52 protein-coding genes and 1 tRNA gene (1 of these 53 cut by a window edge) are annotated in these 57,671 nt (G+C 40.4%); 32 read left to right on the top strand and 21 right to left on the bottom strand.

The window, feature by feature from the left end; genetic code table 11:
* Together ACWICE_RS03250 and ACWICE_RS03245 are read left to right on the top strand one after the other, a co-directional pair.
* Nucleotides 1–116, top strand: partial view of an MFS transporter gene (locus ACWICE_RS03250; RefSeq protein WP_262890975.1) — the final stretch only. It extends 1,072 nt beyond the left edge of the window; only the last 116 of its 1,188 coding nucleotides appear in the window; the start codon falls outside the window, past its left edge; it ends in the stop codon at nucleotides 114–116.
* A 219-nt stretch (nucleotides 117–335) separates the two neighbouring features.
* A complete protein-coding gene (locus tag ACWICE_RS03245; RefSeq protein ID WP_185215761.1) occupies nucleotides 336–746 on the top strand; it encodes a hypothetical protein in 411 nt (136 codons plus the stop codon).
* 504 nt (nucleotides 747–1,250) lie between these two features.
* Here ACWICE_RS03245 and ACWICE_RS03240 read toward each other — a convergent pair.
* Entirely contained in the window at nucleotides 1,251–1,451 is a 201-nt protein-coding gene (locus ACWICE_RS03240) for a hypothetical protein (RefSeq protein WP_454297625.1), read from the bottom strand.
* A gap of 218 nt (nucleotides 1,452–1,669) precedes the next feature.
* Nucleotides 1,670–2,887 carry a glycosyltransferase gene (locus ACWICE_RS03235; RefSeq protein ID WP_454297624.1) on the bottom strand — a complete coding sequence of 406 codons (1,218 nt, stop codon included), beginning with the start codon at nucleotides 2,885–2,887 and terminating at the stop codon, nucleotides 1,670–1,672.
* A 76-nt stretch (nucleotides 2,888–2,963) separates the two neighbouring features.
* On the opposite strand from ACWICE_RS03235, the gene miaE reads away from it, so the two are divergent.
* Complete coding sequence (gene miaE / locus ACWICE_RS03230) at nucleotides 2,964–3,545, top strand: tRNA-(ms[2]io[6]A)-hydroxylase (RefSeq protein ID WP_093100108.1); 582 nt, start codon at nucleotides 2,964–2,966, stop codon at nucleotides 3,543–3,545.
* Nucleotides 3,546–3,592: 47 nt separating this feature from the next.
* Here the strand turns inward: miaE and rlmN are convergent, their stop codons facing one another.
* The gene (rlmN, locus tag ACWICE_RS03225) at nucleotides 3,593–4,678 is read right to left on the bottom strand and encodes a 23S rRNA (adenine(2503)-C(2))-methyltransferase RlmN (RefSeq protein ID WP_454297623.1); all 1,086 of its coding nucleotides are present in this window, start codon (nucleotides 4,676–4,678) and stop codon (nucleotides 3,593–3,595) included.
* A 149-nt stretch (nucleotides 4,679–4,827) separates the two neighbouring features.
* Between rlmN and ACWICE_RS03220 the strand changes: the two genes are divergently transcribed.
* Nucleotides 4,828–5,256 (top strand): hypothetical protein, encoded by a 429-nt coding sequence (locus tag ACWICE_RS03220; protein WP_185215763.1) that lies wholly within the window; start codon nucleotides 4,828–4,830, stop codon nucleotides 5,254–5,256.
* Here the strand turns inward: ACWICE_RS03220 and ACWICE_RS03215 are convergent.
* Nucleotides 5,240–6,127 (bottom strand): DUF4349 domain-containing protein, encoded by an 888-nt coding sequence (locus ACWICE_RS03215; protein ID WP_454297622.1) that lies wholly within the window; start codon nucleotides 6,125–6,127, stop codon nucleotides 5,240–5,242. The two genes, ACWICE_RS03220 and ACWICE_RS03215, sit on opposite strands and share 17 nt — an antisense overlap.
* 100 nt (nucleotides 6,128–6,227) lie before the next feature.
* Nucleotides 6,228–7,259 (bottom strand): LLM class flavin-dependent oxidoreductase, encoded by a 1,032-nt coding sequence (locus tag ACWICE_RS03210; protein ID WP_454297621.1) that lies wholly within the window; start codon nucleotides 7,257–7,259, stop codon nucleotides 6,228–6,230.
* A gap of 207 nt (nucleotides 7,260–7,466) precedes the next feature.
* Between ACWICE_RS03210 and ACWICE_RS03205 the strand changes: the two genes are divergently transcribed.
* Nucleotides 7,467–8,105 carry a ComF family protein gene (locus tag ACWICE_RS03205; protein ID WP_454297620.1) on the top strand — a complete coding sequence of 213 codons (639 nt, stop codon included), beginning with the start codon at nucleotides 7,467–7,469 and terminating at the stop codon, nucleotides 8,103–8,105.
* 39 nt (nucleotides 8,106–8,144) lie between these two features.
* Here the strand turns inward: ACWICE_RS03205 and ACWICE_RS03200 are convergent, their stop codons facing one another.
* A complete protein-coding gene (locus ACWICE_RS03200) occupies nucleotides 8,145–8,531 on the bottom strand; it encodes a VanZ family protein (RefSeq protein WP_185212879.1) in 387 nt (128 codons plus the stop codon).
* Between the two features lie 191 nt (nucleotides 8,532–8,722).
* On the opposite strand from ACWICE_RS03200, the gene ACWICE_RS03195 reads away from it, so the two are divergent.
* The 4 genes from ACWICE_RS03195 (at nucleotide 8,723) to ACWICE_RS03180 (ending at nucleotide 14,189) form a co-directional block, all read left to right on the top strand.
* Nucleotides 8,723–9,058, top strand: a complete 336-nt coding sequence (locus ACWICE_RS03195; protein WP_185212880.1) for a PadR family transcriptional regulator — start codon at nucleotides 8,723–8,725, stop codon at nucleotides 9,056–9,058.
* Between the two features lie 24 nt (nucleotides 9,059–9,082).
* Nucleotides 9,083–10,852, top strand: a complete 1,770-nt coding sequence (locus ACWICE_RS03190; protein WP_454297619.1) for a PspC domain-containing protein — start codon at nucleotides 9,083–9,085, stop codon at nucleotides 10,850–10,852.
* 58 nt (nucleotides 10,853–10,910) lie between these two features.
* Nucleotides 10,911–13,337, top strand: a complete 2,427-nt coding sequence (locus tag ACWICE_RS03185) for a TonB-dependent receptor domain-containing protein (RefSeq protein WP_454297618.1) — start codon at nucleotides 10,911–10,913, stop codon at nucleotides 13,335–13,337.
* A gap of 264 nt (nucleotides 13,338–13,601) precedes the next feature.
* Nucleotides 13,602–14,189 (top strand): LOG family protein, encoded by a 588-nt coding sequence (locus ACWICE_RS03180; RefSeq protein ID WP_454291481.1) that lies wholly within the window; start codon nucleotides 13,602–13,604, stop codon nucleotides 14,187–14,189.
* Between the two features lies 1 nt (nucleotide 14,190).
* On the opposite strand, the gene uxaC is transcribed toward ACWICE_RS03180, so the two are convergent.
* On the bottom strand, nucleotides 14,191–15,603 hold the full coding sequence (uxaC, locus tag ACWICE_RS03175) for a glucuronate isomerase (protein WP_313262386.1): 1,413 nt from the start codon (nucleotides 15,601–15,603) through the stop codon (nucleotides 14,191–14,193).
* 130 nt (nucleotides 15,604–15,733) lie between these two features.
* On the opposite strand from uxaC, the gene ACWICE_RS03170 reads away from it, so the two are divergent.
* Nucleotides 15,734–16,555: an SMP-30/gluconolactonase/LRE family protein gene (locus tag ACWICE_RS03170; RefSeq protein ID WP_185212885.1), complete on the top strand. Its 822-nt coding sequence runs from the start codon at nucleotides 15,734–15,736 to the stop codon at nucleotides 16,553–16,555.
* Between the two features lie 55 nt (nucleotides 16,556–16,610).
* Here the strand turns inward: ACWICE_RS03170 and ACWICE_RS03165 are convergent, their stop codons facing one another.
* A complete protein-coding gene (locus ACWICE_RS03165) occupies nucleotides 16,611–17,276 on the bottom strand; it encodes a TlpA family protein disulfide reductase (protein ID WP_185212886.1) in 666 nt (221 codons plus the stop codon).
* Between the two features lie 265 nt (nucleotides 17,277–17,541).
* On the opposite strand from ACWICE_RS03165, the gene nagB reads away from it, so the two are divergent.
* The 3 genes from nagB to ACWICE_RS03150 all read left to right on the top strand — a co-directional run bounded on the left by nagB (nucleotide 17,542) and on the right by ACWICE_RS03150 (nucleotide 22,043).
* Nucleotides 17,542–19,461, top strand: a complete 1,920-nt coding sequence (gene nagB, locus ACWICE_RS03160; RefSeq protein ID WP_185212887.1) for a glucosamine-6-phosphate deaminase — start codon at nucleotides 17,542–17,544, stop codon at nucleotides 19,459–19,461.
* Between the two features lie 164 nt (nucleotides 19,462–19,625).
* Nucleotides 19,626–19,886 carry a carboxypeptidase-like regulatory domain-containing protein gene (locus ACWICE_RS03155; protein WP_454297617.1) on the top strand — a complete coding sequence of 87 codons (261 nt, stop codon included), beginning with the start codon at nucleotides 19,626–19,628 and terminating at the stop codon, nucleotides 19,884–19,886.
* A 57-nt stretch (nucleotides 19,887–19,943) separates the two neighbouring features.
* Entirely contained in the window at nucleotides 19,944–22,043 is a 2,100-nt protein-coding gene (locus tag ACWICE_RS03150; protein WP_454297616.1) for a TonB-dependent siderophore receptor, read from the top strand.
* A 77-nt stretch (nucleotides 22,044–22,120) separates the two neighbouring features.
* On the opposite strand, the gene ACWICE_RS03145 is transcribed toward ACWICE_RS03150, so the two are convergent.
* Nucleotides 22,121–23,065 carry a helix-turn-helix transcriptional regulator gene (locus tag ACWICE_RS03145; protein ID WP_185215772.1) on the bottom strand — a complete coding sequence of 315 codons (945 nt, stop codon included), beginning with the start codon at nucleotides 23,063–23,065 and terminating at the stop codon, nucleotides 22,121–22,123.
* 89 nt (nucleotides 23,066–23,154) lie between these two features.
* On the opposite strand from ACWICE_RS03145, the gene ACWICE_RS03140 reads away from it, so the two are divergent.
* The 3 genes from ACWICE_RS03140 to ACWICE_RS03130 all read left to right on the top strand — a co-directional run bounded on the left by ACWICE_RS03140 (nucleotide 23,155) and on the right by ACWICE_RS03130 (nucleotide 28,421).
* Nucleotides 23,155–25,578 (top strand): TonB-dependent receptor, encoded by a 2,424-nt coding sequence (locus tag ACWICE_RS03140; RefSeq protein WP_454297615.1) that lies wholly within the window; start codon nucleotides 23,155–23,157, stop codon nucleotides 25,576–25,578.
* 21 nt (nucleotides 25,579–25,599) lie between these two features.
* On the top strand, nucleotides 25,600–26,946 hold the full coding sequence (locus ACWICE_RS03135; RefSeq protein ID WP_454297614.1) for a hypothetical protein: 1,347 nt from the start codon (nucleotides 25,600–25,602) through the stop codon (nucleotides 26,944–26,946).
* A 110-nt stretch (nucleotides 26,947–27,056) separates the two neighbouring features.
* Nucleotides 27,057–28,421, top strand: coding sequence for a PepSY-associated TM helix domain-containing protein (locus ACWICE_RS03130; RefSeq protein ID WP_454297613.1), 1,365 nt, complete (start codon nucleotides 27,057–27,059; stop codon nucleotides 28,419–28,421).
* A 133-nt stretch (nucleotides 28,422–28,554) separates the two neighbouring features.
* Here the strand turns inward: ACWICE_RS03130 and ACWICE_RS03125 are convergent, their stop codons facing one another.
* Nucleotides 28,555–28,902 (bottom strand): phage holin family protein, encoded by a 348-nt coding sequence (locus tag ACWICE_RS03125; protein WP_093100141.1) that lies wholly within the window; start codon nucleotides 28,900–28,902, stop codon nucleotides 28,555–28,557.
* A gap of 152 nt (nucleotides 28,903–29,054) precedes the next feature.
* Between ACWICE_RS03125 and ACWICE_RS03120 the strand changes: the two genes are divergently transcribed.
* Nucleotides 29,055–29,468: a DUF2147 domain-containing protein gene (locus ACWICE_RS03120; protein WP_454297612.1), complete on the top strand. Its 414-nt coding sequence runs from the start codon at nucleotides 29,055–29,057 to the stop codon at nucleotides 29,466–29,468.
* A gap of 177 nt (nucleotides 29,469–29,645) precedes the next feature.
* On the top strand, nucleotides 29,646–30,836 hold the full coding sequence (gene kbl, locus ACWICE_RS03115) for a glycine C-acetyltransferase (protein WP_454297611.1): 1,191 nt from the start codon (nucleotides 29,646–29,648) through the stop codon (nucleotides 30,834–30,836).
* A 57-nt stretch (nucleotides 30,837–30,893) separates the two neighbouring features.
* Here kbl and ACWICE_RS03110 read toward each other — a convergent pair whose 3' ends face one another.
* On the bottom strand, nucleotides 30,894–33,020 hold the full coding sequence (locus tag ACWICE_RS03110) for a M3 family metallopeptidase (protein ID WP_454297610.1): 2,127 nt from the start codon (nucleotides 33,018–33,020) through the stop codon (nucleotides 30,894–30,896).
* 160 nt (nucleotides 33,021–33,180) lie between these two features.
* On the opposite strand from ACWICE_RS03110, the gene ACWICE_RS03105 reads away from it, so the two are divergent.
* The 6 genes from ACWICE_RS03105 to ACWICE_RS03080 all read left to right on the top strand — a co-directional run bounded on the left by ACWICE_RS03105 (nucleotide 33,181) and on the right by ACWICE_RS03080 (nucleotide 39,475).
* On the top strand, nucleotides 33,181–34,269 hold the full coding sequence (locus ACWICE_RS03105) for a DUF4407 domain-containing protein (protein WP_454290591.1): 1,089 nt from the start codon (nucleotides 33,181–33,183) through the stop codon (nucleotides 34,267–34,269).
* A 129-nt stretch (nucleotides 34,270–34,398) separates the two neighbouring features.
* On the top strand, nucleotides 34,399–35,574 hold the full coding sequence (locus ACWICE_RS03100) for a DmpA family aminopeptidase (RefSeq protein ID WP_454297609.1): 1,176 nt from the start codon (nucleotides 34,399–34,401) through the stop codon (nucleotides 35,572–35,574).
* Nucleotides 35,543–36,655 (top strand): serine hydrolase domain-containing protein, encoded by a 1,113-nt coding sequence (locus ACWICE_RS03095; RefSeq protein ID WP_454297608.1) that lies wholly within the window; start codon nucleotides 35,543–35,545, stop codon nucleotides 36,653–36,655. Before ACWICE_RS03100 ends, ACWICE_RS03095 begins: the two co-directional genes overlap by 32 nt.
* 13 nt (nucleotides 36,656–36,668) lie before the next feature.
* Nucleotides 36,669–37,421: an aspartate/glutamate racemase family protein gene (locus ACWICE_RS03090; RefSeq protein ID WP_454297607.1), complete on the top strand. Its 753-nt coding sequence runs from the start codon at nucleotides 36,669–36,671 to the stop codon at nucleotides 37,419–37,421.
* A 43-nt stretch (nucleotides 37,422–37,464) separates the two neighbouring features.
* Entirely contained in the window at nucleotides 37,465–37,974 is a 510-nt protein-coding gene (locus tag ACWICE_RS03085) for an ecotin family protein (RefSeq protein ID WP_237219409.1), read from the top strand.
* Nucleotides 37,975–38,065: 91 nt separating this feature from the next.
* Nucleotides 38,066–39,475 carry an aldehyde dehydrogenase family protein gene (locus tag ACWICE_RS03080; RefSeq protein WP_454297606.1) on the top strand — a complete coding sequence of 470 codons (1,410 nt, stop codon included), beginning with the start codon at nucleotides 38,066–38,068 and terminating at the stop codon, nucleotides 39,473–39,475.
* Here ACWICE_RS03080 and ACWICE_RS03075 read toward each other — a convergent pair.
* From ACWICE_RS03075 to truA, 4 genes are all read right to left on the bottom strand, one after another.
* Nucleotides 39,472–39,828 (bottom strand): Rieske (2Fe-2S) protein, encoded by a 357-nt coding sequence (locus ACWICE_RS03075; protein WP_093100153.1) that lies wholly within the window; start codon nucleotides 39,826–39,828, stop codon nucleotides 39,472–39,474. The genes ACWICE_RS03080 and ACWICE_RS03075 overlap by 4 nt on opposite strands.
* 103 nt (nucleotides 39,829–39,931) lie before the next feature.
* The gene (gene typA / locus ACWICE_RS03070; protein ID WP_185212900.1) at nucleotides 39,932–41,737 is read right to left on the bottom strand and encodes a translational GTPase TypA; all 1,806 of its coding nucleotides are present in this window, start codon (nucleotides 41,735–41,737) and stop codon (nucleotides 39,932–39,934) included.
* A gap of 657 nt (nucleotides 41,738–42,394) precedes the next feature.
* Complete coding sequence (locus tag ACWICE_RS03065) at nucleotides 42,395–44,080, bottom strand: ABC transporter ATP-binding protein (protein ID WP_454297721.1); 1,686 nt, start codon at nucleotides 44,078–44,080, stop codon at nucleotides 42,395–42,397.
* 88 nt (nucleotides 44,081–44,168) lie between these two features.
* The gene (gene truA, locus ACWICE_RS03060) at nucleotides 44,169–44,930 is read right to left on the bottom strand and encodes a tRNA pseudouridine(38-40) synthase TruA (RefSeq protein ID WP_185212903.1); all 762 of its coding nucleotides are present in this window, start codon (nucleotides 44,928–44,930) and stop codon (nucleotides 44,169–44,171) included.
* Nucleotides 44,931–45,127: 197 nt separating this feature from the next.
* Between truA and ACWICE_RS03055 the strand changes: the two genes are divergently transcribed.
* From ACWICE_RS03055 to ACWICE_RS03040, 4 genes are all read left to right on the top strand, one after another.
* Nucleotides 45,128–45,583, top strand: a complete 456-nt coding sequence (locus tag ACWICE_RS03055) for a hypothetical protein (protein WP_454297605.1) — start codon at nucleotides 45,128–45,130, stop codon at nucleotides 45,581–45,583.
* A gap of 83 nt (nucleotides 45,584–45,666) precedes the next feature.
* Nucleotides 45,667–47,664 (top strand): ATP-binding protein, encoded by a 1,998-nt coding sequence (locus ACWICE_RS03050; protein WP_454297604.1) that lies wholly within the window; start codon nucleotides 45,667–45,669, stop codon nucleotides 47,662–47,664.
* A gap of 99 nt (nucleotides 47,665–47,763) precedes the next feature.
* Nucleotides 47,764–48,237: a DUF4293 domain-containing protein gene (locus tag ACWICE_RS03045; RefSeq protein ID WP_185212906.1), complete on the top strand. Its 474-nt coding sequence runs from the start codon at nucleotides 47,764–47,766 to the stop codon at nucleotides 48,235–48,237.
* A gap of 9 nt (nucleotides 48,238–48,246) precedes the next feature.
* On the top strand, nucleotides 48,247–48,720 hold the full coding sequence (locus ACWICE_RS03040; RefSeq protein ID WP_185215780.1) for a hypothetical protein: 474 nt from the start codon (nucleotides 48,247–48,249) through the stop codon (nucleotides 48,718–48,720).
* Nucleotides 48,721–49,089: 369 nt separating this feature from the next.
* Here ACWICE_RS03040 and ACWICE_RS03035 read toward each other — a convergent pair whose 3' ends face one another.
* Nucleotides 49,090–49,719, bottom strand: coding sequence for a hypothetical protein (locus ACWICE_RS03035; RefSeq protein WP_185215781.1), 630 nt, complete (start codon nucleotides 49,717–49,719; stop codon nucleotides 49,090–49,092).
* The gene (locus tag ACWICE_RS03030) at nucleotides 49,719–50,225 is read right to left on the bottom strand and encodes an RNA polymerase sigma factor (RefSeq protein WP_185212909.1); all 507 of its coding nucleotides are present in this window, start codon (nucleotides 50,223–50,225) and stop codon (nucleotides 49,719–49,721) included. The genes ACWICE_RS03035 and ACWICE_RS03030 overlap by 1 nt, the downstream gene beginning before the upstream one ends.
* 69 nt (nucleotides 50,226–50,294) lie before the next feature.
* Between ACWICE_RS03030 and radA the strand changes: the two genes are divergently transcribed.
* Nucleotides 50,295–51,683 carry a DNA repair protein RadA gene (radA, locus tag ACWICE_RS03025; protein ID WP_185212910.1) on the top strand — a complete coding sequence of 463 codons (1,389 nt, stop codon included), beginning with the start codon at nucleotides 50,295–50,297 and terminating at the stop codon, nucleotides 51,681–51,683.
* A 63-nt stretch (nucleotides 51,684–51,746) separates the two neighbouring features.
* Here radA and ACWICE_RS03020 read toward each other — a convergent pair whose 3' ends face one another.
* The 4 genes from ACWICE_RS03020 to ACWICE_RS03005 all read right to left on the bottom strand — a co-directional run bounded on the left by ACWICE_RS03020 (nucleotide 51,747) and on the right by ACWICE_RS03005 (nucleotide 54,849).
* Nucleotides 51,747–52,874 (bottom strand): TlpA disulfide reductase family protein, encoded by a 1,128-nt coding sequence (locus ACWICE_RS03020; protein ID WP_254526650.1) that lies wholly within the window; start codon nucleotides 52,872–52,874, stop codon nucleotides 51,747–51,749.
* 44 nt (nucleotides 52,875–52,918) lie between these two features.
* Nucleotides 52,919–53,746 carry a TPM domain-containing protein gene (locus ACWICE_RS03015; protein ID WP_454290598.1) on the bottom strand — a complete coding sequence of 276 codons (828 nt, stop codon included), beginning with the start codon at nucleotides 53,744–53,746 and terminating at the stop codon, nucleotides 52,919–52,921.
* Nucleotides 53,747–53,750: 4 nt separating this feature from the next.
* Nucleotides 53,751–54,185, bottom strand: coding sequence for a TPM domain-containing protein (locus ACWICE_RS03010; protein WP_454290599.1), 435 nt, complete (start codon nucleotides 54,183–54,185; stop codon nucleotides 53,751–53,753).
* Between the two features lie 85 nt (nucleotides 54,186–54,270).
* Nucleotides 54,271–54,849: a LemA family protein gene (locus ACWICE_RS03005; protein WP_254526649.1), complete on the bottom strand. Its 579-nt coding sequence runs from the start codon at nucleotides 54,847–54,849 to the stop codon at nucleotides 54,271–54,273.
* Between the two features lie 150 nt (nucleotides 54,850–54,999).
* Between ACWICE_RS03005 and ACWICE_RS03000 the strand changes: the two genes are divergently transcribed.
* From ACWICE_RS03000 to ACWICE_RS02990, 3 genes are all read left to right on the top strand, one after another.
* Nucleotides 55,000–56,547 (top strand): FAD-dependent oxidoreductase, encoded by a 1,548-nt coding sequence (locus tag ACWICE_RS03000; protein ID WP_454297603.1) that lies wholly within the window; start codon nucleotides 55,000–55,002, stop codon nucleotides 56,545–56,547.
* Nucleotides 56,548–56,624: 77 nt separating this feature from the next.
* A tRNA-Gly gene (locus ACWICE_RS02995) sits at nucleotides 56,625–56,700 on the top strand.
* Nucleotides 56,701–56,743: 43 nt separating this feature from the next.
* Nucleotides 56,744–57,190 (top strand): PH domain-containing protein, encoded by a 447-nt coding sequence (locus tag ACWICE_RS02990; RefSeq protein ID WP_454297602.1) that lies wholly within the window; start codon nucleotides 56,744–56,746, stop codon nucleotides 57,188–57,190.
* Nucleotides 57,191–57,671 lie beyond the last annotated feature (481 nt).

Below are 57,671 nucleotides of genomic sequence, written 5' to 3'. Positions count from 1 at the left end.
CATCCTATTTTGGCTATGCAAAAATGTATATGATCGTAAGCGGGTTGATCCTCTTGACCTTGCTTTTATATTATCTATTATATCATCGAAAACAACAGACCTCAATAGCGAATTAATTAATTCAATAGCGATGGATACACCTTTGGTAATATTTTTCAAAGGTGTTTTTTTTATCCAATTTTCAGCCTTAACTCTTGGTTATGAGCATAAAATCGATAGAATGTTATTCTATTACAAAGGCTTCATTCATTTTCTTAACAGTTCTTGGCATAATGATTGGAAGTATGCCCGAGGAGTAAATTGAAAATTTATATAGAAACTATTTTACAAGCATTATGAAAAAGTTAATGATTTTGGGGTTAATGGCAATAGGATTGGCTTCTTGTAGCAAGGAGACGTTAAATTATGCTGAACGTGATACTGCATTGAATTTACTTCGTGCAAACAAGTGGTTTTCTGTAGTGGAAACGACCAAAGAAGAGGGTAAAGAACCAGAGGTAGATACCTTGGTAGGTGACGATGAAACACAATACATCGAATTCAGGGCTAACAACAACGCATACATTATGCTGAAGGATGCAAATTTTGCTCCTGCAATCCCTTATTCAATGCCAGAAAAGAAAACGTTGGTTTTTGATGGGGTAACTTATCAAATCCAAGAGAGCTTGATTGGTTCAATCAAGAAATTCACTGGTGTTAATGTATCTGGTACAACAACTAGAACAATAGTATTTACGAGACGTTAGGTTAAACTTAATTTTGAGAACTGGCACATGCGTTTTACGGGTGTGCCTTTTTTGTTTTTAGGGCTAGCCAAATGGTTTTCTTCGTTACTTTTGAAGCCCAAAAGTAACCAAAAGGCTTCGGCTCATTTAAGATGGCTTTTCGCACCATCCATCACACATGAAAAGAATGCCTTGATGTCGAGGATGCCGTTCTTCAAAATTCTCCCTTTTGATGGGAGAATTTCTTGAAAGCATCCAAGGCCAAACCCATCGCACAGGGCAACGGCATTCTTTCCATTTTTCCGCCATTGGAAATGAGCCGGGGGCAAAGAGCTTCCTTCGGAAGGTGAAATGATTGTAGAAAACCCCTAGCGGGGTGGAATATTTTTCTATACCCTTTTTGTGTCACCCTGAGGGCTCCCCGAAGGGTCTCGGAACTATCCAAACTTCATTTGAAATAGTTTTCTCATCTTACGATTTCGAAATGACGGCGATCCTAAAAAAACAAAAAATAGATTCTTCGTTTCACTCTGAATCCCTCTTTAGCGCATTTTTATTCTGAACGATCAGTGAGGAATCTGTACGGTTCTCTACTACTATGCGTGTCATGCTGCACCGAAGGTGCAGGAACTGTACGCCAATACCATTCTTAGCTTTCTTATCTTGGATAAATTCTGTAATATTCCGAGACCCTTCCTTCGTCAGGGTGACACCGGAAATGGACATTTTTTTGCGCTATACAACCCCCAGAGGGGGTGGCTTTTTCAAATCTTGGTCCATCCTCTTATCCTTTGCATCCTGGTTCATTCCATGATCTTGGTCCATCCTCTTATCCTTTGCATCCTGGTTCATTCCATGATCTTGGTCCATCCTCTCATCCCGTACCCTGAGCGAAGCCGATGGGCATCCTGGTTCAAAACCCGTTGAAAGAGCGGCTGCGGTTCTTATTTCCTGTTCTTTTCTTCAATCCACTGGGATAGGTATTTGCTGGAAAGGAATTGATTGGACCAGAGAATTTGGCCTATCATGTTTTTGCGACGGTGGGTATCGGGTGCTTGTTGGATTTTTTCAAGGTCGGTTATGAAGTCTTTACCCCAATCTGGATCGATCAAGGATTCTAAAATCTGCTGTGATCTATTTGCTGCACTTTCCCATGCATGCTGGTCTTTATACAGCGAGACGGCTTTGTCAACAATTTCATCGGTTTCATCTGCAATTTCACCTGGCCATTCATGGCCGTTAAACATGGCTTCTGCGCCGACCTTGCTACTGATTGATGGAATCCCAGCGAACAAGCCATCGATAAATTTGCCTTTCAGTCCTGCGCCGAAAGGTATTGGAGCCAATAAAATGCGGTATTTTTTTAGGGTATCTACTGCATGCTCGGCCCTTCCCATAATACGGAAGCCTTGCTTTGGCTGGTTGAGTTGCCAAACCTTATCGCTGGGATAGGCGCCATAGATATGCACTTCTGCTTTAGGTAATTGCTTTCGGATCGAGGGCCAGATTTCCTTGATGCGTTGTACGGTTTTCCAGTTAGGTTCATGGAGGAAATTGCCGATAAAGGTAAAATGTTCCCGATCCTCAAATCCTAATTGTTCCTGTTCTTGATGGTGGATCTGGAAAGGTAAATAGCTTAATATTTGTGGATTGATGGCAAACTCTTCCTGAAGGAGCTCCATTTCATATTCGGATATGATCAAACTGAGATCCGAGCGGTAAATGGCGGTCAATTCCCGTTTCGCCAGGTCGGAATAGAGCATGTCTGCGTTGAAATCTAAACCTTTTTTATAGGCTTCTTGGCGTGCTTGCCTAACGAAATGCAGGTCTTCGGTGTCCAAAATGCGTATAGCCTGAGGACAGGCCTGCGCAACCCGCCAGCTATATTGCTCTTCGATCATGAAACGGTCGAAAAGTACAAAGTCTGGATTTAGATCTTTGATAAATTCATCAAAGGAGGAGTCGTTCAGTTTGATCTCAACCTCAGCTACAGCTTTGGCTTCTAAGGGGAAGCTATGTTCAGATTTACTGGCGGCTGAGGCAAAGGTGATTTCAAATCCTTGGGAATTAAATAGATCGATGAGCTGCAGCATTCGCCAACCTGCCGCAGAGGAGGTCGGTTCAGGCCATACCAAACCGATGATAAACATTCTTTTTCCCATGCTGCAAATTAGCATTATTTCATGTATTTAGGGGGATGATTTTGTTTTCATTACCTTTGTGGAAATTTTCAATGCTATGTTAGGACTAAAACTTTTGACAGACCCAAGATGGGCCAATATCGCGGAATCTAATTTGGAAGAGATCTTGACGGATCATGCCTGGTGTGAACAGAAGGCAGCTTCGAATGCCATTTCATTGATTACCCAGAATTCTGAACTTGAGGATCTGGTGCATGAGCTGACTGCCATAGCCATTGAAGAGATGGAGCATTTCAAGATGGTGATCGATATCATCAAGGAGCGTGGTTATGAACTAGGTCGCGAAAGAAAGGATGATTATGTTGGGCAGTTGATGAAATTTGCCAAGAAAGATGGTTCCAGAAACCAAGCTTTTATCGATAGGCTATTGTTCGCTGCGATGATCGAAGCAAGGAGCTGTGAACGATTCAGGGTATTGTCCAAGAATATCAAGGATCAGGATCTGGCGAAGTTCTATCATGATCTTATGGTTTCGGAAGCGAACCATTACACCACCTTCCTGAATTTTGCCAAGAAATACACAAAAGATGTGGATGTGGATAAGCGTTGGAAAGAATGGTTGGAGTTTGAAGGAAATCTTATCCAATCCTACGGTAAGAAAGAACAGATCCACGGATAATAAGGATATTAAAAAAGGCATTTCGAAAGAAATGCCTTTTTCTATTTTTATGCCTCGCTGGCTTCTTTATCTTTATCCTTGATGGCCAATTGACCACAGGCCGCATCGATATCTTTTCCTCTACTTCTGCGCACATTGGTGATCACGCCTTGGCTACGTAAGTAAGTGGCAAACTGATCGATCTTATCCGCTTCTGCATTCACGAAATCTGCCAAAGCAATTGGGTTGTATTCGATGATATTGACCTTACAAGGTACATTCTTGCAGAATTTTGCCAACTCTTTGGCATCCTGTAGTTCATCATTGAAATTATGGAAAACAATGTATTCGAAAGTAATCGGGCTCTTTGTTTTAGCATAGAAATATTTCAATGCCTCAGCCAGTGCTGCCAATGAGTTCTGTTCATTGATCGGCATGATTTCATTCCTTTTGTCATCGTTTGCCGCGTGCAGTGAAAGGGCAAGATTAAAGCGAACTTCATCGTCCCCTAATTTCTTGATCATTTTGGCGATTCCGGCAGTGGAAACTGTAATTCGTTTCGCCGCCATATTCAGACCATCTGGAGAAGTGATGCGATCCACCGATTTCATCATGTTGCTGTAGTTCAACAAAGGTTCACCCATGCCCATATAGACGATATTGGTCAATGGATGTCCATATTTTTCTTCAGCCTGTTTTGCTATCAGTACGACTTGGTCATAGATCTCATCGGCATTCAAGTTTCGCTTACGGTCCATATAACCGGTACCACAGAATTTGCAGGTCAAGCTACAGCCCACCTGAGAACTCACGCAAGCTGTCATGCGGTCATCTGCAGGAATCAAGACCCCTTCAATTACGTTGTTGTCGTATAAGCTGAATGTACTTTTTATGGTTTTATCCGAGCTGATCTGGGATTGTTTTACCTTAACGGCGTTGATGGTAAAATTGGCCTTCAGGGTTTCGCGCAATGACTTGCTCAGGTTGCTCATTTCATCGAAATCAGTACAGGATTTTTGCCATAGCCATTCGTAAATCTGCTTGGCACGAAAACCCTGTTCACCCATTTCAACAAGTGCATCCTTTAATTGAGCTAAACTCAAGCTCCTGATATCTACCGTTTTTACTGCTTTTTCCACGTTACAAAGATACATCAAAAATTATAAGCTAGAAGTAATAATATTCTTGTAGAGCCAATCAAGATGTTATGCAATAAATTATCATTATCAATTTGTTATCTCTTTTCTTTGCTTCGTTAAATTTCTTTCCGAATATTTATTATTGGGCATATAATCATTGGCTGATGGATAAAGGAAAGGTAATCAGGATTTTGATGTGCATGCTGCCCATCTTTATTCTGTCTTGTAAGCAGGTGAGAACCAATTTTTGTATTCGAGATTTTAAGAAAGAATTTAGGCGGAGTGTATCCGAAGGGAAGATTGATTTCCAGCAGATGAACTGTTTTCCTTGGGATACCTTGATGATCTTGGCTCCCTATCATTACAGTGATCAGATCAAAGAAGAAACTGGTCTGGTTATCCCGGGGTATTTAAGCAGTGTAAATGCAGAAAAAGCCTTTTTGGTATTTTTGGAGAGGAGAAATATCCAAAGGATTATTCCCATTTCGCAGCAGGATCTGGATCTCGGTTCCTATATCCGCCAAAAAGCTTTTTCTGCAAGTTTCCTGGTTATGGACAGGAAAGATTGTGGCTCTATTATTCTTGAGAATTAATCTTCTTTGCTTTCCTGTTTTTTCTGATTCTCTGGATTGCCCACAACACGAGGATAACAATTGTCCACACTGGCCATAAGCTGATGATGCCTAAAGCTATGGTCTGGATCATATTCCAGCCAAAAACCAATGAATCCTTGATTTTTACCCAAAAGGAATTACTGCCCATTGGGAGATTAGCTTGGTATTCAAAAAGATTGATGGTAATTGTGCTGTAGTCTACCTGATTGCTCAGATTTCGCATGGTCGCTTCACTACTCTCAATATCTTCCTGCAATTGTCGGATCTGTTCTTGGATTTCAAGTAGGTCCTTTACATTTTTCGCGCTGCTGACCATATTCTGATAGCGTTCAAGGAATGCTCTTTTGCTTTTCAGCCTTGATTCTATGTCATAGTATTCAATGGATACATCATTGGCACTGATGTTTTTCTCAGTGACTTTATCCTCTCCTTTTTCCAGTTCATTCAAGAAATGGTCAAAGGCATTTGCTGGGACACGGATGCTGAGGTTATAGGAGGTGAAATCATTGTTGTTATTCGTGGTTTCTTGTTCGTAATAAGCATTGTGTTTTTTTAACAGCGCATCCAGACTGGCTTTACTTTGCTCAATTTTTTTGGATTCTAGTGATATGTTCCCTGTACGGATGATCTTGGCTTTTGAATTTTGTTGATTCTGAAGCGGCTCATTTTGTGGGGCTTCATTTCTATCAGCGGAAGTGCCTTTCAACATTCTGGCTTCTGGAGCAGGTATGTTATCTTCAAGGGTTACAATTTCTACATTCGCAGCGTTAGCTTGAGATTCATTCTGTTTATTTGAGCATGCTCCCATTGCTAGTAGCATAACGAGGAGCCAAAAATAATTTCTTTTCATATTGTAAGTTTATAGGGTGATGCAGGAATTTTGGAAATTCCATAAATTGAAACAAATAAAAAAAGGGCCATGGCCCTTTTTTATTTGTTTCAACAATAGTTTATTTCAATGCAGCTTTCACTTTTGGAATGATTTGGTTTCCGTAAAGTTCAATGGCTTTCATCATTTTACTGTGATCTGGGCTACCCACATCGGTATGTGCAGAGAACCTGGTCAATCCAAAGGTTTCTTGGATCTGTAAGATTTTGTCTACGGATTCATTGACATCGGCCACGATCAGGTGCCCATGGTTTGAACGTCCATAGTCATATTGTGTTCTTTGGTATGGAGGCCATCCTCTTGATGCTCCGATTCGGTTCATCTGTGCAGAATAATATGGGTAATACCAATCAGCTATTTCTTTGGAATTTTCTCCAAAGAAGGAGTGCATATGCACACCGACTTGGTATTTGCTCATGTCGTGACCATTATCTTGGTAAGCTTGTTCATAGATTTCAAATAGAGGTTTGAAATTGATCGGCGAGCCGCCAATAATGGCGAACATGACCGGTAGGCCCAATCTACCTGCGCGGATTACGGATTCGGTCGTACCGCCTACAGCTATCCAGATCGGTAATTTATCATTGACCGCTCTTGGGTAGATGCTTTGATTGATCAAGCTGGCACGGTGTTTACCGGTCCAGTTGACGGTCTGTGAATTGTTGATACGAAGCAGAAGGTCCAGTTTTTCTTCAAATAGTGTGCTGTAGTCTTTTAAGTCATATCCAAAAAGTGGGAATGATTCAATGAAAGACCCACGTCCGGCCATGATTTCTGCCCTACCGTTTGAAATCAAGTCCACGGTTGCAAAATCCTGGTATAGTTTGACAGGGTCAGACGAGCTCAATACAGAAACTGCTGATCCTAGTTTGATTCTTTTTGTCACAGTTGCTGCTGCAGCAAGCACAATTTCAGGTGCCGCAACAGCGTAATCTGCACGGTGGTGTTCACCCATTCCAAAGAAATCAACACCCACTTCATCCATCAATTTGATTTCTTCTATTATTTCCTGTAGCCTTTGTTTCGGCGCTTGTATTTTCCCAGTTTGAGAGTCAATTTGCAAGTCCCCAAACATGCCTATTCCTAATTCCATCTGTTTTTCCTTTCTTATATTAGTCTACAAAAATACAACCTGAATTGTTCTTAACTGTTGATTTATGATAAGAAGTGAAAGTGTAATGAATTCTTAACCTAATTTCAGTTATTTTTTAATGAAGGGGATTTATTTTTAAGCTCTTAACTGCTTGAAATGCTTCAATACTGGCGTTCGTTTCTCCATTTATTTTATCCAGAGTTGTGCATGGGTTGTAACGCGACCTTGATTGCACAAGAAGAGATTATCTGTACCTCCTGTTTATTTCATCTTCCTTATACGGCATTCCATATGGATTCAAATAATGAAGCCATGCAATTACTGAAGGGGAAGTTTCAGTTCGAATTTGCTGCCTGCATGCTGCATTTGCGATCAGGCTCCATTGTGGAAAAATTGATCTATAACCTAAAGTATAATAATCATCCTCAAGTGGGGGAATATTTGGGGACGAAGTATGGAACAAGCTTACGGGAATCTCCATACTTTGCTAAGATAGATATGATCGTTCCGGTTCCGCTCCATCCTAAAAGATTGCTGAAACGGGGATATAACCAAAGCGAATGCATTGCAGCGGGTTTGTCGCTGGGCATGGATGTTCCAGTCAATACTCGATTGCTACATCGTGGGAGATATCAAAAAAGTCAGACCAAGATGTACCGATCAGACCGTATCGGCAATGTTGCAGATTCCTTTTATTGTAAAAATGGAGAGCAATGGGCTGATAGCCATATCCTTTTGGTAGACGATGTGTTGACCACCGGCGCGACGATGGCGGCTGCTGCGGAAGCATTGATCAACCACATTCCCCATTGTAAGATTTATATTGTCAGCATCGGTCGGGCCTAAACTTGCTTATTGCAGGGCCAGACCATGGACGCTTCAGGATCAGGAATATTGAAACTTTCTGTTGTATAATAACAGATAGCTAAAAAGAGCCATTCCAATTCCTACATAATCAGCGAAAATATCCCACCAATCAGCTTGTCTTGAATCTGTAAAATACATCTGGGCTCCTTCGGTAAAGAAAGCGAAGAAAGAGGCCACACAGAAAACGATGATAAAGGTTTTAACTTTTGTTGCTCTTCTTTTGGTATCAACCACTCTTCCAAAAAGGATTAAAGTAGTCAATAAGTAGAAGCTACCGGTATGGACCAGCTTGTCAAATCCTTGAAAAAAACCTTCCGTTGGAAAGTCATTCGCGGGCAACAATAAGAGGAGCATCATTATAATGGCCCAAATAATTGCCCATGCATAGTTTATTATCCAATTCATTGTTGATAAAAATCGTATTTAAATGTCAGATTAAAAAGCTTTTGCATCAATTTTTTTGTCTTCCAACAAGCTGTTAGATATTTTGATAAAAAATTATTTAGCTGTAAATCAATTGATTATGGTGTTATTATGAAAAAATATAGTACTATGTATTGCAAAGTACCATCCAAAGGATATATCTTTGTATTGTTATGATAGCTGAAAATACACAAACCCAAATGAGGAAAGGAATACTGGAATACTGTATTCTTTCAATTATTTCTCGGGGAGAAATATATGCCTCAGACATTATCAGCGAATTAAAAAAAGCTGAATTGTTGGTGGTTGAAGGAACACTATATCCATTACTTACCAGATTGAAAAATAACGGTCTATTAAGTTACATCTGGAAAGAGTCTACTTCAGGTCCACCAAGAAAATATTACCAGATTACTTCCGAGGGGATGGAAGTATTGAAACGATTGGATGTTACTTGGAAAGAATTGGTCTTTGCGGTGGAGACATCCTTAGAAAACAGAGAAATTTAACGATACCATTAACTAAATACAGCCATGAACAAAACTATAATCATCAATATAAACAGTATCGTCTTTCATATCGAGGAAGATGCATATGAAATTCTTCGATCCTATATGATCGAAATCAAAAGGCACTTCGGCAATTCTGAAGATAGCCGAGAGATTCTTGAAGACATTGAGAACCGTATTGCGGAAATGTTTTCTGAACGTATCCAAACAGGTCGCAAGGAAGTGATCAACCGTGAGGATGTCGATCAGGTCATTGCGCAAATGGGAAGGGTAAGTGACTTTGAGTCTGAAATCGGCGATGAGCCACGTGTAGAAAACGAACCTAGAGCTGCTTTTGCAGATCAGGCTGATCCTGCGGGCAACTTCCAATCTGAGCAACAAGCTGAACAAGAGCCAGGACATGAGCAAGCAGCTGATCCTAGTTTCACAGAATACTTGACTTCGAAGAAGTTAATGCGTGACATGGACGACAAGGTGCTGAGCGGGGTTTGTAGTGGATTATCGCATTATTTCAATATTGAAGCGAAGTGGGTAAGGATCATCTTTATTTTGTTCTTCTTGTTCGGTGGATCAGGAGTGCTATTGTACTTCGTGATTTGGGCAGTAATGCCGAAGGCAGTGACACGTGCCGATAAATTGGCGATGCGTGGTGAACAGGCCAACCTGCACAATTTCAAGAAGTCTTTCGATGAAGAAATGAAAGGAGTTCGCGAAAATTTTTCGGGGGCCGGCGAGCATATTAGTCGAGGAGCTCGTTCGGTTGGAGACTCTTTAGGATCTTTTTTCTCGGTCATTGGAAAAATCTTAGCCGTGTTGGTGTTGATCTGGGCAGGCTTGAGCATCATTGGTCTCTTTGTGTTCTTTGTATTCAACGTGTTGAATATTATGGGCTACCAAAACCCAATGTTTTTCCCTCCACTTGAGGTGTTAGACCCTGCTTCAGCCTTGTTTGCCATCCTAGCGGGAACCCTTGCCATCATCATCCCATTATTGGCGCTGTTCTTCTTGTTATTGCGTGTTGTCTTCAAGACAAAACCAATGAACAACTATGCAAGTATGTCCCTATTGGCGGCTTGGATTGTATCTATTGTCATGATTTTATATTTCGTGGTGGTGACCAATCAAGATTTTGTGGAAGAGAGCACCATTTCCGTAGAGAAAACATTGGACAAAAAAGACACCTATGTGATTTCAGAGAATGATGTTCGCGTCATCAAAGCTTCCGATGAGGACTTTAGCAAGAATAAAATCAATCCGGACAAAGGAGGGATGTTGATCGGTAATTACTTGCGTAATGATATTTCTGTCCACATTGAGTCGATTGACTCCTTGAAGACACCATATATCCAATATAACTATATCGCAAAAGGATCTTCCTATGCAGCAGCATCGGCTAGAGCTTCCAAGATTTCTTATAGGGTCAACCAAAATGCGGAGAACCTAATGTTCGATAGTCATTTTGCACTGGAAGACAAACAATTGATCCGTGATCAGCATGTGAGAATGAACCTTTACTTGCCAGTTGGAACTAAAGTTCTATTGAACAAGAATATGGAGTGGAAAGTACGCGATATATGGGCAAATGAATGTCACGGAAAAGAAGAATCTAAATTTTCTGAGTGGATCATGACGAAAAATGGCTTGAAATGCATCTTAAAATTAGAAGAGGAGAAAGCCAAGGAAGCAGAAGAGTTGAAGAAGGAAGCGGAGGAAGAATTAGAAAAGACAAAAAAAGAAGATAAGAAAGCAACCTCTGAGGAAGAAGAATCGTCTTCAGAGGAGAACAACGCATAAGGGGCAATAGAATACTAACATAAAAAAACTAATCAAAATTACATTAATACCTAAGAAAATGGGAAGAATAATTACCATACTGATCCTCTTTCTGGCGGCAGTAGCTAGCAAAGCTATAGCCAGCCCTGAGGCGCAGGATACAGATATCAAGGGGCGGGTCCTGAACCAGGACAAACAACCATTAGCCTCAGCATCAGTATATTTAATGTCATCGACGGCGAATGTATTGATCAAAAGTGCGGTTACAGATGAGAATGGGGTTTATACCATCATCAAAGCTCCGAAAGGATCCTATTATATCGAAGTTAGTTCAGTAGGCTACAGCAAGGGCAAATCTGCAGTCTTTGAATTAGGCGATAAAACCTATGAAGTTGAAGATATCGTGATGGGGACAAGCAGTCAAGCGATTGAGGCAGTTACCGTTCAAGGACAATTACCAATGGTCCAGAATGTAAATGGCAAATTAGTGTTGAACGTAGAGAATTCAACATTGGCGGCCGGTAACAATGCCTTGGAAGTTGTAAAGCGTGCGCCTGGGGTAAGTGTGGATAAGGATGATAATCTGCAATTGATGGGGCAGCAAGGGGTGAATGTCACTATTGATGGCAGACAGACCTTTATGACCGGAGAGCAATTGACGAACTTCTTAAAGTCAACCGATGCCGGTCAGATCAAGAGTGTAGAGGTGACTACGACAAGGTCTGCTAAAGACGATGCAGAAGGTGCGGTAGGTACCATCAATATCGTGCTGAAAAAGAACAGGACCGAAGGTTTCAATGGATCATTTGTGGCGAGTGCGGCACATGGTAAGCACTTCAGAGGGAATAGCTCGTTGAACCTGAACTATAAAAAGAACAATACCACTTTATTTGGTTCCTATGCGTATACCAATAATAAAGAGGAGAATGAAATCCAGATCATGCGTGAGATCAGCGGTGGTAACAAAACCACATTTTTCGATCAAAATGCATCGATGATCGAGGACAACAACAACCATAACTATAGGTTAGGTATTGAGCAGAAGACTTCTGACCGCAATACCATGATGCTTCAGTTATCTGGAAACAGATATGCAGAAGATTCTGAAAACAGGAGTAGAACTGATATCGGCTTTACACCGACAAGTATTGACTCGGTTTTGAGATCGCCATCCTTCAATAAGATGAGTTTGGATAGGATGTCCTTAAACTTCAATAACGAATTCAAGATGGATACCCTAGGTCAGAAATTGACTTTAGATCTTGACTGGAGCACCTTTGAAAACCGTTCTAACATGAACTATACCTATAGGACTGAGAAATTGGATGGTGAACTTTATAAACCAGAGGAGCGTGAGCGAAGCAATATGCCAACGGATATCGATATCTATGTGGGTAAATTGGATTACGTAAAACCATTCAAAAAAGGAAGTCTAGAGGCCGGTGTGAAATACAGTAATGTGAAATCCGACAACAATATGGTTTTCGATCAATTGAATGGGGATACTTGGGAAAATGTAGCCAATAAGTCTAACCACTTTATCTATACAGAGCAAATCTCTGCTGGATACTTAGATTATAGCCGACCTTTTGGAAAATGGACTGCGAAGGTTGGTCTGCGTGCAGAATACACCATTTCTGATGGTAATTCAGTGACCAATAATGATCGGGTAAAGCGTGATTATCTGGACTTTTTCCCATCTGCAAATATCGGTTATAACCTAAGTGATAATCATATTTTTTCTTTAGGCTATGCCAAGAAGATCACACGTCCAAATTATCGTTTCTTGAATCCGTTCAGGTATTATATTGATAAATTGACCTATCAACAGGGTAACCCTTATATCAATCCGCAATATACGCATGGATTTACATTGAACTATACCTTGATGAAGATGTTCAACTTTACTTTGGGTACCGATATAACCAATGATGCGATGGTTGAAAGTATGGGGCAGGATTCCGTTACGAATACAACCTGGGTAACCAGGGAGAACCTTGGTAAATCCTTGACTTCTTATTTAAACTTGAACCTTCCATTCAGAATTGGCAAGATCTGGACCATGAACAACAATATTACCGGTATCTATATGCACTTTAAGGGTCCGATTGCAGGACATGAGGTGGATAATGGATCGTTCTTCGTACAGGCAAACAGTTTCAATAGCTTCAAGTTGAATCCACAGTGGTCATTAGAAGCATCCATCAACGGGAATACACCTTTTGTATACAACTTGTTTAAGATACATGGAAGGGTTTCAGGAGATATCGGGGCTAACTATAACTTCAAAGACCAGAAAAGCTCATTGAAATTGGCTGTAACCGACGTGTTCCGTAGCAATAGAAATAACTTGTCTACTGACTTCCACGAGTTTCAATCGAGGATTCGTCAGTACCATGACAATCAAACAGTACGCCTTACTTTCACTTACAAATTCGGAAACCTAAAACAACAGATCCGAAAAAGCGACTCGAGAAACGAGGAAAAAGACAGAGTAGGCAACTAATAAAGAACTTTGTTTCAATGTTTAGTTAATGAGGTCCTAGACTCCCAGTCTGGGGCCTTGGTTTTTTTTGGTAGTATTTAGTATTAAGTATTTAGTATTTAGACCTGGGGCTACTAACCCAACTCCAACTTAATACGCAAGAAAATCAATCTAAATACTAAATACTAACTACTAAATACTAACTACTAAATACTAGACACTAAATACTACTCTGAAAAACAGTCTTAATACTAAATACTAGCTACTAAATACTAAATTTGTTTCATGAAACTAAATCAAATCGTTGTTTTTTGTGCTTCGAGTCCTGGCTTTGATGGGACTTTTGTGAAAGCTGCAGAGGAAGTTGGGAAAGTTTTTGTGGACCGTGGGATAACCTTAGTTTATGGTGGAGGTAGAGTTGGCTTGATGGGAGCGGTTGCAGATGCGGTCATGGAAAACGGAGGTCAGGTTATAGGGGTAATTCCTCAGTTTTTGAACAGTAAGGAGATTGGTCATAGTGAGATTACGCAGTTGATCGAAGTGGATACCATGCATGAGAGGAAGGCGAAGATGAATGCCTTATGTGATGCGGTCATTGCGCTTCCCGGTGGTTTTGGAACAATGGAGGAGTTGTTTGAAATGACGACCTGGGGTCAATTGGGCCTGCATAAAAAACCTATCGGGATCCTGAATGTAGATGGTTTTTATGATCATTTGATTGCATTTATCCAACATATGGTTGATACGGGGCTGTTGAAAGAGGAAAACCAAAGGATGATCATGTATTCGGACAAGATCGAAGACTTGTTGGAACAAATGGAGGCCTATGAAGCTCCACCTGTTCCAAAATGGTTGAATCTGGAAAAATCTTGATCTAACCTTGTTTCTTGAAAGGGAAATAGGCTTTGGCATTGTAATAACAGATGTCCTGTACGATCTTGCCAATCCACTTCATATCATGCGGTAATTCACCATTGACGATATCCTCTGCGAAAATATTGCAGAGTAACCTTCTAAAATATTCATGTCTTGGGAATGACAGGAAACTACGGGAGTCGGTCAACATCCCTACAAATCGGCTGATCAACCCAATGTTTGAAAGACTGTTGATCTGTTTTGTCATCCCGTCTTTTTGGTCATGGTACCACCATGCTGAACCATATTGTATCTTGCCAGCTGTAGTTCCATCATTGAAATTGCCACACATTGCGGCAAACAGGTCATTGTCGGATGCATTCAGATTGTATAGGATTGTTTTACCCAATTTTTCTTTCGCAGCCAAGCGGTCTAAGAATTTTACCAAGCCCAAACCTTGGGAATAGTCGCCGATACTATCAAATCCGGTATCAGGTCCCAGTTTTTTCAAGGAGCCGGAATTTGTGTTACGGAATGCCCCTACATGAAATTGCTGAACCCAATTCTTTTCATTGTCCCATTCTGCAAAATGAAGCAATAATGCGGATTTAAATTTATTGATTTCCTCTAGCGTCAAATCATTGCCCTGTCTAACCTTAGTGAAGATGTTGGAGATTTCCGCCTCTGTGAAATCTTCTGCATATAGGTGACTCAAGCCATGGTCAGAAACACAACAGCCGTTCTGGGCAAAGAAGTCATGTCGGGATTTTAGGGCATCGAGGTAATCTTGCAGATTGTTGATATCGCTATTGGCTACCTCTCCTAGTCGGTTTACATATTGGTTGAAAGCTTCTTTGTTCTCCGGACTCATAGCCTTATCAGGTCGAAAAGCGGGGAACATATCAAATTTACCTGGGTTCTTGGCATAAGCCTGATGGAACTCCAGAGAGTCGATAGGGTCATCTGTAGTACAGATGGTTTCCACTTTCATCTGTTCCAATAACCCATGGACCGACATATTGGGTTGTGCCAAATCTTGGTTGGCTTTTTCGAAAACAGCATCAGCATTGTCGGCAGATAGGAGGTCATGAATGCCAAAATAGCGTTGCAATTCGAGATGGGTCCAATGGTATAATGGGTTTCTTAAGGTATAAGGGACTGTTTCGGCCCATTTTTGAAACTTTTCTTGGTCACTTGCGGCACCTGTAATAAATTTTTCGTCGATCCCATTTGCGCGCATGGCTCTCCATTTGTAATGGTCGCCATGTAACCAAATTTCAGTGATATTTGAAAATTGTTTATTGGCAGCCACCTCGTTAGGTGGTAAGTGATTATGATAATCTATAATAGGTAGTTCTTTTGCATAGTCATGGTAAAGCTCTTCTGCCACTCGGCTTTGCAAAAGAAAATTTTCATCCAAGAATGGTTTCATACGCTATGATTGTTAGATTTTAAGTTTAGAATTGACAGAGCTTGAAAATAAGTAATTCTGCGCAAAAAGCTAACAAAAAGCTATTAAAAATGTTATATTTATAATAAAAGGATAAACACAAGCATTGAATATGAAAACTACCTTATTAATTACATTGATAGTCTTTTGCTCACAACTGGGCTTTAGTCAGACGAAATTGACTCAACTTTGGGAGTCTAAGGAACAGCTTCCTACCCCAGAATCGGTTTTATATTCGCCAGAGAAATCGGCTTTGTACGTGTCATTGATAGACGGAGATGGCGTTGCAAAGGATGGAAAGGGCGGAGTGGCCATTTTGAATTTGGACGGAAGTCTAAAGGATGCGACTTGGGTGCAAGGACTGAATGCTCCTAAAGGTTTGGCCATGCATAAAGACTTGCTTTATGTTGCTGATATTGATGAAGTCGTGGTGATCGACATGATTACCGGTAATGTCATCAACCAAATTAAGATCCCTGATGCACAATTCTTGAATGATGTCACTGTGGACAACAATGGAAAGGTCTATGTCTCTGATACCAGGAAAGGAGAGATTCACCTGATCCATAATAATAAACCATCTCTTTTCATGAAAGATGTAAAGGATGTCAATGGACTACGTGTTATTGATGGTGTGTTGTATGCGATGGCAGGTCCTGAATTATGGAAAATTGACGCCAATAAAAATCATACTGTCGTGGCTAAAGGATTGCAATTGGGTGGTGATGGATTAGAGCCTGTTGGTGATGGCAGTTATTTGGTGACTTGTTGGGGAGGATTAATCTATCATATCGCAGCAAACGGAACGGTAACTGAACTGTTAGATGTAAGGGATAAGATGAAAACTGCGGATTTAGGATACAACCAAAAAGAGAAAATCTTGTATGTTCCAACCTTCTTGAACAATAGCGTTGTGGCGTATAAGTTAGACTAAAACAATAATTAAGACATAAAAAAAGGATTCAAGCCATAACTTGAATCCTTTTTTATTATTTCAGGATCTCCCTGAGCTTATTGTTGAGTTCGTCGCCATGCAGGTTTCGTGCTACAACTTTTCCTTCAGGATCCACCAAGATATTTTGCGGAATGGCTTTCACGCCATAAGCTAGACTTGCTGAGTTGTTCCAGCCCTGAAGATCGGAAACATGCTTCCAAGTCAGGTTGTCATCTTTTACTGCTTTTGCCCAAGGTTCAAATTCCTTATCAAATGATACTCCTAAGATTTCGAAGTTTTTATCCTTGAATTCAGCATAAGTCTTGACCAACTTAGGGTTTTCTTCACGGCAGGGAGGACACCAGGAAGCCCAAAAATCAATGAGTACATATTTACCTTTCAGATCCGATAGGGAATATGGTTCACCTGCTAAATCAAATTGGGTGATGCTTGGCGATTTTTTGCCAGGCAGGGTATTCTTTAGGGCGTCCAAATAGCGATCAAATATTTTACCTTCGGTGGATTTCTTGACTTTTTTATCCAACGTCTTGAATAGATCGGCCAATTCCTGGTATTCTGGGAAATAGCCACCCACTCTTTGGATTAGACGGATTGAGCTTACCTCCTTGGGATTTGCCTTTACTTGTGCAATGAGTTCTTCCTTGGTTTGTGCGAACAAAAGACTCGGTATAAATGCTATTAAAAATATTAATTTCTTCATTTTGTGAATTATGATTTCCAAAATTATCAATAATCTACCAAACAAGTAGATTATTTTTTGTAAAATTCTCATAGATAGAGTCAATTATTTAAAATTTTATTAATAAATAAATATCTGTCTGTTTTAATAATTATTGATTAAAATAATTGCTGTAGCTGTGATTTTCGTTGAAAACGGTTACAAAATCAAAAAGATTTGCATTTTATGCACGTACAGCCTTATAAATTGTTAAATTTGAGGCTCACTAAGGTATTTTTCAATTTAAATGGCAAGATTAAATTTATTAGAGGAAACCCGCTTTGAGAAAGTTCCAGTAACGGTATACCCCTCTCAAGACGAAGCTTCTGTTAAAGTTGCTGAGCGCATCGCTGCTATCATTAAAGATAAGCATGCAAAAGGGGAAAAGGCAGTTTTAGGTCTAGCGACCGGAGCAACGCCAGTAAAAGTCTACAAAGAACTTGTGAGAATGCACAAGGAAGAGGGATTAAGCTTCCAAAACGTTGTTACTTTCAACTTGGATGAGTATTACCCGATGCTTCCGACTGCAGAACAAAGTTATGTAGCATTCATGAACAAGCATTTGTTCAATCATGTTGATATTCCCAAAGAGAACATCAATATTCCAGATGGAACACTTGCAGAAGACAAGGTTCAGGCTTTCTGTGAAGGCTATGAACAGAAAATCTCCAGCTTAGGAGGTTTAGATATCCAATTATTGGGTATTGGTCGTACAGGACACATTGGTTTCAATGAACCAGGGTCTGCGCCAAACTCAGGTACTCGCTTGGTCACCTTAGATGACCTTACAAGAAGAGATGCTTCACGCGACTTCGGTGGTAAGGAAAATGTACCAACAAAAGCGATTACCATGGGTGTAGGTACGATTTTCAAAGCCAAGGAAATTGTATTGATGGCATGGAACGAGAAGAAAGCTGAAATCGTGAAGAAAGCGGTTGAAGGGGAAATTTCTTCTGATATTCCTGCGACTTATCTTCAGATGTCTGATCATGTTGAGTTTGTCTTGGATGAAGATGCTGCTTCAGCCTTGACCCGCTTTAACCTTCCTTGGTTGGCGCATGATGTGGTATGGACAGACAAATTAGTTAAAAAAGCAGTTGTTTGGCTTTCATTGCATTTGGATAAAGCTATCCTGAAACTTACCGATGATGACTATAACAATAATGGTATGGCTCAATTAATTACTGAGCAAGGTACTGCTTATAGCATCAACATCCGTATTTTCAATGAATTACAACGTACCATTACAGGTTGGCCAGGTGGTAAACCAGGTGTGGATGATTCTAACCGCCCTGAAAGAGCTGAACCAGCACAAAAGAATGTAATCTTATTTTCTCCACACCCTGATGATGATGTGATCTCAATGGGAGGTACTTTCATTCGTTTGGCTGATCAAGGTCATAATGTACATGTGGCTTATCAAACTTCTGGTAATACCGCTGTTTGGGACGATGATGTGTTACGTTATTTGGAATTCGTTCAAGACTATGCGGTAGTCGTGGAAGATGATAATGGCGTTACGCGTAAGATCTATGATGAGGCTCGTGAATTCTTTAAAGTTAAAAAGCCTAATCAAGTAGACCCTGAAATCATTAGAACGATCAAAGGACTTATCCGTAAGGGTGAAGCTATTGCTGGAGCTCGTTTCGTAGGCCTTCCTGATGAGAATATCCACTTTATGGACCTTCCGTTCTATGATCGCGGTAAATTCTCTAAGGAGATCGATTTTGAAGATGATATTCAGCAGACCATGGAATTGCTTCGCCAAGTGAAACCTCAACAGGTTTTTGCTGCCGGTGACTTTGCAGATCCACATGGTACCCATAAAGTTTGTTTCGATATTATCCTGGAAGCTTTATTGCGATTGAGAGAAACCGACGAATGGACTAAAGATTGTTGGTTATGGTTATATAGAGGTGCATGGCACGAATATCCGATCCATGATATCGAAATGGCGGTTCCACTTTCTCCACAAGAGGTGAAACGCAAAAGGTTGGCAATCTTCAAACACCAATCTCAAAAAGATCTTCCTGTATTCCCAGGAGATGATCCAAGAGAGTTTTGGGTTCGTGCTGAAGATCGTACTAGCGAAACAGCTGGATTGTACCACCAATTAGGATTGGCGAACTATGAAGCTATCGAAGCTTTTGTTCGTTGGAAATTCTAATCCAGGTACAAATAGATATTAGATAAGCTGTCCCTTTCGAGGGACAGCTTATTTTTTTGGTAAAAATTTCGGAATGTGAATGTTTTTATCGGATTGTTTATTTTTTTAATGTTACCCCGACATTACTTTTGCAGCACTATTTAGAATCAGCACAAATAAATACCATGAAAACATCATATCTACTTGCTCTGCTTGGAGCGACTACGATCTACACTGCCGCCAATGCTCAAACGACTGTAAAAGGGAAAGTTAGTAGCAATAACAATGAATCGATCTCCGGACTGAACATCAAAGTCAAGGATAAAGTTACCATGTCTGATGAGAATGGTTACTTTGAACTATATGTTCCTTATCCAGGTACCTTCAATCTGGAAGTAACTGGCGTTGGGTATGTAAAGGAGTCGGTATTCGTTAATCCAAAGTAAACAAACACAAATCTGGGTACTATCGTAATTAAGCCAGCTAATCACAACATCCAAGAAGTGGAAGTGACAGGATATAATTCTTTAAATGATAAAGTCCTTAATGTTGGAAAGGCTGGAATCCTAGACCGTGATTTACCGCAAGCGGTTCAGATTGTCAATGCGCAAGTGATCGAAGATCAGCAAATCAATAGGTTGAGCGATGCCTTAAAGAATGCCAATGGGGTAGCTATGGGAGCAAATCGTGGTGGTGTTAATGAGAATTTCTTTGCGCGAGGTTATAGCCTAGGGTCCAATAATATCTTTAAGAACGGTGCACGTACGAACAATGGTGGATCCATTGAAGCCAGTACTTTAGAGTCTGTTGAGATCTTAAAAGGGAGTGCTGCTATTCTGTATGGAGGTGTTACTGGAGGGGCAGTAGTAAACTTGGTGACCAAAAAGCCCAAATTTGAATATGGTGGAGAGGTATCCATGCGTATGGGGAGTTATAACCAATACAAGCCTATCGTGGATGTGTATGGCCCGATTTCAGATAAACTAGCTTTTCGGGTTGTCGGAACAGGAGAATATGCAGAAAGTTATAGGGATTATGTTGAAAGCAAGAGATATTATATCAATCCTTCCCTATTATATAAGATGTCGGAGAAATCCAGTTTGAACTTTATGTTTGATTACTTGAAATCAGATTATACGCCTGATTTTGGAATAGGTTCAGTGGATGGAAAGATCAATAAGGAGGTCGGTAGAAATACCTTTATCAATACGCCTTGGGCATTCAATAAAACCAATTCTTCGAATGGACAGATCAATTTTGAGCATGTCTTTTCAGATAACTGGAATTTACAGGCCATAGCCAGTTACCAACAATATGGTCGCGATTATTATGGATCTGAACGTATCCAAGCCAAAGCTACAGGAATGGCCGCTCGTGCTTTAAATAGGACTGAGCAAGATGAACTAAGTTTCAACCAGCAATTGAACGTGAAAGGGAATGTGCAAACGGGAAATATAAAACATCAGATCTTAATTGGAGCTGATGCAGATCAATCCAATACCAAAAACTATGCTTTCAATATCTATGGGGCAGGATTGGACAATAAACCAAGTACAGGATACGATAGCATCAATGTTTTTAATCCCTATACCGCTATGATGCGTTCCGATATGCCAGGTGTTGATTTGAAAACAAGAACTACAACCGATATCAACCGTTATGGAGTCTTTGCACAAGACTTGATTTCCTTGACTAAGGAGTTTAAAATCCTTGCTGGGATCCGATATACTTATCAAAAAACCAAGAATGCAGAGGTGTATGACTATGCAACTGGAGAAACGACAGTAACGCCTAACAAAGGTAAAGATGGCGAAGATATGGGAAGTAAGGTAGATAAAGCATGGTCTCCAAAGTTGGCCTTGATCTATCAGCCTATTTCGACCATGAGCATCTATGCTAGTTATGCGAATAACTTCACTTCAAACTCAGGTTATGATTTAAATTTCCAACCTATGGGTCCATCATTGATCGATCAGTATGAAGCTGGTGTTAAGAATGATTTCTTCAATGGCAGACTATCGGCAAACCTGACCTGGTACAGAATTCAGAACAATAAGTTTGCACAGACCATCATTGAAGCTGACGGAACGGTAAAAGATCCTAACATGAAAGAATTTACCGGAAAGACTGCCTCTGATGGTGTTGAGTTAGATTTGACCGGTAAAATTGCCGAAGGCCTGAACGTTATGGCCGGATATAGTTACAACTTTATGCGTTATTTGGAAACCAATGAAAACGGAAATGTAGAAGGGGTTCGCTTGGTAGGAACAACAGCGCATTCTGCGAATGGAACTGTATTCTATACCCTTCAAAATGGGAGTTTCAAAGGGCTGAAACTAGGATTCTCGACATTCTATACAGGTAAGAGAAATGCAGGTTGGAACAACAGCAAAGTAAATGAGAAAGAAGGTGTAAACAGATTGATCGCAGTGGATCCATTTACGACATTTGATTTCTCAGCTGGATATACCTATAAAAACTGGAGCATCTTAGGAAAGGTTAGCAATATCGGAAATGCCTTTAACTATTACGTGCATGAGAACTATAGTGTGAACCCGATTCCACCAAGAAGTTTTACCGGTACATTGAGTTATAAATTTTAACCAATATCTATAAAGAGTAAAGCTGTTTACAATGAAGTAAACAGCTTTTTTATTTAATAAAATAGATGGAGTAATTCTTAGAAAATAGGTAAGTTGCTCAACAACTCAGGGATGGCCTGTACGCCTTCATGAGCCACTAAGAAAGTGTATCGAAGTGAGTTGGGGATAATTCCAAAATACTTTTTAAAGGCGGTGGTGAAATGGGTGGAATGCTTATAGCCTGTCATCCTTGCCACATCAGAAATACGGTATTTGCCCATCAGGATCAGCTTTTTCGCATGCTCCATTTTCATTTCAGTAATATAGTTCATGATGGTTTTTCCATAGAACTGCTTGAAATGTTTCTTTAGGTATTGCTCATTGGTGCCCACTGATTTTGCCAATTCTGAAATGGTATGGTTTTTTGAAAGATCTTCATCAATTAGCTTTTTAGCCATTTGGATCTTTTCATAATGATTCTTATTGGCAATGATTTCCTTGTTTTCATTTTCCACAAAGAGGCTCTCCACCTGATGGATAATGACTTCCAGCAAAAGGGACTGGATCTTTAATTGATTGATATAGGAATCAGCTTCGTACAGCTCGAAAATTTGTTGCAAAGCAAGAGCAATCCTGCCGTCCGCTTTAGTTAGCAATCCATGTTGAAACCGTTCTTGGTCTGCAATGTACTTGTCATGGAAAACTAAGAGCTTATCACTGGGGATTAACATCAGAAGGATGCGGTTGTCTAGACAGATGCTCTTCAAATCAAATAGGTCACCTTTATTCATGTGGATCAACATGTTGTCGCCCGCTTGTAAAAGGTAATTGTCCTGCTGGATCTGAATGGAACAATTTGCAGAATCTTCTAGTAGCAATAGATTTAAATAACCATCAATAGGAGAAGTGAAACTGAATTTTTGCCTGCCTTTGAGTACTGTAAAATACATTAAAGTGCCTAGTTCCAACATATTGGTAGAAATACCATTGGTTGTTTCAGGTAAAATTTCCGATTGCGTAGTATTTTTTTCTGATTGCGTCATTTTGCTATTTAGAATAATTCTACATTTGCAGCAGTATTTATTTAGACTTGTTCTAAAGAAAGTCGAAGTTACTGTATTAATCTGGAATAATGAAACAATTTTACCTCACCATATTATTTTTATTTACCTGTATTGTTGTATTTGCCCAAAATTCAACAATAACTGGTAAAGTTCATTTGGTAGATGGCACGCCTGTTTCAAAAGCTACAGTGCGAATTGAGGGCACTCCAATTGCAAGCATTTCCGATGATGAAGGTTTGTATACATTGGAGCAAGTTCCTTATGGAAAACAGACCATCTTAGTGACCTCCATTGAGATTAAATCGAAGAGACTTCCTATTGATGTCAATAAGGCCAACTATGATTTACATATCCATATTGACCCAAGAGGAGAAATCAGTCTTGATGAGGTGCGGGTACAAGGGAATTCCGTAAAAAGAGAAATTGAGACCAAGGGGTTTGCTGTCAATGTGATCGAAACGAAAGAAGCTTCCACAAGAAATATTCAAACTAATGAACTCTTGGACCGTACTGTAGGAGTAAGGGTCCGTCAAAGTGGAGGTCTAGGTTCGGAGGTACAATATAACTTAAATGGGATGACGGGTCGATCGGTCGGGATATTCATTGATGGGATAGAAATTTCGACCTATGGTTCCTCATTTAACTTAAATAATATCCCTCCTTCGATGATTGATCGCATCGAGGTATATAAAGGGGTTCTTCCTGCTCATTTAACAGGGGACTTGCTTGGAGGAGCAATCAATATTGTTCTTAAAAAAGGTACTTCGAGCAATAACTTATCAGCCTCTGTTTCTTATGGCTCATTCAATACTACCCAATCAGATATTTCTGGCCTTTATAGAAACGCGAAAACAGGTTTTACGACTAGGGTTTCAGGGAGTTTCTTGAATTCAGACAACGATTATGAAATCTGGGGTAAATTCTCCAAATATATAGAACCCAATGGCGTTGTACGTCGTAACTATAGGACCAAACGATTCTTTGATGGCTATAGAGCATTATCTGGAAGATTTGAGTTTGGATTTACCGATGTAAAATGGGCGGATGCTTTCTTTTTAGGATATAATATCTCTGATTCTCATAAAGAGATTCAGCATGGCCAGACCATGGGGACTCCTTATATGGGCAGAACCTCTGATGCCACGGCTAATGTGTTGAGTTTGACTTATAATAAGAAGAACTTATTTGTGCCAGGCCTATCCTTGAATACCAATGCTGTCCATAGTTTTAGAAGCACCAATATCCTCGATACTATTCCTTGGGCCTACAATTGGGACGGACAGATCCGCCTTGATTTAAATGGTGATCCTATTCGTCGACTGGATGGAGCACAGCAGGGGAAACCTGCGATGACGGATATTGATCGTCAGGTAACCAATATCAGGACGAACTTGAGTTATGATATTCTTTCTGGACATAGATTCTCCGTGAACCATGTTTTTTATACCGTAGATAGAAAAGACAAAAACTTGTTGATAAAAGATGGTAATACCGGCATCAACAGTTCGAATGATCTTGCAAAGAATGTCGTGTCGTTCAATTATGAAGCTCAAACGTTTCATAATAAGTTGACAACAAATCTATTCTACAAGATTTATCAACAATCTATTGCTAGCCATTCTTATACAGGGGTAATTGAAAACGGGCAGACGAAGATCGTTGAGAATGTCAGCAAGGACAACCGTGTAAATTATGGTTATGGTCTTGCGGCATCTTATAAATTGTTCAATCGATTGGTACTTCTGGCCTCAGGAGAACGTGCGGTAAGAATGCCGGTTGATATGGAAACTTTTGGAAGTCCGGAAGATAATGTTCTAGCCAATCCGGGGATCTCACCCGAAATCAGCGACAACTATAATGCGGGGTTTAGGTTAGGGACTTATGATTTCGGTGATCATAGATTTTCGGTTGGAACCAATGTTTTTTGGAGGAACACGAAAGACAGGATCATGCCGAGAGCTAATGAAATGATCAACAGCCAAGAAATTGAACTTACCCAATATGTCAATTTGGGGCTTTCTCAGTCCGTGGGCTTTGAAGGTGAACTGACCTATGCCCATAAGGACAAGCTTACGTTATTGTTCAATTTTTCCAAATTCAATTCCTTGTTTAAGCAAGAGTTTGATCCTACTTCAGGTCAACCGATGACCTATTACAACAAACAGATTCCTAATGAGCCTTTCTATACCATGAATGGAAATGTTCATTATAGATTAGATAATATCATTCAAAAATCCTCTCAGTTAAACCTGTTCTACAATATTGGTTATGTGGCGCCTTTCAGCACAGTATGGCCAGATTCTGATTGGTTTATTACACCGGCACAGTACGCGCAGAATTTGGGTATGAGCTATGTTTTTCCTAACAAGAAACTCATTCTCGCACTGGATGTCAAGAACGTATTCAATGCTGAACTTTATGATAATTTCGGCGTTCAGAAGCCTGGTAGGGGATTTTATTTGAAACTGAACTACTCAATTAACAATATATAATTACTCTTAATAATTAATAACATGAAAACGAATCTATTAAAGTATGCAATACTTGCCACTGGTTTGATATTTAGCAGTTGTTCAAAAGACGGAGAAGGTCCGAAAGAAGTAACTGAAGACGATATACGTTGGATCACTGTTTCAGGTGCGTTGATGGATGAGGAGCCAGGTGATGGTAATGCCGGAACTATGGTATTCAGTATGAAGCCTGAGGAAGCAAAAAGTCCAGCATTTTCAGTCGATGTGTTTGCGAATGGTCAGCACGTGAAATCTTCAAGAACAGCGCGTCTGCAAGCATCAGCTGATGGAAAGTATTTATATAATATCCAATATACAGGTGATGATGGCGGTAATTTCAACAAATTCAGGGTTCGTGGTGGAAAGAACTTTACCCCGGAAGGCCCAGAAGTAGAGACCGCTACATATGTAAGTACAGCTCCACGTTGGTTGAAAGCAGCAGAAGGGGTTGGTATTGCAGTTAGAGCAGCAGCAAATGATGCAGTTTATACTGGTCAAGCGCCAAACTTTGTATACCAAGAAAGAACAGCAAAAACGGATGTTATTTCATTGGATTTAAATGATCCTAAGATTACAAAAACCACCAAATTCGACTTGAAATTAACTGCTGAAGAAGTTGCAGCTGGTTATTATGTAAGCCGTATCGATGTTCCTGTAATCAATAAAGCTGGGAATAAAGTATTTATTGGAGCAGCAGTTTCAAAACATAATACTTCAAAATTCACTCTTGGAACTGATGGAAAACCTACTTGGGAAAATGATAGAAATGGTTTGAAAAGCTGGGCTAAAACTTTGGTGTTAGACTACCCTTCTTTAACAAATCCTAAAATCCTTACTTCTAACAAAACAAGAGGTAATACCAATGGATACCGTAGTACTCTTCAGTATGTAGGTACAGATGGTCATGTTTACCAAGCTACCTCAGGCGAAGCAGTAGGTGGTGGTGGTTCTAAGATCTTACGAATCGATGGTACAAGCAATGAATATGATGCTTCATACGCATTCAGTTTAGATCAGGCTTTAGGGGTTAAAGATTCATACATCGAAACATGGAAATATGTAGGTGATGGAATAGGATACGTTGTGTACAATGTAGCTGGTAAGGGTGGATATATTGCGAGGGTAGATCTAAAAAATAATACCGCTAGAAAATATAACATTCCAAACCAAGACGAATTGAATTTCCGTCAGATCCAAAATATTGCATTGGAAGGGGATGATGTATTTATAGCTATCGCACCAGTGGGTAAAGATGGAAACATCTATGTGTTCAACAGAAAATCTGGAAAGATGTCAGTAGGGGCAAAACTTGTGAATAAAACGGGTAACCAGTATATCGGAATTTATTAAGATATCAACAAAATATTATATCAGGTGTGCAGAATCTTGCTCACCTGATTTTTTCATTACAGCAGTATAAAGAGAAAATGAGTAAAAGAGTACAAAAAAAATCAACATGGATGAAAGTAAGGAAACTTTTCAACGACATCCATTTGTGGGGAGGGTTGATATCCGGGATCGTGGTTTTTATCGTTTGTATCACCGGTACAATCTACACCTATAATACTGAAATCAGGGCATTGGCAATGCCTGAGTTCAATAAAGTAAAAGTTGAAGGACAGAAGAAAAATGCAGATCAATTGTTGGCCGCTATTACGCCAGAAGTAAAAGGTAAAATAGTAGGTGTAAAAGTACCATATGCCGATAATGCTCCTACATTTTTCATGTACAATAAAAAAGAAAAGGACGGGGAAGGGAAGGAAAAAGAAGGAAAACCTGAAAATTCCAAAGGTCAAGAAGGACAAAAACCTGGAGACAGGACGGATGTAAAGGAAGGTGCAACAGCTGAAAAACCTCTAAGACCCGTAGAAGCAAAAGTTGGGGAAAGCAAAAGTCCGCAGAGAGCTGCCCCTGCTGGTCCTGGAGGGCCTGCTGGAGTTCGTGGTCCGAGAGCAAACCAGTTGGCCGTAAATCCTTATACAGGTCAGGTAATCGGTGATCCTTCGGATGTGAAAACCAAGACCGCAGAGTTTATGCAAAAGATGTTCGGTTTGCACCGTTGGTTATTGTTGAATGAAATTGAAGAGCCGATCATTGAAGGTGTTGAAAACAGAAAGCTTGGTTCTTGGATTACGGGAACAGCTACCTTATTGTTTTTATTAGGCGTGATTACAGGTATAGTCATTTGGTTTCCTAATAAAATGAGAGCATGGAAAAACGGATTAAACATCCGTTGGTCGGCGAATTGGAAAAGGCTCAATCATGACCTTCACAATACGCTGGGTTTCTACAGCTGTATCATTCTGTTCTTGATGGCCGTTACGGGCCCCTTTTGGTCATTTGATTGGTATCGTGCGGGCTGGCAAAAAACATGGGGAACCTATAAATCTCCAGATGCTCCAAAAGAAGAGAAAGCTCCTATCCTATCTACATTACCTGCGGATGGAAAAAAACCGATGAGCATTGAAGAGACCATTTTGGCCGTTAATAAAGTCCTGCCTTATGATGGCGATGTCACTATCAACTTTGCAAAAGATAGCGTAGGGACAGTTTCAATCAGTAAAAACAGAACAGGTTTCTTTGCTCCTTCAGCTGGAGATAAATTAACCTTAGACCAGTATAGTGGTGAAGTGCTGGAAAGAGATGTCTTCCGCGAGAAACCATTTAACCAAAGAGCTTCTGCTTCCATAAAGGCATTGCATATCGGGGATATCTATGGCCCATTTACAAAAATGCTTTATTTTATTTCCTGTCTGATCGCAACCTCATTGCCGATAACAGGCGTGATGATCTGGATCAATAAAATGAAGAAAACAAAAAAGTAATAGTAACAATTTCTCTTTATATCAATTGGGTTTGGCTGGCATGGTCAAACCCATTTTTTGTTTAAAACAGAAATGCCCAGCCATTCAGCTGAGCAGTCCGTTTGTTTTAAAATTAGCGGTTTTTTTTTTTGAGTTATTTATTATCGCTGCCCATACGTCCGATCAACATTTCGATAATCGCAACGATGATGGCAAAAAAGAACGCAGGCCAAAACCCTGCTACATCAAATTTCGACCCCATGATTTTATCTGAAAGCATAATCATCAGAACTGTAATGATAAATGATACCAGACCAAATGTTAACCAATTCAATGGGAAAGTAAATAAACGTAGAATTCCACCTACAATCGCATTCACCAAGCCAATAACTAAACCCGTTAGGATAGCCCATCCAAAACCAGCAACAGTTACTCCAGGAATAATCCATGATGCGATTGCAACTACTAAACCTGTAACTAATAGACTAATAATGAACCTCATAACTTAAATAATTTGTGTAGTTAAAAATTGTTCAAAATTAATGCCAATAAAGCGGTTTATTGGACGGTATTTTTAGGGGTAACAAAAATAATATTATGCTAACATAGAAAAATATGTGTATATTCATCCAACAATTTTAAACATCAAAGGTTATGAGACAAATAGTTGCAACATTCTGCGCCCTATTATTCTCCATGGTATTATTCGCACAAAATAATGATCCAATTATTGGGAAATGGCAAAATCCAAGTGGGGAGGGAAGAATCGAAATCTACAAGAAGAACGACAAGTTTTTTGGCAAGCTTTATTGGGTTAAAGATGCCTCAAAAAAAGATGTGAAAAATCCTGATCCCAAATTGAGGAGCAGGAATATCCAAGGCTTAGAAATCTTAACCGATTTCAGTAAAGAAAGTAAAACCTATGTAGATGGTCAGATCTATGACCCTAAATCAGGAAAAACCTATAGCTGTAAAATGACCATAAAGGGTGATGACCAGCTAGATATCCGTGGCTACATCGGAATTAGCCTCATCGGGCGTACTGAAACCTGGAAGAGAGTTAAGTAATCAAGAAAAAGAACTCAAAAAGGATAATGCCCCCAATAGACCATCTATTCGGGGCATTTTTCTTTGGGAATGGAGCTATAGTTCTGGCTTTCATGGGATAATGAATTTAGGGCAAACGTTTTCGTAAGGGGGTGATATAAAAAAAGGTTATATTTATTGCGGATTAATTGAAATACTATGTATAAAACTCTAAAACCAGCCCTTGAAAAAGAACTTGCAGAAATTAAGGATGCAGGTTTGTACAAAGAAGAACGCATTATTGTAACTCCTCAAGGAGCAGATATCAAAATCAGTACAGGACAGGAAGTAATCAACTTCTGTGCGAATAACTATTTGGGACTGTCCTCACATCCGAAAGTTGTGGCGGCAGCAAAAGCGGCAATCGATAGTCATGGCTATGGAATGTCTTCGGTACGTTTTATTTGTGGTACTCAAGATGTCCACAAAGAATTAGAAGCTAAGATTTCAAAGTTCTTGGGAACTGAGGACACCATTTTATATGCAGCAGCATTTGATGCAAATGGAGGTGTATTCGAGCCCTTGTTAGGTCCTGATGATGCAATCATCTCTGATGAGTTGAACCATGCTTCCATCATTGATGGAGTTCGCCTGTGTAAAGCGCAAAGATTCCGATACAAAAACTGTGATATGGAAGATCTAGAAGCACAATTAAAGGCTGCTTCTGGTGCAAGACATAAAATTATTGTAACGGATGGTGCTTTCTCCATGGATGGATCCGTAGCGCCATTGGATAAGATCTGTGACCTAGCCGATAAGTACGAATCTTTAGTTATGATCGATGAATCACACTGTTCTGGTTTTATCGGAAAAACAGGCCGCGGAACCCACGAATTGTTCAATGTAATCGACCGTGTAGATATTATCACCGGAACTTTAGGAAAAGCTTTAGGAGGTGCATCTGGAGGATTCACTTCTGGTCGCAAGGAAATTGTCGATATGCTTCGCCAGCGTTCTCGCCCATACCTTTTCTCCAACACTTTGGCACCTGCTATCGCCGGCGCATCTGTTGCTGTCTTGGATATGTTGAGCGAAACAACTGAACTTCGTGATAAGCTAGAAGATAACACCAAATACTTCCGTGAGAAAATGACCGAAGCTGGATTTGATATCAAACCAGGCTTCCATCCTATCGTCCCAGTAATGCTTTATGACGCTAAATTAGCGCAAGAGTTTGCTTCCAAGATGTTGGATGAAGGAATTTATGTCATTGGATTCTATTATCCGGTAGTGCCTCAAGGAAAAGCACGTATCCGTGTGCAGATTTCAGCAGGACACGAAAAAGCACATTTAGACAAAGCTATTGCAGCCTTTACAAAAGTAGGTAAGGAATTGGGCGTGATTAAGTAATTCACGCCTGATACAGCATAAAAAAAGCGCCTGGGTTATCCCAGGCGCTTTTTTTGATTAGTTCAATCCTCTCTTTTTCATCAGGTGGATTGGGTCCGGATCCGCACCGCGGAATTTGCGGTACATCTCAGCAGGATTTCCTGTGCCACCTCTTTCAAGGATGTTGCTACGGAAGGAAGCTGCTGTATTCTGATCATAAAGACCTTTCTCTTTAAATGCAGCGAATGCATCTGAATCTAATACCTCAGACCAGATATAGCTATAATAACCTGCAGAATAACCACCACTGAAGATGTGTTGGAAATAAGTACTTCTATAACGAGGGATAATAGCATCGATCAATCCAATTTTATCCATTGCCGATTTTTCAAACTCATCTGCTTTGGCTTTGATTGGAGCAGTAGCGCTATGGTAGTTCATATCCAACATAGATGCTGCTAAATATTCAATGGTCGCAAATCCTTGGTCGAAGGTCCCAGCCTTTTGCATTTTTTCGATCAATGCATCAGGGATAGCTTCTTTAGTTTGGAAATGCTTCGCGTATGTTTTCAATACTTCAGGATCAGCAGCCCAATTTTCCATGATCTGCGAAGGAAGTTCAACGAAATCACGAGGAACTGAAGTACCTGCTAAGCTTCTGTATTTTACGTTTGAGAACAAACCATGTAGGGCGTGGCCAAATTCATGGAATAAAGTTGTTGCTTCATCAAATGTCAACAATGCAGGGCTATCACCAACTGGTTTTGTAAAGTTACATACGATAGAGATCACAGGAGCGACACGTTTTCCATTCTCACGAGCTTGAGACCTGTATGATGTCATCCATGCTCCAGAACGTTTAGAAGCACGAGGAAAGAAATCAGCATATAACAAACCTAAATGAGAACCATCCTTATCACGAACCTCATAAACCTCAACCTCTGGGTGGTAAACTGGAACATTGTTCAGAGCGACAAAAGAAATCCCCCACAATTTGTTCGCAGTAGCAAAAGCACCTTCGCGAACGTCGGTTAAACTGAAATAAGGTTTAATTTCCTCCTCATTCAGAGCATAACGTTTTTGACGGATTTTCTCTTGGTAATATCTCCAGTCGTATGGAGCCACTTTGAATGTATCTTTTGTAGCTTCGATTTCTTTTTGAATATCCGCAGCTTCAGTTTTAGCTTTTGCTAAAGCTGGAGTCCAGATTTTGTTCAATAGGGCATTCACGTTAGCAGGATTTTCTGCCATAGACTCCTCAAGCACATAAGCAGCATGAGAAGAATAACCCAATAATTTTGCTTTATCTAGGCGTAGGTTGGCAATCTTGATCAAGATTTCTTTTGTGTCAGCATCATTGCCATTATTACCGCGCAATTGGTAAGCATCCCAAATCTTTTTGCGCAATTCACGGTTATCAGCATATTGCAAGAAAGGCATTACCGAAGGATTCTGTAAAGTAAATAACCATTTACCATCTTTTCCTTTAGCTTTAGCTTCAGCAGCCGCGGCAGCCTTTAATTCTTTAGGAAGTCCAGCTAGATCTTCTTCTTTGTCAACAACCATTTCAAAGGCATTGGTTTCTGCCAATAGGTTTTGACCATATTGAGTTGATAAAACAGAAAGTTCAGCATTGATTTTCTTTAATTTCTCTTTATCCTCATCTTTCAGGTTTGCTCCAGAACGAACAAATCCTTTGTATGTTTCTTCTAATAATTTTTGATCTTCAGCATCTAAACCAGCATTTGCCCTTTGGTCATAAACGGTTTTCACACGTTTGAAAAGTTCTGGATTCAGATTGATCTCATCCCTATGCGCAGACATTACCGGGGCAAGGTCCTTTGCAATAGCTTGAATCGTGTCATTTGTATTTGCACTGTTCAAGTTGTAAAACACAGTCGATACACGGTTCAATAGTTGTCCTGCATTCTCTAATGCAAGGATGGTATTGGCGAAAGTAGCAGGTTCATCGATCTTCAAAATAGAATCAATTTCTGCCTCATGTACTTTCAAAGCCTCTTTAAAAGCAGGTCTGAAGTGTTCATCTTTGATCAGGTCAAAAGGAGGGACTTCAAAGTTAGTTTCGTACTTGGCTAATAATGGATTTTTCAAATCTACAGCTTCCTCTTTTTTAGTTTCGTTGTTACACCCTACTAACAAGCTGGCTATCACCATGCAGTAAGGTAAAAAAACTTTTTTATTCATTCTCTTCTAGTTTGTTTCAAATTTTGTGCAAAGGTACTAATTCTTTACTTAAGTATCCCATTCTTTGTAGCCAACAAACTACTAAGAATTTCTAAAATATTTGTTTAATTAGCTGTAACAAAAGTGAGTCGTTTGCGTCTAATTACTAAAGCTTTAACTTATGAAGGATTTCTTTTTCTGGTGTGCTGGGGTACATAAGGAAACCTTGGACCGCTTCCCTGAGGAGCAGAATAAATATATAAGCATTGGTGCAACGATATTTTTCACTGGACTGTTTGCAGCGTTGGCAGGTGGTTATGCCCTGTATTTCGTGTTTAGCGGTAGTTCATTTGCCATCTTTTTCGCCCTGCTTTTCGGTATGATCTGGGGTCTGGCCATCTTTAATCTGGACAGATATATCGTATTGAGTATAGACAAGAGCCGCAGTGGCTGGATGCAATTATTGCAGGCCCTTCCCCGTATCTTGTTGGCCATCCTGATCGGTATGATCATTTCCAGGCCTCTGGAACTGAAAATCTTTGATAAAGAAATCAAAGAACACCTACGGGCGGAATATCTGGTTCAACAGAACGCCAAAATTGACACACTAAACAAGACTTTCGAAAATAAATACCGTGTTGAATATGCTCAGCTCAAGAATCTGACCACACATGCCGATTCACTTGAAGCGAGTATCAAGACCTCTAGACAGCAATTGAACCATGAAATCTTCGGAACCAAAACCGATGAGACTTCAGGAGTGATGGGCTATGGTCCTTATGCAAAAATGAAGGAGGAAAACCTCAATAAGCAACAGGCTTATCTAGATAGTTTGAGAGGTCGATTGCAGACCAAAGAGTCGGAGTTGTTACAACGAAAAGCCTCGGAAGGTCTGATGAGCCAACGGATTCTGTCGGATAAATCCCTGGATAGTGCTGTAAATGTCGCTGGTTTTGCTGACCGAAATGCCGCCTTGAGCAATCTTCACAAAAAACCGGACGGAACAGTGAATAAATCCACTGAAAATGCGGTAATCTTTATTGCTTTGCTATTTATCTTCTTCGAATGTTTGCCAGTTTTCGTCAAATTGATGAGTGGTCGTGATGCTTATGACAATGCCCTAAAAAATCAAAAAGAGGTGCATAATTATGAATCCAATACAGGTGTGACCGTTGAGAAAACAGCTATCGATAAGATAGACGAGTACCGGATCGACGCCTCCATCAAGCGTAGAATGGACAAACTCCAAAAAGAATTTGTCGAAGAATAAACCGCCTATCTAAAGATTTCAGTATACTTGCCATTCAATTAAAACTTTCATAATTCTACAAATAAATGGGATTATGAAAGTTCTGATTGGTCTATGAAACATAAACCATCAATAAAACCATCAATTGATATGAGCAAGAGAAATCTGCTATTAACGCTTGCGTTAATGACCATTTTTAACCTAGGACACGCACAAGAAAAAAGAGGAAGGATTAGGGACTTCGGTATTCAGATTGGTATTCTCCCAACAGGAACCAACAATGCTATTACCGATGTCGCTGGTGTAACCGTAGGTCAGAAAACTATCATTAAAGGTGATTCCGTACGCACCGGAGTGACCGCGATCATTCCACATCAGGGAAATATCTTTCAGCAAAAAGTTCCAGCAGCTGTATTTGTAGGAAATGGCTTTGGAAAAATGATGGGAATATCCCAGATTGAAGAACTCGGAAATATCGAGACGCCAATTTTATTGACCAATACCCTGAATGCACCTAAAGTTGCCAATGGCCTTATCGATTATATGCTTTCCTTACCAGGAAATGAAAACGTAAGATCGGTTAACTCCGTTGTAGGAGAGACCAATGATGGTGGATTGAATGATATCCGTGGCCGACATGTGGAAGCCGCAGATGTAATAGAAGCCATAAAAAGTGCTAGTACAGGAAGAGTATCAGAAGGAAATGTGGGGGCAGGAACTGGAACGGAATGCTTAGGCTATAAAGGTGGGATTGGAACCGCATCAAGGAAGCTCCCAGCTTCTCGGGGAGGGTATACTGTTGGGGTGTTGGTACAGACGAATTTCGGTGGAGTCCTGAGCATCAATGGTGCTCCCGTCGGACGTGAGCTCCACAACTATTACATGCAAGAACCCAAAGAAGCCCATAAAGTGGATGGATCATGTATGATCGTTATTGCAACGGACGCTCCACTTTCTGCTAGAAATCTGGAGAGATTAGCCAAACGTTCCTATATTGCATTCGGAAATGTTGGTTCATTCTCTTCCAATGGAAGTGGTGATTATTCCATCGCTTTCTCCACGAGCCCTACAAACTTAATTCCTCACGAAAGCAAAAACATAGCCTTAGAAACAACCGAAGTAGGCAACGATTATATGTCTCCGTTGTTTATGGCAGTTTGGGAAGCAACTGAAGAAGCAATCTTAAACTCCATGTTTATGGCTGAGGATATGAAGGGAATTAGAGGCCGAACCGTAAAGGCAATCCCAATCAAGGAAACACTAAATATTTTGAAAAAGTACAAGGCGCTAGACTATGATAAACTTCCTAAAGCTGTTCAGAAATAAGACGAAGATAGTCACTTTATGCGCTGCTTTAATTTCAATAGGTTTTAGCAGTTCGGCTCAGGATAAATCCCTAACACTGGATCAGGTTGCCAAGAAACATCATATTCCAGCTATACAGCTCAATTATCAAAAAAATGGAAAAAACCATCTCTATCAGTATGGCATAAAGAATCTGGATAGTAATTCCCCAATTGATCAAAATACAGTCTTTCAGGCTGCATCCCTGACCAAGGTAGTAGCGACCTATACTTTTTTGAGGTTGATGGACAAAGGCTTGATCGAACTGGATAAACCTCTTTGGAGCTATTACCAATATGATCGCCTAAAAAATAACCCAAACAGAGATAAGATCACGGCAAGAATGGTGTTGACCCACCGTACCGGCTTCCTAAATTGGGAAGGAGATGTTCCTTCGGATGCATGGAGAAAGTCTCCCCTAACCTCCCAATTCGAGCCAGGAACTGATTATATGTATTCTGGTGAAGGATTTTATTTCCTGCAGGAGACCATGGAGCACATCTCGGGAAAAACCTTTCAACAATTGGTCGAAGAAGAAGTTCTGATTCCCATGAAAATGAAAAACTCGGCGATTGTATGGAAAGATGAGCTGGAGGCCAATGCCGCCTATGGACATTACGAAGATAATAAGCCGAGGAAGCTAGGGAAATATAGAAAGAGCAATGCTGCATATACCCTATATACCACGGCTGAAGATTATAGCAATTTCATCAAGAAATATATCTTTGATGGTTTTGGTCTGAAGAAAAAGACCCATCAATTAGCTTTGAGCCATCTGGCAGAGGCTAAGAAAGCCCAGGAAATCAGCCCAGATGATAAATATGTTCCCTGTGCCTTAGGTATGCGGATGCAGATCAATGAATTAGGAACTGCTTATTGGCATACCGGATCAAATCCAGGCTTTCGCTGTTTCTTTTTGGCCTATCCCAAAAGCAAGGAAATACTGGTTGCCTTTACCAATACTGATAATGGATTTGTAGCGATTCCCGATATATTGGCGTTATTTTTGAACAATAATCAGACATTCTGGATGTATAAATGGCGCCAGGGTGAGTTAGACTAAAAAGGATAAGATTATGATTGGAATTGTTGGAGGTGTCGGTCCATTGGCTGGTGTCGATATCTTAAAAAAAATAATAGAAGAGACCAATGCAAGAAGGGATCAAGATCACTTACCGGTATTATTATCTTCGCAATCGCATAGAATACCTGATAGAACTGACTATCTTATAGGTAAAGAACCTATTAATCCAGGCCTTGCGATTTCTGAAATAGCTTTAGAACTGGAAAGAGCAGGGGCTACCGTTGTGGGGATACCTTGCAATACGGCCCATTCGCCTCGGATTTTTGAGGTGATCCAAGAGGAATTGGCTAAGCACAATTCTAAAATCCAACTTCTGCATATGGTGGCTGAAACAGCCAAGTTCATTCAGGAAAAATGTCCTGGATCAACGGTCGGTGTGCTTTCCACAATCGGAACCCGCAACACCGGTCTATATAAACAGGTTATTGAGAGCTATAATCTGACCTGTATCGAGCCAAACGATGTGCTTCAGAATAAAGTCCATTCGGCCATTTATGATGAAACCTATGGGATCAAGGCTTTTTCCTCGCCGGTTACCAATCGGGCGCATGATCAGTTGGTCGCGGCCATCCATGAGTTGAAGGGGCAAGGTGCTCAAGTGATTATCTTGGGATGTACAGAATTGCCTTTGGCCTTGCGTGAAAAAACTTATTATGGTTTGCCTGTCATTGATCCGAACCGCATCTTAGCAAGGTCGTTGATCCATGCAATAAATCCTACGAAATTGAACCCTGTAGCGGATTAGGACTAGCTTACGTATTATGTAGACATAATAAAATTTGAAAAACATGAAACAAAGTAAAGTACCAGCTCTTTTGATTTTAATGCTAGGCTTATTCTTAATGCCAAATGCATCTAATGCCCAAGAAATGTTAGTGAAAGTAAATACCGATATTTTCCCAGCTCCTGAAAAAGGCTTTAAAAGAATGGTCATTGAAGTACCTTACTCTGAAGCAGACAACAATAAAAAGATTGAATTCAGTGTAGGTAAGATGATGGAGGTTGACGGTTGTAATCATTTTGGATTAAATGGCACGATCGAAACTAAAGATTTGGAAGGTTGGGGATACAATTACTATGTATTCAAAACCAACGGAGATGTAATTTCTACCCAAATGGCATGTCCTGGTGCACCTGCAAGAAATCTTTTCGTATCGGCGCAGCCTACTCTGGTTCAATACAATGGTAAAATGCCGATCGTAGTCTATGTTCCTGAAGAATATGATGTACGATTCAAGATCTATACAAGTACAGACGAGGTTTACCGTGCGATGGAAGACAAACCTAGCAAAAAGTAATCCCTCGATTCAATAAAAGACTTAAAAACCCAGACATGAATATGACCTGGGTTTTTGTTTTATTGCTTATTTTTATTCTTCAGGCAATAATATGGCATATAATACCCTTTCAGAAATAGACAAAATCTACCAGTCCCAACTTAAAAACAAATCGGCTATAAAACATAGTACCACTTATAAAAGAATAGGTTGGATCAAGAAATTATTAGATACCATCAATAGGGAAGAAAAGGCCATTGAGCAGGCTCTATACCAAGATTTTCATAAATCTGGAATTGAAACGGCCATTACTGAGATTTTGGTGGTACAGCTGGAGCTGAAACATATCACCAAGAAACTGCGTGGCTGGATGAAGGACAAGAAGGTTCGTCGTTCATTGGTGATGCCCAATGTCAGCGCCTATTTGCATTATGAGCCCAAAGGAAACGCTTTGATCATTACGCCATGGAATTACCCCTTTCAGCTCCCGTTAGTCCATCTGGCGGCCTGTATTGCCGCAGGTAACACAGCTATACTAAAGCTCTCTGAATTTTCTCCGAATAGCAACCAAGTCCTTAAAAAAATAATAGCCGAAGTCTTTCCAACTGATCATATTGCAGTCATTGAAGGAGCTGTTGAGGAAACAACCCATCTCCTGAACCTAAAGTTCGATCATATCCATTTTACAGGTTCGTCCAAAGTGGGAAAGATCGTAATGGAAGCTGCAAGTAAGCACCTCACGGATATTACCTTGGAACTTGGTGGTAAGTCTCCAGCGGTAATCGATAAGAATGTGAATCTGAGGCAGGTCGTTAAAAACCTGATCTGGGCCAAGTTTATCAATGCAGGTCAGACCTGTATTGCTCCAGATTACATCCTTGCCCATAGGCATCAGAAACAGCAGCTTGAAGAGGTTTTTAAGATCGAAATCGAAGAAGCTTTCGGTAAGGATGCGTTTAATTCACCGGATTATGCCCGAATAATTAACGAAAAACAGTTTGAAAGGCTTAACCAAGCTCTAGACTCAGCAAAACAATTAGGAGCTAATATCATTGCTGGAGGCAAGACCGATGGAAGGACCAAGTACATTGCACCAACGGTAATCACCAATGTGGCCGCCAATAATCCGCTCATGACGGAGGAGATCTTTGGCCCCATTCTGCCCATCGTATATTATGCACAGATTCAAGAAGCCATTGACTTTATCAATGCTAAGGAAAAGCCATTAGCATTGTACGTGTTCAGCAAAGATTCAAATTTCAATAAACATATTATCCGGAATAGCAGTGCTGGATCAACCTGCATAAATGATGCGGTCATCCAGATCATGCAACCTAACCTTCCTTTTGGAGGAGTAAACAATTCTGGTTTGGGACAATCCACGGGTTGGTATGGCTTTAAAGCGTTCTCACATGAAAGAGCCGTTGCCGATGTCAAGATCATCCCGCTGTCTTCTATGTTCTGGTATCCTTACACGGAAAAGACCAGTAGGATGTTGCAATGGATTAGTCGTTTATTCTAGCCAAATATCTTGTTCCATAGGCTCTTCTTGATGCCTACATAAAAATCCCCGTCTTCCTTTTTCAAAGGATAGATCCGGATAAAGTTATGTTGAGGTTCATCTCCTTTGCCAGACTCCAGATTGAATCGATGCCGGTGAAAGGGACAGACCAATTTACCTTCTTCGCACCATCCTTTTGTCAGATCTGCTCCTGCATGCGGACAGCGACTTGAGGTAACCGATAGGACATCTCCCTCTTTGATCAAACAGAGCTTTTTACCTGCCACATGCAAAGCCTTGACATAATTACGGCTCTCATCAATTTTCACAGGCACTTTATGCCATTCCAAATCATCATCTTCAAAATTCTCCATCAGTTGCAAGATTTAATAATTTATAGCAAGTTAAGAAATGACATCAACAAAAAAGAGGCAAACCCTTGGGGATGCCTCTTATATTTTCAGCTAAAGTTTAATTCTAAACGAATTTCTTAGCATTTACTTTACGCTCGTTTTCAGTAAGGTAGATCTTACGCAAGCGGATACTTTGAGGAGTAACCTCGATGTATTCGTCAGCTTGGATATATTCCATACATTCTTCCAAAGAGAATTTAATTGCTGGAGCAATACGTGTATTGTCATCAGAACCAGATGCACGCATGTTTGTCAATTGCTTTCCTTTAGTCACGTTGATCGTTAAATCGTTGTCACGGATATGCTCTCCCAAAACCTGTCCTTCATAGATCTCAACACCTGGATCAACGAAGAAACGACCACGGTCTTGTAATTTATCGATTGAATAAGCCGTTGTAGAACCTGTATCTAATGAGATCAATACACCAGCCATACGACCTGGAATTGTTCCTTTCCAAGGCTCGTATCCTTTCAGACGGTGCGCCATTACAGCCTCACCAGCAGTAGCTGTCAATACGTTGTTACGTAATCCAATGATACCACGAGAAGGGATAGAGAATTCAAGGTGTTGCATTTCGCCTTTTGTTTCCATGATCAACAACTCACCTTTACGTTGAGTTACCAATTCGATCACTTTACCAGAAACTTCAGCAGGTACATCTACTACCAACTCTTCGATTGGCTCATGTTTCTGACCGTTTATTTCTTTAACGATTACCTGTGGTTGTCCTACTTGTAATTCATAACCTTCACGACGCATTGTTTCGATCAATACTGACAAGTGAAGAATACCACGACCGTATACCAACCATGCATCTGGAGAATCTGTAGGAACAACGCGTAATGCTAAGTTCTTTTCTAATTCTTTTTGAAGACGGTCATAGATGTGACGTGATGTTACGAATTTACCTTCTTTACCAAAGAAAGGCGAGTTATTGATGGTAAACAACATGTTCATTGTTGGCTCATCAATGTGCATTACTTCTAATTGCTCTGGGTTTTCAAAGTCTGCAATGGTGTCACCGATTTCAAAACCATCGATACCTACTACAGCCACGATATCACCTGCATGAACTTCTGAAACTTTAACACGACCAAGGCCTTCAAACAATTGAAGTTCTTTCACGCGAGATTTTACAATCTTGCCATCACGTTTTACCAATGATACCGGTTGGTTTTCTTTGATTGTTCCTCTTACCACACGGCCGATCGCGATACGACCAACGAATGTAGAGTAGTCCAATGAAGTTACTTGCATCTGCAATGTACCTTCAGATATTTTAGGAGCAGGAATATGTGCAATGATTGCTTCCAACAATTCGGTGAAGTCAGTCGTTGGTTTAGTCCAGTCAGTTGACATCCATCCTTGTTTTGAAGAACCGTATAATACAGGGAAATCCAATTGATCTTCAGTAGCACCTAAGCTAAAGAACAAATCAAATACATTTTCGTAAACCTCTTCTGGACGACAGTTCTCTTTGTCTACTTTGTTTACCACAACAATAGGTTTGATACCTAATGCTAAAGCTTTTCCGGTAACAAATCTTGTTTGAGGCATCGGACCTTCAAAAGCATCCACCAATAGAACAACACCGTCAGCCATTTTCAATACACGCTCAACCTCACCACCGAAATCGGCGTGACCTGGAGTATCAATAATGTTGATCTTGGTGTCTTTGTATTTAACAGATACGTTTTTAGACACGATGGTAATACCACGCTCACGCTCCAAGTCGTTGTTATCCAGGATTAATTCCCCTGAATTTTCATTGTCCCTGAATTGATTGGTGAAGTGTAAGATCTTGTCAACTAGGGTAGTTTTACCGTGGTCAACGTGCGCGATGATCGCTATGTTTCTGATATTCTGCATTGAGCAATAATGTGTTATTAAAAATAAGAGGTGCAAAGATATACATTTTGCACCTCATTTTTTACTAATTGCTATTAATATTTTATTAGCATGTCGTTTATTTATGATTAATTCTCAAACAGTTGGGTCAAAAGCAGGGATATTTTGGTTCTTCCTGATAAGGAAATGAACCGCTTTCTAAAGGACTTTTTTCGTAAGGAAAGATGTTTGTTTATTTACAGAACCCCCAGAGCGGGTGAAATCTTTTTGGAAAAGCGACTCTTTTAAAGAGAACCGCATAGTGGGGGTTAAAAATTTTTCAACACATCCCTTTTATAGGATCAAATCATTAATAAATAGTTTGCTCATCTTACGATTTTGCAATGACAGCGATCCATAAATAAAATAAAGAATAGATTCTTCGTTGACACTTTGAATCCCACTATGGCCCAACTGTGATTCTTAACAATTCGTGAAGAATCTTTACGGTTCTCCTCTATAAAACCCTGTCATTTTTCACCGAAGGTACAAGAACCGCACGCCAATATATCCTACGTTAATTTGATTTTAGGAGTGCAATATTCCGAGATGTTTCGTGTCTCAACATTAACAGCCAGGTTGAATTTAGCGCCATGAAATGTTTGATATCTCACATCCCACATCTCAAATCTCTCTCCCCTATATTCCCGCCGAATTAAACTGCAGGTCATACAATTTCCTATAATAACCCTCTAGCTCCAACAGCTCATGGTGCGTGCCGATTTCCTTGATCTCACCCTTATCCAGAACAATGATCTTATCCGCTTTCTGGATGGTGGATAACCTATGCGCAATCACGATAGAAGTACGGCCTTCCATCAGGTTCTCGATGGCATTTTGAATCAATTCCTCCGTTTCCGTGTCAATGGAGGAGGTTGCCTCATCAAGGATCAGGATTTTTGGATCATGAACTAAGGCCCGGATAAAGGATATTAGCTGCGCCTGACCGGCAGAAAGCGTCGAACCTCTTTCTTGGACCTGATAGTTGAAGTTCCCTGGGAGTCGCATGATAAAATCATAAGCACCGACTTTCTTAGCAGCATCCTCAATAGATTCAAAGGATATATTAGGGTTGTGCAGATTGATGTTGTTCAGAACCGTGTCTGAGAACAGGAAGACATCCTGCAGCACGGTGGCAATGGTCTGACGTAGGAATGTCAGATCATAATCCTTGATATTAACACCGTCCAATAAGATCTCTCCTTTTTGGATTTCATAGAATCGGCTCAGGATATTGATAATAGATGATTTTCCAGCACCCGTCGCACCCACTAAAGCTAGAGTTTCACCCTGCTCCACATGGAAGCTTACGTCTTTCAATACCCATTTCTCATCATTATAGGCAAACCAAACATTTTTAAAGGTAATCTCTCCCTTTACATGTTCCGGTTTGTAATTTCCTTCATCTGGGGTGAATTCATCGGTATCTAGCACATCAAAGATACGCTCAGCAGAGACCATTCCCATCTGAAGGGTGTTGAACTTATCGATTAACTCCCGTATTGGTCTAAAGATCATGTTGATGTACATGATAAAGGCGACCACTACACCCGGAGAAATGACATCGGCCAAGATCTGTTTGGACCCGTACCATACCAATAGACCTGTTGCAATGGCCACAATAATTTCCAATACCGGAAAGAAGATCGAGAAATACCAATTCGCTCGGATATGCGCATTTCTATGTTCCGCATTGATAGCCTTGAATTTGCGCATCTCTTGGTCTTCTCGGGCAAAATATTGGATAACGCTCATGCCAGAGATATGTTCCTGTAGAAAGGTATTCAGATTGGAAACCCATAGCCTGACACTTTGGAATGCTGACTTCATGGCTTCCTTAAAGATATAGGTCGCAGCAATCATCAGTGGCATAGGAATCAAAACGACCAAGGTCAATTTCCAATCCGTATAGAACATTACCCCTAGGATAACGACCAACTGCAGAAGGTCACCAATAATTTGGATCAGACCTTCCGAAAAGATATTGGCAATGGTTTCCAGGTCAGAGATGGTCCTGGTGATCAATCTACCGATCGGGGTATTGTCGAAATATTTTAACCTTAGGTTGGTGATATGGTTGAAAACCTGGATGCGGATATCCCGGATGACGGATTGCCCAAGGGTATTGGTCATCAGGGTATGGAAATAACGGATGATGGTTTGCGATATCAAAAGGGCAAACATCAATAAAAGCATGTTAGTCAATCCTTCCCCTTTTCCGGATAATATATAATGGTCCAAGGTATATTCCACCAAAAGCGGAAGGGCAGGAGCTACAGCTGCGAGTAATATCGTTAGTATAACGGAAACCCAGAAAACAGGCATATAGGGACGGATGTATTTAGCTAACCTTCCCAGTAGTTTACTGTCGTATGCATTTCCTGAAATTTTGTCTTTTTCCAAAATCTTCGTTTTAATCAATATATGGATAATGAACCTCTGTTAGGTAAAGCCCACAGGCCGGAACCGAAGTGCCAGCTTTAGAGCGATCCATACTTTGAATTACCTCTTTAATATGTTCTATAGGTTTCTTGCCTAGGCCGATTTCCATCAGGGTTCCAACTATTGCCCGAACCATGTTTCGCAGAAAACGATCTGCAGAAATATGGAATACCAATCTTTCGCCTTCCCACAACCATTCTGCACGTTTAATATCGCAATAATTGGTGAATACTTGTGTGTTCGATTTGCTGAAACAAGAAAAATCTTGCCTACCTAACAAATCTAGGGCTGCAATGTTCATTTTTTCAACATCCGGTTTGTCGCGCAGCTGCCATGAAAACCCATGTTGAAAGGGATCCTTCTGGAAATGTACATGGTATTCATAACTCCTTTGCGTGGCATCAAAGCGAGCATGGGCCTCTACAGCTACCCCAATCAAGCGTTTTGCTGAAATGTCAAAAGGCATCAGGGCATTCAGGGAATGGACAAACCTCTCCTTGTTCTCCAAAACATGAGCATTACTGGAGAAATGAACAAATAGCTGTTTGGCATGCACCCCACTGTCCGTACGTCCTGCGCCTATCGTTTCTACTTCTTCGCGAAGTAAAATCGAAAGAGCTTGGTTCAGTTTTTCCTGAACAGAGACAGCGTTATCCTGGATCTGCCAACCATGGTAGGCCGTTCCATTGTATGCTATTTCCAAAAAGTATTTAGGTATTTGTTCTTCCACCATGCAAAGGTAATTAATATCAAATTAGCTCATATGCGCAATTATAAAGATCAGGTAAAAAATTAAGGCAGGTCCAGGATTGTACCTGTTCCAGATGAATGCCTTGTACTTGAATACAAGTACATAATTTACCACTTATCTGGGTATGTTTTTGCGTGCTAATTAGCTCTACCTTAGTCCAATAATAAAACTCATAGATCATGAAAAAGGTAATAATCATACTAACATTATTTTTAGGCTGTACATATGCAGCTTCTGCTCAGGGATTTTTGGACAAAATCGACAGAGCATTGAACAAGGTGGAAAACACATCCAATAAGGTAGACAATACCTCGAATAAGGCCGGACGTATTGGCGGTAAATTAGGTGGGCTTTTAGGTAAAAAAGGCGATAATGCCGCTGCTGGCGAACTGGTAGTCTTAATTGAAGGGGTAAATCTTGCTGAATTGAAAACCATTTCCTCTGGATTGGAATCCAATAAAAAGGTTTCTGATGTGAAAATGAAATATAAAGGATCAGGTTCGACATTAAATGTACAGTTCAAAGGCGATGCTGAAGAGCTTTTTGAGGTGCTAAAGAAAACTAGCCCTTTGATAACCGATGAATCGGTGCAGGCAATCGAAGATGAAGGTATTGCTATAAAAATCGAAAAATAGTTTATCTTTATACACATCATGCATAGGCAGTGATTTTCACTGCCTATTTCTATTTAATAAAAACCTACAGATAAGCATTATTTATGGAAGCTAGGTGCAAAATATTGCCAATCCTGCTGCTATTGTGCCTACTTGTTCCCACAGCTAAAGGAGAACAGGTAAAAAGGCCCTATCAAGCAGAAATTGATAGCCTAGAAAAAATCATAAAAACCGACCTAAGTGTTGAAGAGAAAGCTTTTAATATCTTTGAACTGTCTTTTTACTACTCCTATTCAGATTCTGCCACAGCCCACATTTACCTGAAACAGGGTCTCCTGTATAAAAATGAATTTCCCGTCGCCAATGGGATGGGCAAAGTATACGAAGGACTGTTTTATATGGATTATGACCTGCCAAAAGCGATCCGTCTATTCGAAGAAGCCGATGCAGAACTGGCCAAGATTGAGGGAAACAAAGCGAAATGGCTAAGGGCTAAATTATTGAATAATATGGCTTCGGCCTACCAATGGCAGGATAAACATATCAGGATGTTGGAAATCTTGGTCAATAGGGCGCTGCCAATGGCCAAGGAAGCCAATGATGATATTATCACCGGAAATATCCTCTATAAGATCGGACTGAATTTCTGGAACAATCTACAATATACTGAAGCCAATAAATATCTATTGGAATCATTGGAGCACCTGAATAAGGGAAAATATGACCCCTATACCATGAATGAGGTATATAAGCTTCTGGTCGTTTCCTTAAATGCAATGGATGATAGTGTCATGTCTGAAAAGGTCATGTTAAATTATGAGAAATTTATCAAGAGGCATAAAGGTTCCTTGCCCTTAAGCGACTATCATTTTGTGCATTCGGTCTACAATCGATTTAAAAAAAACTATGATGTATCGCTCATCCATATGGATAAATCCATTGAATACCTTAAAAAAGAAGGGGAGCCAAACCCTCGTGCCTTGACCAGTTTATATTACCAAAGGGCACTGATAAACCTCAGCAAAAAGGATTTTCAGTCTGCATTCAAGGATTTGAATGAATATGTCGAAAAAAGGATGGATATAGGTTATACTTTCTTTCAGGACAGTTTGAACATCGCCATCGCATTTGTCAAAATCTATGAAGGATTAAAGGACTATAAAAAAGCCATGGAATGGGTGAAAAAGAAGGATGTCCTTCAGGATACCATGTATAACAGGCGGATCAGGGAGTCCTTAATGGATTATGAAGTAAAATATCAGACCCTCGAGAAAGAAGGTGAGATCCTTTCCTTAAAGACAGAACGGGAGAAAACCGAGAGCGATATCAAAAACACCCGTATCATCATTGCCTTGGTGGCGATCATCCTGTTATTGATCGGATATTTCCTGTTCAAGAATCACCAGAAAAACAAAAGATTGCTGCAGCAACAAGAAATCAACAATAACCAAAAGCTACTCGAGGAAAAGCAAAAACAAAAACTGCTGTCCCTTGATGCCATGTTGCATGGAGAAGAAAAAGAAAGGAACAGGCTCTCTAGGGATTTGCATGATGGCCTAGGCAGTATATTGGCTTCTATCAAATATAAAATCTTGGACACTCAATTGTCCAATCCAAATGATAAAGTGAATTCCATTTTAGTCGATATGGATTTTGCCATTACAGAAATGCGAAGGATTTCCCATAACCTTATGCCTGAATCCCTGCGTCGTTTTGGTCTTGCCGTATCATTAGGTGACCTGTGTAAGAGTCTGCAGAATTCCAATACCAAGATCGAACTGCAATTATATGGATTGTTTAATGTACTCAGCCAAGAACAGCAGACCCATATTTACAGGATCATTCAAGAATTGATCTATAACTCCCTGAAACATTCGGAAGCCAAACATATCTTGGTGCAATGCAGTGTCGAAGATAATGTGGTATTTATTACGGTTGAAGATGATGGCAAGGGTTTTAAGTCCGATCAAATAATGGATGATTCAAAAGATGGAGTGGGTTTGACCAATGTAAAAATTAGGGTGAATTACCTCCATGGTAAATTGGATATCCGCTCCGAAGTAGGCAAAGGAACGAGCATCGATATTGAGATTCTGGTGTAACTGTATCAGAAACCCACGGCAATGAACCATTTACCATGCAGAAACCAAAATCTATTTAAGTTGTTTGTATTATATTTGCGATATAAATAATCTATAAATATGATACAGCGTATTCAAACCGTTTGGTTATTGCTTTCAAGCCTAGTTTTATTTGCTCTTTTCATGTTCCCTTTTGTAGGCTACATTGATTTGGTAGGACTTGGAAAAAACATCTATGTAACTGGCGTATATTCCTCAGCAAATAACGTTACAACTAAAGAAACTGGCTTTTTATTGATGACCATTGCTACTGTGGTTCTGGCTTTGATCCCCATCTTTATCATATTCCAATATAAAAACCGAAAACTGCAGTTGAACCTGATCTTAGTGCAAGTGGTATTGATCTGTTTATTTGCTATTTGGATGTTTATCACAGCAAACAACATCCTTGATCTGATCAATCAGCATATTGGAGCTAACAATATTGGTATTGGATTTTTCCTTCTGCCGATTTCTATTCTATGCTTATCCTTTGCTATTCGTGGAATCAGAAATGATAATAAATTAATTAAATCAGCCGAAAGGCTTCGTTAATTCGAACGTATGAAACAAATTATATGGTTTCTTGGACTTGCTGTGGTGTTTTTTTTACCAAAAAATTCGCAGGCCCAAGAAGATCCTAACTTAAATGTTGTCGATGATATTCAGTTTGACCTAAAGTCGGTAACGGCATCTGGTGACACCTTAGTGGTTGATCTGTTTGCCATATCTTATGACAAGAACCCTAGGGAATTTAGGCTGAATGTATTCGCTACTGCATTGATCGATGCGCAGGAAGAATCGCATATGTTAACCTCCGTGCAGATCGATAGGGTAATCGTGCAGCTTTCTGATAGGGAAAATTACCTGAATTACCTGTTACATCAAGACAAACCCGTCAATATCAAATTGAAATTGACACCTATGACAGAAGAAATAAAGAACGCGAAAATGGTTAAAATCGTTTTCAATGCCTTGGAAGAGGAAGGCCAATTCCTCGATGCATTTATAGATCTTGAACAAGAAAAGGAGCAATAATGCTCCTTTTTTCGTTTATGGATTGTTGTAATAACCTTTTAATAATGACATGGTTGCTAAATCTGTGTTTATAGGTATTTAGACTTATATTTATTTTCTAGAAAAATCTTTTTTTGCGACATTCTGCCCTGGAAGGGCAGAATTATTTTAGCATTGGTAACGAATAATATAGGGTTAATGCAAAAACGATGTTCGATTAATCGAACATCGTTTTTGCGCTACATCTAGGCTAACGTGCCATGCCAGCTAAAATAATGGAACCCCTATGGGGTTTTAAAAAAATATTTTTTTGCCTTCCAATTTGCTGTCATCACCTTCCGATAAATTTAGTCCAAATTTTTACTACTCGGTTTGACTTATTGGATAAGCCTATACTTCTTCTCTTTCCAGCCTTTCCAATTCTTCGTAGTTCTTCTCCAATTTTTTGACCAGCCTGATATAGATCAGCTTATAGATCCATTTTACGAAAGCAATCATGGCCCATCCGATTAGGAAAATGACGATTCCCAGGAAGGTAAAAAACAAGATGTTATGGCCAACGGATTTATGGATGACGTCCTCTTCCCAAATCATTCTCAGAGCGGTTATTCCCAATCCGACCAAAATCATGTAAATATTGAAGCGAATATAATAGGTAACTGTTTTTCTGGTTAGCAAAATATTGGACAAAAGCTCCTTGGTATTATTGGTGTTCTTTATCTTTCTATAAGAATTGAAAAAGGAATAAATAAAATAAAGGATGATGATATAGGAAACCACATCAATAAAATTCGTGAGCAGTTCCAGCGGATAGGGCATTTTTTCTGGGTCCGTGTCAGAAAGAAATACGAACACATTTAATAGTACCCCAAGAAATAATTCGATGATGCTGATAATAAAGATCCATTTCACTAGGGAGGATGAACTCTTGTGCAACATATTTCGGATTTCCTCCTTGTTTACTTTAGGAAAACCCTGGTCTTTTTGCCAATGTTGTTTTAGAAAATCTAGTTCATCCATTAAACCACTCCTTTCTTTGTTAGCATTTCTTTCAGTTTGTTCTTGATTCTATTCATTTTGACCCGGGCATTAACTTCGCTGATCCCTAATGTTTCTGAGATCTCTGTATAGTCCTTGTCTTCGAGGTACATATAGACCAAAGCTTTGTCGATATCATTCAATTGCCGTACGGCATCATATAGGTGTTTTAACTGGTCTTCAGTCTCCGAATTGTACTCCTCATAGCGGATGTTGGCTAGGGATTGATCCCAATCAACGGTCGCAATCTTTGTCTTTTTACTTCGATATAATGATATGGCCGTATTCAAGGAAACCCTATAGGCCCAAGTGGAAAACTTTGACTCACCTTTGAACCTTGGATACGATTTCCACAATTGAATGACCATCTCCTGGAACAAGTCCTGGTGGGATGCCAGATCTGCTGTGTAAAGCTTGCAGATCTTGTGTAGGATGTTCTGATTATCCTCCAAAAGATTTACAAATTCTTGCTCTAGGTTCTCAATCATTTATTGGTATTTGTCGACAATAGTAAGGTATTGTTACAACATGTAGATACATTTTTTTAAATTCGCTCAATGGCAAAAACAAAATCAGCATATTTCTGTCAATCATGTGGATATGAATCTCCAAAGTGGTTGGGGCAATGTCCTTCCTGTAAGCAATGGAATACCTTTGTGGAAGAGGTTGTGGAAAAGGCATCTAGCCGTGTTCCCGAATGGCGAAGTACCAGTACAGGTCCTGGAATACAGAAAAGAACGAACAAAGCTGCGGTCATCCATGAGATTGTGTACTCCGAAGAACAACGGATCCTGACTCCTGACAAAGAATTCAACCGTGTTCTAGGGGGAGGAATTGTGCCGGGTTCATTAGTGTTGATCGGCGGGGAGCCGGGAATCGGGAAATCTACTTTGATGTTGCAATTGGCCCTTTCCATTCCTAAGGTAAAAACACTTTATATTTCTGGGGAAGAGAGCGAACAGCAGATCAAGATGCGAGCGGAAAGGCTAGCCCAAAGTTCCAATGCGAATTGTTATATCCTGACCGAAACATCCATGCAGAACATCTTTAAACAGATCGATCAAGTGGAACCCAATGTGCTCGTCATCGACTCCATACAGACTTTACATACTGCCCAGATCGAATCGGCTCCCGGTTCGGTATCTCAGGTCAGGGAATGTACAGCTGAACTGCTTCGATTTGCCAAAGAAACCAATACTCCGGTATTTATTGTTGGCCATATCACCAAAGACGGATCTATTGCAGGACCAAAGGTATTGGAACACATGGTGGATACCGTATTGCAGTTTGAAGGAGATAGAAACCATGTATATCGAATCCTGAGAGCAGTAAAGAATAGATTTGGATCTTCTTCGGAACTGGGGATTTACGAAATGCAAGGCTCAGGTCTAAGGGAGGTTTCCAATCCATCGGAAATTATGCTTTCGCAAAGGGAGGAACAGGTCAGTGGAATTTCCGTAGCAGCGATGTTAGAGGGCATGAGGCCGCTGATGATCGAGGTGCAGGCTTTGGTGTCCAATTCAGCATATGGAACGCCTCAGCGGAGCTCTACCGGCTTTGACACGAAAAGGTTGAACATGCTCTTGGCGGTACTTGAAAAACGCTTTGGATTTAGGTTAAGTGCTCAGGATGTATTCTTGAATATCGCCGGAGGATTAAGGGTGGAAGACCCAGCAATCGATCTAGCCGTGATTGCAGCGCTTATTTCCTCTCAGCAGGATATAGCCCTCCCGTCTAATATCACTTTTGCAGCTGAGGTTGGCCTGTCTGGAGAAATCAGGGCGGTAAACCGGATCGAACAGCGAATCCAAGAAGCCGAAAAATTAGGTTTTGAACAGATCTTTATCTCAAAATATAATACCAAAGGATTGGATGTGAAAAGATATCAGATCCTGGTCAGGCCAGTGGCCACCTTAGAAGATGTCTTCAGAATATTGTTTGGTTAGATAAGGCATAAATAAAAAAAACTCCGAGATAATTTCCCGGAGTTTTTTTATGATGTTTTTTGCTTATTTAATGACTTCAGCAAGTTTAGCCTCAAGAGCTTCACCTCGAAGGTTAACTGCAATGATCTTACCTTCTGGATCTAAAAGGAAGTTTTGGGGAATACCCTCAATTCCATAGAGTTCCACTACTGGTGAATGCCAGAACTTAAGGTCAGAAACTTGGGTCCATCCTGAAAGATTATCAGCTTTAATAGCCTCTAACCAATCTGTTTTACCATTTTCACGATCTAGGGAAACACCGTAGATAGTAAAGTTCTTGTCCTTAAATTTATTGAATGCAGCAACTACATTCGGGTTTTCATGACGACATGGTCCGCACCAGCTTGCCCAGAAGTCAATCAAGACATATTTTCCACGTAAAGATGATAATGCAACCACTTTACCGGTTGTATCAGGCAATGCGATTTCTGGAGCTACTGATCCAATGGCAACCTTCTTTTGTTTCTCGATCTTTGCTGCCAAAGCTTTTCCACGTGTAGAATTTTTTAAAGCAGCAGGAAGCTTTTCATAAGCCGGCGCTACCACATTATTTACGGTTTGCGCACTTACCATTTCATCCAATAACCCTAAAGTCACATAACTGCCTGGATTATCTTTGATGAATTGCTCGTTCAGCTGAGTTTGTTGTTTGAATAATCCTTCAGCCTTTCCTTGCAGGTTCGTCAGGAATTGCTCGTCCTGTTGTTGGTCAGGACTTGCCGCTTGGTATTCCTTGTTTAATGCTTCAAACTGATCTGTTACCGCTTTAATTGATGCTTTGTATTTGCTGAAATCAGTATTGATCTCATTTCCTGAGATTTCAGCGGTTGCCATTTTATCCCCAGTAACCTTGATTACCCCTTTAGAAAGGTAAAGCATGGTCATATCCGGTGTTTCAATCTGGTTCAATGGTTTGCCATCGGCAGATAATATCATCTGTGCCTGTGTAGGCTCTGATACAATACCATTGTAGGTAAACTGTCCTTTATCAACATTAGCAGAATCAATATGGCGTTGTCCGCCGTCTACATACATCAAATACACTTTCGCTGGCGCATTCACATCCTTTATATTTCCTTTGATGGAAAAGTCCTCTTGGGCAAAAAGCAAAGTAGGGACTGCTGCCAGTACAGCTAACATTGTTTTTTTCATATCTATTGTTTTACGTTTTTTACTATAGTACATTAATCGTTCCATTACCATCTTCCGCTGGCACCACCGCCGCCGAAGCCACCGCCTCCGAAACCTCCGAAGCCGCCGCCTCCACCGCCGCCGAAGCCGCCGCCAAATCCACCACCATCATTATCGCCGCCACCACGGCCCAATGAGTTCAATAATGTCCACCAGAACAGGTCAGATGAACCTCGACCACCCATTACCTTACCACCGCCATTTTTGCCGCCACCTCCAGATTTGGAAATAATGGAAATTAATATGATGATACCGATTACAATGAATATGATAGGCACTCCACCGCCACCTTCTGTCGAATAGCCGTCCCGAGGGTCAGCCTGATATTCTCCTCTGGTATAGGATATCAATGCATTTGTTCCATTGTCAATGCCTTGGAAATAATCTCCTTGGCGGAAGGCTGGTTTGACCTCGTTCTCAATGATGCGGTAAGCAATGACATCAGGAACTGCACCCTCTAATCCGTAACCCGTACGGATAGTGACTGCACGGTCTCCAAGGGCAACCAAAAACAAGATACCATTATCATATTTCTTGTTTCCTACGCCCCATTGCTTGGCAAGGCGATCCCCATAGTCTGCAATGTCGTAGTCGCCAGTGCTATTCATGACCACGACCGCAATCTGAATACTTGAGGAATCTTCAAATGCCAATAACTTCTGTTCAAGCTGTTTCTTTTGGTTGGAACTCAGGGTATTTGTATAATCCGTTACTAAATCCTTCGCTACAGGAGGAAAATCCTGTGCTATGGCTTGTAAATGAAATATTAAGCCTATAAAAAAGCTGAATAATATACGGGTTGAAAATTTCACAATTTGTGATGTTTTCTGCATAAAATTAAGATTTACCGAAATAAATATCATTCGGAAGTTCATTCACGTCATCCGATCTCCGCGGGAAATACCTGCCTAATTGCTCACCGGCCTTTTCGATGCCAGCAATCAAACCACTGACATAATCTCCCTTTCTAAAAGAACCTAACATCAGGTCTTTTGTAGATTCCCAAAAATTCTCCGGAACTTTCTGATCAATACCGGCATCGCCGATAATGGCAAATTGATGGTCATCCGTCGCCAGGTAAATCAATACCCCATTGCGCAATGCCGTCTGATGCATCTTGAGCTTTTCAAAATAATCCTTTGCCAGGTCAATCGCTTCCTTGTCATGAACCCTGCGCTCAACGACCAGACGGATCTCTCCCGATGTCAGGTTCTCCGCTAGGCTGATTGCATGTTCTATTTTCTCTTGTTCTTCTTGATTGAATATCTCCATGAGGCTTTAAAATAGAAAAGATGAATGCAGAAGTGAAAGCCCCCAACATTCATCTTTACGTTATGTCAACAACAATAAAAATTCATTAAAACTGCACTGTAGGCGCTTTGTCAGAACCTTCAGTCGCTTTAAATGTTCCTTTTGCCTTGAATCCAAAGATTCCTGCCATAATGTTGTTCGGGAAGCTACGAACAGTGGTGTTGTAATCCTGAACCGCTTCATTGTAGGCTCTGCGCTCTACGGAAATACGGTTTTCAGTACCCTCCAACTGTGCCTGTAACTCCTGGAAATTCGCATTCGCTTTCAAGTCCGGATAAGATTCTACGCTTACCAATAATCGTCCGATGGCCTGTGAAAGTCCATCTTGGTTTTGTTGGAAATTAGCAATCGCTTCCTCGCTCAAATTGTTTGGATCTACTTGTACGGAAGTCGCTTTAGCACGAGCCTCTGTTACAGCGGTCAATGTACCTTGTTCATGCTGTGCAGCTCCTTTTACAGTGTTTACTAAGTTAGGGATCAAGTCCGCTCTACGTTGGTAGGCGTTTTCAACTTGTGCCCATTTTCCTTTTACATTTTCGTCCTTGGATACCATGGTGTTGTACCCACAAGAACTGAAAGAAAGAGCAGTTAATAAACCTACAAATACGATTAATAATCTTTTCATGTGTATTGTTTTTACAAGTAATATTTAAAAGTAAGAATTTGTTTTCACAAAAAAGCAATATCAAATGACATACCAACTCTTCCTAAACACGAAATTCTGTCAGTTTTTGGTATCTTTGCCAAGATTTTTGGGATAAAACCCCAACAGACTATGCAAAAAGAAATTGAAATTGCCATTAGTCCTGATTTTGTTCAGGATGAGAAGAGAATCCGCGCTGAAGGAGCCAAAAAACTTCGTGTTCCAACTCATAAAATCAATGGTTTCCATATCCGTAAGCGTTCCATAGACGCTCGTGGAAAGCAAGTGCTCTTCCGTATGCGGGTCGTCTTCTTTATCGACGAACCTGTACAACTCCCTGATTACCATACTGCACTTAAAAACGTAAAGGACGCTAAGCCCGTGATTATCATCGGCGCCGGTCCTGCAGGACTGTTTGCTGCCTATCGCTGCATTGAATTGGGGCTGAAACCTATCGTGCTGGAAAGAGGGAAAAAAGTGCAGGACCGGAGAAGGGATCTTGCCAAGATCAATCGCGAAGGCTTCGTCAATCCGGAATCCAATTATTGTTTTGGTGAGGGTGGTGCCGGAACCTATTCCGATGGTAAGTTGTACACTAGGTCCAATAAACGTGGCGATGTGCAACAGGTCCTTTCCATCTTTGTGGAACATGGTGCAACCGAGGACATCTTAGTAGATGCCCGACCGCATATTGGAACCAATAAATTGCCACATATTATCGAGAGTATCCGCGAAAGAATCATTGAAATGGGCGGTGAGGTTCATTTCGACTGTAAAGTCACAGATATATTAGAGCAGTTCGGCAAGGTAGAAGGGGTTAAGACCGAAAGTGAAGGGATCATAAAAGCAGATCATGTGATCGTCGCAACGGGCCATTCCGCACGCGATATCTTTGAGCTGTTCCGTTCAAGAAATTGGCTGTTGGAAGCAAAACCTTTCGCCCTGGGTGTTCGCATCGAACATCCCCAAGCGGTCATTGATTCAGCCCAATACCATTGCTCCATCCGTCCGGAGAACCTTCCGCCTGCATATTACAGTCTGGTCGAACAAGTGGACGGCCGCGGTGTGTTTTCATTCTGTATGTGCCCCGGAGGTATAATCGCTCCATGTGCCACCGATCAGGATGAAATCGTGGTAAATGGCTGGTCTCCTTCCAAAAGAAATAATCCGCATGCCAATTCAGGTACCGTTATCCAGATTAATCTGGAGGATGTTGTGGGTTCAGATCAAGATCCGTTTGCCCTATTGGAATTTCAGCGACATATTGAACAGAAAGCCTTTCAACTGGGCGGAGGCAATCTCGTTGCCCCAGCACAGCGAATGGTGGACTTCGTACAGAACAAAGTTTCCCTTGATCTTCCCGAGAATTCCTATAAACCCGGAACACGTTCGGTAGATCTGCGTGAAGTGTTGCCAAAATTTGTGCATACCGCATTACAAGGGGCATTACCGATCTTTGGAAAGAAGATGAAAGGGTATTATAGTAATGAAGCAATTTTGGTAGGGGTAGAGTCCAGGACATCATCACCGATACGCATTCCAAGAGATAAAGATAGCTTGCAACACCCGCAAGTCTCTGGTTTATACCCATGTGCAGAAGGTGCTGGTTATGCAGGTGGAATTGTATCTGCCGCGATTGATGGAATGAATTGTGTGGATGCTATCATGGCCACGCTATAATTTCACAATTATTTGCAAAAATATCACGCTTAATGTTGACAAGAATCAAGTATTATTGTATTTTTGTAGCACTTCAAGCGAAAGTAGCTCAGTTGGTAGAGCACAACCTTGCCAAGGTTGGGGTCGCGAGTTCGAATCTCGTCTTTCGCTCCAAACAAAAGCTTCCAAATATTGGAAGCTTTTGTTATTTTAGGGAATGGCTACTTATAAATCCAAATGGGATAATTTTTACCTCCTGATCCTTTTTGCAATCTTAATACCAATGTTTACGGGGATTTTGGCTATATCGAAAGCACCCTTGTCAAAGTATTTGACAGTCCTTCCAACCTTAGTAGCCTGCGTTCTCGTTTTTTATCTGATTACTTATTTCACGACCTCCTATAAAATCGATTCTGAATATTTAAGATATCGCTGCTTAGTGTTTTTTGGAAAGGTCAAGGTCAAATCGATTAGGCGCATTGAGGTTGGCAAAAATTTATATAGCGGTATGAAACCAGCAACCGCCATGAAAGGCCTGATTATCTATTATGATAAATATGAAGAGGTCTATATCTCGCCAATAGATAATGAGGAAGTTGTCAATGCCCTCCTGAAATTCAATCCCCAGATTGAAGTTAGTTATCATAACAAGAAGCAGGATTAGATGCTATATTTTAGCGGTTTTCATTGGGCAGGGTAATAAAAGAGGGGTGAGGTGGATGGATGGAATTTTGGCTAAAATAATTGAACCCCTAACGGGGTTTTCTACGTGCCATTGATATTGATGGATAAATGTTATTGATTACCATGCCACCCTAAAGGGGATTGTTTCGTGCATTGATGTTGGTTGATATTTGGTATTGATCGCCCTGTCACCCTGGAAGGATGAAATTATTTTAGCGATGGTGTTTGAAGGGTACTACCCCTCTAGGGGTTGCAATATGTTGAATCACTGGAATGTCGGCATTGAATAATCAAACCCCTAAAGGGGTAATCCTAGTTGTCCCGAAATTGCTAAAATAATTGAACCCCTAACGGGGTTTTCTACTTGCCATTGATATTGATGGATAAATGTTATTGATTACCATGCCACCCTAAAGGGGATTGTTTCGTGCATTGATGTTGGTTGATATTTGGTATTGATC

Source organism: Sphingobacterium sp. NPDC055346 (assembly GCF_053645235.1).
Note: the sequence above shows the minus strand (reverse complement) of the source record. Positions and strands in the feature narration are given on the sequence as shown.

Excerpts from the sequence above, each read along its gene's own strand:
- ACWICE_RS03240 (WP_454297625.1), bottom strand. The coding sequence starts at position 1,451 with ATGTCCATTTCCGGTGTCACCCTGACGAAGGAAGGGTCTCGGAATATT.
- typA (WP_185212900.1), bottom strand. The coding sequence starts at position 41,737 with ATGCAGAATATCAGAAACATAGCGATCATCGCGCACGTTGACCACGGT.
- ACWICE_RS03015 (WP_454290598.1), bottom strand. The coding sequence starts at position 53,746 with ATGCAGAAAACATCACAAATTGTGAAATTTTCAACCCGTATATTATTC.
- ACWICE_RS03180 (WP_454291481.1), top strand. The coding sequence starts at position 13,602 with ATGAAACTAAATCAAATCGTTGTTTTTTGTGCTTCGAGTCCTGGCTTT.
- ACWICE_RS03165 (WP_185212886.1), bottom strand. The coding sequence starts at position 17,276 with ATGAAGAAATTAATATTTTTAATAGCATTTATACCGAGTCTTTTGTTC.
- ACWICE_RS03195 (WP_185212880.1), top strand. The coding sequence starts at position 8,723 with ATGATAGCTGAAAATACACAAACCCAAATGAGGAAAGGAATACTGGAA.
- ACWICE_RS03145 (WP_185215772.1), bottom strand. The coding sequence starts at position 23,065 with ATGACGCAATCAGAAAAAAATACTACGCAATCGGAAATTTTACCTGAA.
- ACWICE_RS03245 (WP_185215761.1), top strand. The coding sequence starts at position 336 with ATGAAAAAGTTAATGATTTTGGGGTTAATGGCAATAGGATTGGCTTCT.
- ACWICE_RS03040 (WP_185215780.1), top strand. The coding sequence starts at position 48,247 with ATGAAACAAATTATATGGTTTCTTGGACTTGCTGTGGTGTTTTTTTTA.
- uxaC (WP_313262386.1), bottom strand. The coding sequence starts at position 15,603 with ATGAAACCATTCTTGGATGAAAATTTTCTTTTGCAAAGCCGAGTGGCA.
- ACWICE_RS02990 (WP_454297602.1), top strand. The coding sequence starts at position 56,744 with ATGGCTACTTATAAATCCAAATGGGATAATTTTTACCTCCTGATCCTT.
- ACWICE_RS03170 (WP_185212885.1), top strand. The coding sequence starts at position 15,734 with ATGAAAACTACCTTATTAATTACATTGATAGTCTTTTGCTCACAACTG.
- ACWICE_RS03235 (WP_454297624.1), bottom strand. The coding sequence starts at position 2,887 with ATGGGAAAAAGAATGTTTATCATCGGTTTGGTATGGCCTGAACCGACC.
- truA (WP_185212903.1), bottom strand. The coding sequence starts at position 44,930 with ATGGTGGAAGAACAAATACCTAAATACTTTTTGGAAATAGCATACAAT.
- ACWICE_RS03125 (WP_093100141.1), bottom strand. The coding sequence starts at position 28,902 with ATGAGGTTCATTATTAGTCTATTAGTTACAGGTTTAGTAGTTGCAATC.
- radA (WP_185212910.1), top strand. The coding sequence starts at position 50,295 with ATGGCAAAAACAAAATCAGCATATTTCTGTCAATCATGTGGATATGAA.
- ACWICE_RS03155 (WP_454297617.1), top strand. The coding sequence starts at position 19,626 with ATGAAAACATCATATCTACTTGCTCTGCTTGGAGCGACTACGATCTAC.
- ACWICE_RS03020 (WP_254526650.1), bottom strand. The coding sequence starts at position 52,874 with ATGAAAAAAACAATGTTAGCTGTACTGGCAGCAGTCCCTACTTTGCTT.
- ACWICE_RS03140 (WP_454297615.1), top strand. The coding sequence starts at position 23,155 with ATGAAACAATTTTACCTCACCATATTATTTTTATTTACCTGTATTGTT.
- ACWICE_RS03185 (WP_454297618.1), top strand. The coding sequence starts at position 10,911 with ATGGGAAGAATAATTACCATACTGATCCTCTTTCTGGCGGCAGTAGCT.
- ACWICE_RS03135 (WP_454297614.1), top strand. The coding sequence starts at position 25,600 with ATGAAAACGAATCTATTAAAGTATGCAATACTTGCCACTGGTTTGATA.
- ACWICE_RS03100 (WP_454297609.1), top strand. The coding sequence starts at position 34,399 with ATGAGCAAGAGAAATCTGCTATTAACGCTTGCGTTAATGACCATTTTT.
- ACWICE_RS03105 (WP_454290591.1), top strand. The coding sequence starts at position 33,181 with ATGAAGGATTTCTTTTTCTGGTGTGCTGGGGTACATAAGGAAACCTTG.
- ACWICE_RS03055 (WP_454297605.1), top strand. The coding sequence starts at position 45,128 with ATGAAAAAGGTAATAATCATACTAACATTATTTTTAGGCTGTACATAT.
- miaE (WP_093100108.1), top strand. The coding sequence starts at position 2,964 with ATGTTAGGACTAAAACTTTTGACAGACCCAAGATGGGCCAATATCGCG.
- ACWICE_RS03045 (WP_185212906.1), top strand. The coding sequence starts at position 47,764 with ATGATACAGCGTATTCAAACCGTTTGGTTATTGCTTTCAAGCCTAGTT.
- ACWICE_RS03190 (WP_454297619.1), top strand. The coding sequence starts at position 9,083 with ATGAACAAAACTATAATCATCAATATAAACAGTATCGTCTTTCATATC.
- ACWICE_RS03210 (WP_454297621.1), bottom strand. The coding sequence starts at position 7,259 with ATGGAATTAGGAATAGGCATGTTTGGGGACTTGCAAATTGACTCTCAA.
- ACWICE_RS03085 (WP_237219409.1), top strand. The coding sequence starts at position 37,465 with ATGAAACAAAGTAAAGTACCAGCTCTTTTGATTTTAATGCTAGGCTTA.
- ACWICE_RS03215 (WP_454297622.1), bottom strand. The coding sequence starts at position 6,127 with ATGAAAAGAAATTATTTTTGGCTCCTCGTTATGCTACTAGCAATGGGA.
- ACWICE_RS03035 (WP_185215781.1), bottom strand. The coding sequence starts at position 49,719 with ATGGATGAACTAGATTTTCTAAAACAACATTGGCAAAAAGACCAGGGT.
- ACWICE_RS03005 (WP_254526649.1), bottom strand. The coding sequence starts at position 54,849 with ATGAAAAGATTATTAATCGTATTTGTAGGTTTATTAACTGCTCTTTCT.
- ACWICE_RS03200 (WP_185212879.1), bottom strand. The coding sequence starts at position 8,531 with ATGAATTGGATAATAAACTATGCATGGGCAATTATTTGGGCCATTATA.
- ACWICE_RS03205 (WP_454297620.1), top strand. The coding sequence starts at position 7,467 with ATGGGTTGTAACGCGACCTTGATTGCACAAGAAGAGATTATCTGTACC.
- ACWICE_RS03090 (WP_454297607.1), top strand. The coding sequence starts at position 36,669 with ATGATTGGAATTGTTGGAGGTGTCGGTCCATTGGCTGGTGTCGATATC.
- kbl (WP_454297611.1), top strand. The coding sequence starts at position 29,646 with ATGTATAAAACTCTAAAACCAGCCCTTGAAAAAGAACTTGCAGAAATT.
- ACWICE_RS03220 (WP_185215763.1), top strand. The coding sequence starts at position 4,828 with ATGGATAAAGGAAAGGTAATCAGGATTTTGATGTGCATGCTGCCCATC.
- ACWICE_RS03130 (WP_454297613.1), top strand. The coding sequence starts at position 27,057 with ATGAAAGTAAGGAAACTTTTCAACGACATCCATTTGTGGGGAGGGTTG.
- ACWICE_RS03010 (WP_454290599.1), bottom strand. The coding sequence starts at position 54,185 with ATGGAGATATTCAATCAAGAAGAACAAGAGAAAATAGAACATGCAATC.
- ACWICE_RS03095 (WP_454297608.1), top strand. The coding sequence starts at position 35,543 with ATGATAAACTTCCTAAAGCTGTTCAGAAATAAGACGAAGATAGTCACT.
- ACWICE_RS03000 (WP_454297603.1), top strand. The coding sequence starts at position 55,000 with ATGCAAAAAGAAATTGAAATTGCCATTAGTCCTGATTTTGTTCAGGAT.
- ACWICE_RS03075 (WP_093100153.1), bottom strand. The coding sequence starts at position 39,828 with ATGGAGAATTTTGAAGATGATGATTTGGAATGGCATAAAGTGCCTGTG.
- ACWICE_RS03110 (WP_454297610.1), bottom strand. The coding sequence starts at position 33,020 with ATGAATAAAAAAGTTTTTTTACCTTACTGCATGGTGATAGCCAGCTTG.
- ACWICE_RS03065 (WP_454297721.1), bottom strand. The coding sequence starts at position 44,080 with ATGCCTGTTTTCTGGGTTTCCGTTATACTAACGATATTACTCGCAGCT.
- nagB (WP_185212887.1), top strand. The coding sequence starts at position 17,542 with ATGGCAAGATTAAATTTATTAGAGGAAACCCGCTTTGAGAAAGTTCCA.
- ACWICE_RS03080 (WP_454297606.1), top strand. The coding sequence starts at position 38,066 with ATGGCATATAATACCCTTTCAGAAATAGACAAAATCTACCAGTCCCAA.
- ACWICE_RS03030 (WP_185212909.1), bottom strand. The coding sequence starts at position 50,225 with ATGATTGAGAACCTAGAGCAAGAATTTGTAAATCTTTTGGAGGATAAT.
- ACWICE_RS03050 (WP_454297604.1), top strand. The coding sequence starts at position 45,667 with ATGGAAGCTAGGTGCAAAATATTGCCAATCCTGCTGCTATTGTGCCTA.
- rlmN (WP_454297623.1), bottom strand. The coding sequence starts at position 4,678 with ATGTATCTTTGTAACGTGGAAAAAGCAGTAAAAACGGTAGATATCAGG.
- ACWICE_RS03120 (WP_454297612.1), top strand. The coding sequence starts at position 29,055 with ATGAGACAAATAGTTGCAACATTCTGCGCCCTATTATTCTCCATGGTA.